Source organism: Mucilaginibacter sp. SJ (genome assembly GCF_028993635.1).
GTDB lineage: Bacteria > Bacteroidota > Bacteroidia > Sphingobacteriales > Sphingobacteriaceae > Mucilaginibacter.
In genome coordinates, this window is sequence record NZ_CP118631.1 from 1,381,198 (window position 1) to 1,438,868 (window position 57,671).

A 57,671-nucleotide genomic window follows, 5' to 3' on the forward strand; every position below is an offset into this window, starting at 1 on the left:
TTTACGGTAATCCGTATATGTTTTCACTGAACCAGGCTTAACCAGTTTTTGTGCTGCTGTCAGCCTGAAATCGAGCACATCGCACAAGGCAGTAATGCGGAACTGATCGGGCATTCCGTTAAGGATATTCATAATCCCGGTACCACGGTCGCCACAGCCTACCACTGCAATTTTAACGGGATCGGCCCCGGGCTGTATTGCGCTCAGGTTTTGGTTTAGCAATAGTCCGCCTGTTAGCAGGCCTGTATTTTTCAAAAAAGTTCTTCTCTCCATTTATCCAGTTTTATTGTTGATATCCTTTAAAGTAAGCAGTAACCGTATCTGCTATACGGCCATCCGGCTTCCGGTATACAATATAAGCACCCAGATCCTTCCGGTTTTTCAGAAAGTTCAATGTACGTTTTAATCCCATTGTCATAAACCCGTTATCATAACCATCCGCTGTTATTGCGTCTTTTGCATAAACGGTAACGCTGATCATTTCGTTTTGTATTGGGTAACCTGTTAACGGATCCATCAGGTGCGAAACCTGTTTGCCGCCTGCTTTATGATGTTTGCGGTAATTGCCGGATGTAGTAATGGCGCCATCCCCCGGTTCGATCACTTTACGCATAGGGGCCGGATTCAGATCATCTCCACTGATGCCTTCAATACCCACCTTAAATGGTTCGTTTCCGGGTTTATGGCCTTTAATACGTAATTCGCCACCCAATTCGATGAGATAGTTATGAATGGAATGCCGTTCCAATAACGAAGCCAGCAGATCGACAGAATAGCCCTGCGCAATGCCGTTGAGATCCAGTTGTACATCTGGACTGGTTTTATGCAAAAAAGTTCCTGTCAAATTGATTTTATTTGCCCCTACATGATGAAGGAGACCTTGCACTTCTTTCTGATCGGGGTCATGCCCCGGTTTAATTACACCAAATCCCCAGGCATCAACCAAAGGTTTCACTGTGGGGTCAACCAGGCCCCTGGTTGCGTGGCTGATCTGCAGCGCACGGGTGATCAACACACGAAAAATCTCATCTATACGGATACCTTTTGCAGAACGGTTGAACTGGCAGATAAGCGAATTAGGCAGATATAAGGATACCGACTGATCAAAACGCTTTAACAGGCTATCCGTTTGCGCTGTATTCACCAGGCTGTCGGGCGCATAATACACGATACTATATGTGGTACCTTGTGCGTACCCCCTCAGCTCGAAGCGGCGAAGCGGCTCCTGCTGTACGAAAGCACAGCATATCAAAATAAAGACGCAAGGATACGCCAGTAAGGTCGTTTTCATAGTCAGATAGCCAAATGTAAGCATTCAGCCGCTTTTTCATCTCATTGCGTGAAATAAGCAAGGAACGATCCTGTTGCTTACCGCGGCGCTATCCCGGTCTAAGCTTCCTGATTTGGCGGGCATCACCGCTGCCAGGGCTGCTATTGAAGGGTTAACCTGTGTCATGGTTACAAATACACAGCAAGCCGGATTTATTGCAAAGAAGCTTCAATTATTGAACATTTTAGACCAATTTTTAAACCCCAATTTATTGTTATGTTAATACGTTTGTTTCAACCAACTATAGATCTGTTCCTCTGAAAAGGAAAAATTACTTTCCTATCTGAAATCCTGTGGACAAGCTATCTGTGGATGAACACATACCTTATATAACATGCATTTTAAAAAACTGAACTTATTAGCGATTTTATTATTTAGTTTAGGCTTAGAAGCGAACGGGCAAAAAAGCAAAACCGTTTACTCCTGGCAGCATTTACCCGGCGCCGAACTTCCATCCTTTAAAACCGACACCTTTAACATTGAAAAATTTGGTGCCAAACCAAACGGATTTACACTTAATACGCAAAGCATTAATGATGCCGTCAGCGCCTGTAATAAAAACGGCGGTGGCGTGGTACTTATTCCTCCAGGGTTTTGGTTGACCGGCCCTATCGTGATGCAAAGTAATGTCAATCTTCACCTGAGCCAGGCTGCTGTATTACAGTTTACATCGGATAAAGGCCGCTTTCCCCTTGTTGAAGGAAATTTTGAAGGGCACAAGTCAATCCGGAACCAGTCTCCGATCTCAGGTAAAGACCTGCAAAACATCGCTATTACCGGCGAGGGTATTGTTGACGGGCATGGAGAGGTTTGGCGGGCAATGGGTAAAGACAATATTACCGACCGCGATTGGAAAGCGCTCATTGCTTCGGGCGGTGAGCTTAGCGACGACGGCCGTACCTGGTACCCTTCGGCCAGTTACGCAAAAGGTGCCCGTACCCGGAATGCCGGCTATATGCAAACCGGCAAAAAGCCAGAAGATTACCAGGAGATAAAAGATTTTTTCCGACCTAACCTCGTCGTATTCAGTAATTGTAAAAAGGTGCTGTTGCAGGGTACCACCTTTCAAAACTCCGCAGCATGGTGCCTTCATACGCTGCAATGCGAAGATCTGACGTTTGATGGTGTGCATATCCGCAACCCCTCAAACGCACAGAACGGAGATGGCATGGACATTGAGTCCTGTTCAAACGTGCGGGTAGTTAATTGCACTATTGATGCCGGAGATGACGGGATCTGTATTAAATCGGGGAAAGATGAAGAAGGCCGCAAAGTTGGCAAACCTTGTCAAAACATTTTGATCCAAAACAATGTAGTATACCGGGCGCATGGCGGCTTCGTGATTGGCAGCGAGATGTCAGGGGGCGCACATGATATTTTTGTTTCGGATTGCAGTTTTTTTGGCACTGATAATGGCTTACGTTTTAAAACAGTAAGAGGGCGTGGCGGCGTGGTTGAAAATATTTATATCCGAAACATTTCTATGCGCGATATTGTGCGCGATGCTATCCTGTTCGATATGTATTATTTTACTAAGGCACCATCATTGGCCCAAACCGGCGGTGAAGAAGAAAAACCACCCGTTAATGATGGGACACCGCAATTTCGCAATTTTTATATTAATGATGTGGTTTGCGATGGCGCCAACCGGGCAATGCTCATCCGCGGCCTGCCCGAAATGAGCATCAAGGACATCCACCTAAAAAACATTTCGATCAAGGCCGATCAAGGCGCCGAAATTATTGATGCCAGCGACGTTAGCCTGACCAACGTAATGCTGCAATGCAAAAGCACCAAGCCGTTGGTTCATATAGAAAACAGCAACAAAATCAGGATCGATACCCTTGCATCAGCGGCAAAACCCGATCTGCTGTTGAGCATTAATGGTAAGTATATGGGCCAGGTTAATTTATTGCACACTGATACCAGTTCGGTTGGCCAGGTGGCAGAATTTAAATATGGTGCCGATAAATCCGCGTTAATAACCACAAAATAACCGACAGGATAAATGATGAAACATTTGCTCTTCAAATTTACCGCACTGGCATTGATGATCTTTTCAACCCATGTACAGGCACAAAACTTTATGGAAATATGGCCGCATGGCCATATCCCAAATTCTAAAAACCTGCGGCTTACGGATAGCGTAGCTAATGAACGCATTTATAGGGTAATGCTGCCGGGAATGTACGCGTTCTTTCCCGGAAAACAGGAAAACAAGGGTACCGCGGTGGTCATTTGCCCGGGCGGCGGCTATGAACGGCTTGCCTACGTAATCAGCGGGCTGCAATTGGCAAAATGGTTCAACACCATGGGTATTTCGGCATTTGTGCTTAACTACCGCCTTCCTAACTCTCCTGACCTGAAACAGCGTGAGATTGGTCCCTTGATGGATGCACAGCGGGCCATTCGGTACATCAGGGCCAACGCAGCAAAATGGGGAATTAATCCTGACAAGATCGGCATCATGGGTACATCATCAGGTGGGCACCTTGCTGCTACCGCGGCTACCAAAACTACCGACGTAAGTGCAATTAAGGACAGCCTTGACCGTGTTTCATTCAGGCCGGATTTTGCCATTCTTATTTCGCCGGTGATCGACCTAAGCACATCATATGCACATGCGGGTAGTGTCAAAAAACTACTTGGCCCCAACCCTGCTGAAGATCTGAAAAAGCATTTTTCGGCCCAGCTTAACGTGAGCAGCACTACGCCCCCATGCTTTATTGCCGGTGCCGTTAATGATAAAGCAGTAAACCCGATGAACAGCCTGATGTTTTACCAGGCGCTGTTGCAAAACAACGTACCGGTAAGCTTTCACGTATTTCCGCAAGGCGCTCATGCCATTGCGTTGCGCAATAATCCCGGATCGACAGAGTTGTGGACCAAATTGTGTGAAATGTGGCTGATTGAAATGAACATTGTCCCTGAAAAACTGCCAACTAAATAACTATAACATCATTATGAAAAGACCAAGTCAACGTAAAACCTATTGGTTTAGCCTGGCAATTATCATTTTGGGCTGCGCAGCATTAAGCTTCATCAACCCTAAAAAAAAGCTAACCATTTTCTTAGCGGGTGATTCAACAATGGCTGATAAAAAGGTAAGCGCATATCCCGAAACCGGCTGGGGTACTCCTTTCAAATTTTTTTTCGACTCAACTACGGTCATAATAAATAAGGCACAAAACGGCCGCAGCACCCGTACTTTCATAACCGATGGCCTTTGGAAGCAGGTTACAGATAATTTAAAAGCCGATGATTATGTGCTGATACAATTTGGTCATAACGATGAGGTGCCCACCAAAAAATCGGCCACTACAGAAACGGAATTTAAAAACAACCTGATCCTTTATATCGATCAAACCCGGAGCAAGCAGGCTATACCTGTACTGATTACCCCGGTAACACGCCGCAGTTTTGACAGCACAGGCGTAGTAACAGATACACATGCCCGTTACGCCCAAATTGTACGCGATGTAGCCACAGAAAAGCGTGTACAGTTAATAGATCTTGACCAGGAAAGCATGGCACTGGTGCAGCGCTTTGGCCCTGAACAGTCTAAATTATTATATAACCATCTGCAGCCTGGCGAAAATCCAAATTACCCTGACGGAAAAAAAGATGATACTCATTTCAATGAACTGGGAGCCCGCAAAATGGCCGAAATTGTACTCGCAGACCTGCGCAGGCTGTCGCCTGAGATTAACAGCCGTGTAGCAGGCTCCGATCGGGGATTAACCAGGTAGCATCATGAAAAACAAGATCCTCCTTTTGAGCTTAGCTTTATGCCTGCTTGCATTTACAAAAGTTTTGGCGCAATCTAAAGAATGGCTAACCGATACCCCGGATACCTCTTTTAACATTGCGCGCGATTTTAAAAATAATATAAAGAAGTACCCTTTCATTAAGATCGTTCCTGATAGCCCTTCAAAAGCGGTTACCGAGGTGCGTAACCTCGTTTATGGCCGGGTGGGCGGCCGCGAGCTGCATATTGATACCTTTACGCCTTCAGCAGTTAAGAAAAAGCCAACGCCTGCGGTAATTATCATACATGGCGGTGGCTGGCGCTCGGGTAACCGTGCACAACATATTCCGCTGGCGCAACATTTGGCTGCTTTAGGTTATGCCAGTTTTACGGTAGAGTATCGCTTGTCTACCGAAGCGCTTTACCCCGCAGCGGTGAATGATATCAAATGGGCAATACAATGGCTGCACACTAATGCTAAAAGATTTAATATTAACCCAGATAAGATCACTGTTTTGGGTTTTTCGGCAGGCGGGCAGCTGGCCGCGCTGGTAGGAATGACTTCGGGTTTAAATAAATTCGATGCTTTGAATTCAAATAAAGAGTATCCAAGTTCAGTACAGGCTGTCATTGATATTGATGGCACACTCACATTTGTGGCTCCCGACGCCTGGGAAACCCAAAATCAGCAAACCGTTGCAGCATCAACCATGTGGCTTGGCTATAAACGGACCGAAAACCTTGCTATCTGGACAGAGGCCAGTCCGCTTACTTATGCCGAACGTAATAAGCTCCCTTTTCTGTTCCTGAATAGCGCGGTTGACAGAATGCACGCCGGCCGTGACGCATTTAAAAACATGATGGATAAGAAAGGCGTATATGTGCGGATCGAGAGTTTTAAAGATACACCGCACACTTTCTGCTTATACCGGCCCTGGTTTGATCCCATGGTAACCGATATTGATCAATTTTTGACTAAAATATTTAAATAAGCACCAATGATGAAAACCTTTTTACGCCTGCAAATACTTGTTTTTATATTATTAGTCCAAACGGTCTGTGCACAATCAGCCAGGCCCTATTCACAGCAAATGGCCCATACGGTGATGACGATATGGAAAGACAGCCTGCCAACAGGCAACAAATGGACTTATGATCAGGGTGTTATATTGAAAGGAATAGAAAATATCTGGCATCAAACCGGCGACAGGCAATATTTCGATTTTATAAAACACTGTATGGATAAATTCGTCCAGCCAGATGGCAATATTCGTACCTATAACCTGGCCGACCATAACCTCGATTTTATTCTCTGCGGCCGCAATGTGCTGATGCTTTACCGGCAAACACATGAGGATAAATACCTAAAAGCTGTGCAAACATTGCGCGAACAATTGCGTACCCAGCCCCGTACATTTGATGGTGGTTTCTGGCACAAAAAACGTTACCCGAACCAGATGTGGCTGGATGGGCTGTATATGGCCGAGCCGTTTTACGCCGAATACGCGGCCACTTTTCATGAGGATACCGCTTTCAATGATATTGCCCGACAGTTTATATTAATGGAAAAGCATTCGCGGGACGAAAAAACGGGATTGCTGTACCATGCCTGGGATGCATCAAAGAAAGAGCGCTGGGCCGATCCGCAAACCGGCCGTTCGCCAAACTTTTGGGGACGCGCCATGGGCTGGTACGGTATGGCGCTGGTTGACGCGTTGGGTCAATTTCCTGCCAATCACCCCCGCCGTAAGGAATTGCTGGCTATCCTGCAGCGTTATGCCGTAGCGGTGAAACGCTGGCAGGATCAACCTACCGGGCTTTGGTACCAGGTACTGGACAAAGGAAATGAAAAAGGTAATTACCAGGAAGCTTCGGTATCGTGTATGTTTGTGTATACGCTGGCTAAGGCTGTACGTCAAAAATATCTGCCGGCAAATTATATACCTGTAGCGCAGAAAGGGTATGCAGGTATTATTAAAAATTTTATCCGCACCGATGACAAAGGTCTTTTGGTGTTGGATGGCACTGTTCAGGTAGGCGGTTTGGGCGGAAAGCCTTACCGTGACGGCAGCTACGCTTATTACCTGAGTGAAAAGGTGATTACCAATGATGCCAAAGGTGTTGGCGCTTTTATACTTGCCGCTACAGAAATTGAAGGGTTGAAGGGAAAAAAATAATATCATATGAAAAAGGTCATACTTAGCTTGTTGCTACTGGCGGCTGTGGTTATTTGCAAGGCGCAGCCCGTTGCCAGGGTTTATAAAGAAATAACTGTGGCGCAGGATGGCAGCGGCGATTTTAAATCCATTCAGGAAGCAGTAAACGCGGTTCGTGATCTGGGCGCGGTACAGGTGCCCATCCATATCAAAAAAGGTATCTATCACGAAAAGCTGGTAATACCATCGTGGAAAACTCATATCTCGCTTATTGGTGAGGATAAGGAAAATACCATTATTACTAATGGTGATTATTCGGGAAAACCTGTACCCGGGGGCAAGGATGCCTTTGGCAGAGATAAATTTTCAACGTACACTTCGTACACAGTACTGGTTGCCGGCAATAATTTCAGGGCAGAAAATCTTACTATTATCAATTCGGCCGGCCGGGTAGGCCAGGCTGTGGCACTGCATGTAGAAGGCGACCGCTGCATTGTGCGTAACTGTAAGCTGCTGGGCAACCAGGATACGCTCTATACCGCTACCACTACATCGCGCGAGTTATTTGAGGATTGTTATATTGAAGGCACTACAGATTTTCTGTTTGGAGAAGCTACCGTTGTTTTCCAGCGATGTATTATTAAAAGCCTCGTCAACTCATATATTACGGCAGCAGCCACTACTTCTTTGCAAAAATATGGTTATGTGCTGATGGACTGTAAGCTCATTGCCGATGGATCGGTAAACAAGGAATATTTGGGCAGGCCATGGAGATCATACGCTAAAACGGTATATCTGAATACCGAAATGGGCGCGCATATCATTCCCCAGGGCTGGGATCCCTGGAAAGGCGATAGCATGTTCCCCGATAAAGAAAAGACAGCCTATTATGCCGAATATAAAAGCACCGGACCAGGCGCAAATCCCAAAGTCCGTGTAAACTGGTCGCATCAGCTTACAGATCAGGAAGCAAAACAATACACAATCAAGAATATCCTTGGCGGCAGCGATAACTGGGACCCGGAAGCTAAATAATTATGAAAAACACCATCTGCATGCTGGCTTTTACTGCCAGTGTATCTTTTGTTAACGCGCAGGTAAAATCTGTTGCAAAAAGTAACTATATATCTAAAGTATGGGTTGCCGACCAGGGCAATGGCACCTATAAAAACCCGGTGCTGAGTGCCGATTACTCAGATCCGGACGCGATACGGGTAGGCGATGACTTTTATCTTGTTTCATCCAGTTTTGAGGATATCCCGGGCTTGCCCATATTGCATTCAAAAGATTTGGTGAACTGGAGTATCATTGGCCACGCCCTGGTACGCCAGCCACCGTTTGATCATTTCGATATTCCCCGCCACGGTGATGGTGTTTGGGCGCCTGCATTACGCTATTATAAAGGTGAATTTTATTTGTATTACCCTGATCCGGATTATGGCATTTACCTTATAAAAGCCAAAACCGCGGCCGGTCCATGGAGCAACCCTGTAATGGTTTACCCGGGCAAAGGTTTGATTGATCCCTGTCCGCTGGTAGATGACGACGGCCAAATGTACCTTGCACATGGCTTCGCGGGCAGCCGTGCCGGTATTAAAAGTGTTATCGCTGTAAATAAGTTAAATGCAGATGGCACCAAGGTAACTGATGCCGGAGTAATAGTTTATGATGGCCACGAAACCGACCCAACCATTGAGGGGCCAAAAATTTACAAGCGAAATGGTTATTACTATATTTTCGCCCCGGCGGGTGGTGTGCCTACCGGATGGCAGCTGGTATTAAGGTCAAAAAACATTTATGGCCCCTACGAGCGTAAAGTAGTGATGGACCAGGGTAAAACAACCATCAATGGCCCGCATCAGGGGGCCTGGGTTACTACCCAAACCGGTGAGGACTGGTTCCTTCACTTTCAGGATAAAGAACAATATGGCCGCGTGGTGCACCTGCAACCTATGATTTGGAAAAATAACTGGCCGGTAATAGGCTCCGACAAAGATGGCGACGGCAAAGGCGAACCTGTACTGGTTTACAAAAAACCGGATGTTGGTAAAACTTACCCCATCGAAACACCGGTTGAAAGTGATGAGTTTAATGGAAGCACCCCCGGCCTGCAATGGCAGTGGATGGCTAACGCGCAGGCCAATTGGTATTATATGAACCCCGGTAAAGGAGCGCTAAGACTTTATTCAGATAAGATGCCCGACGGTGCCAAAAACCTTTGGGGGGCCGGAAATGTGCTGCTTCAGAAATTTATGGCCCCCGAGTTTGAGGCTACGACCAAAATGACCTTTACCCCCAACATTAAACTGGAAGAAAAAGCAGGTTTAACCATTATGGGTTTCAGCTATGCCGGCATAGCGGTTAAAAATAAAAAAGATGGCGTGTACCTGGTATTTGACCATTGTAAAGATGCGGATAAAGGCAACGCCGAAGAAGAAAAAACCATTGCTAAACTGGTTAAGCCAACTGTGTGGCTGCGCGTAAAAGTAAGCGCCGGGGCTAAGTGCGATTTTAGCTACAGTACAGACGGGCAAACATTCATCACTGCCGGCGAAACGTTCCAGGCCGAAGTAGGGCGATGGATAGGCGCCAAGGTCGGCATATTCTGTACGCGTGATACACAGATCAATGATTCGGGCTATGCTGATTTTGACTGGTTTAGGGTTACGCCTGTTGACAGATAACTTTGGAGTAATAAATTATTTGGAAGTTCAGTATGCACCGGGGATATGATAAGCAAAATAAAATTTATAGATTTAGCGATGTCGCGGCAACCCGCCGGTATAGCCTAATTGTAAGTCAATGTTTTTTTGAGGTAGAAATTATATGAAACTCAGGTGTTTTTTATGCATGTTTTCGCTTTGGTTATTAACCGGAGCTGCATTTTGCCAAATGCATTGCATAACAGAACATTACTCAACCGAAGACGGCCTATCCCATGATGTTATTACGTCAATATTCAAAGACCGGCAGGGATATATGTGGTTTGGTACCTGGGATGGGCTTAACCGCTTTGATGGGCGTAAATTTACCGTTTTCAAATCTTTAGCCGGCGACTCATCACAAATCAATAATAATCGTATCGATCAAATTACCGAAGACAATTACGATCATCTTTGGATCAAAGCTTATGATACCCAAATCTATCGTTTCGATAAAAAGACCGGGCGCTTTCTTTCACTTGCCATTATCCTCAACCTGAAAGAGAAGATCAATTTTGATAAGATCTTATCCGTGGACCAGGACGCTATATGGATCAGTACATTAAATAACGGAATTATTTGCGTTAGCGGGATCAATACTGCGGGAATGCGCTACAGATTGTATGCTCAAAACGCTACAACAGCGTCGACGCCGCCTTCAAAAAGATTTAAATTTTTTTATGAGGATAGCGAGGGAAAGAAATGGATTGGAGCAGAACGGGGCCTTATATGCCTTGAAAAACGGCAAAAAGGTGGCCACTACGAAATATCTGATTTAAATCAACACACAGAGGAAGCATTTACCTGTATTGCAGAAAGCAAATCACAGCTATTCTTCGGTACAAAAAGCGGCACTTTATACCTATATGATAAACAAGAAAAACAATTCTCAAAACAGCGGATTAGCAGTGCAGATATAAATGCGGTATTGGTTAACCGTAGCCATACAAAAGCTTATTTAACAACGGGCAGCGGCGAGCTGATATCATTTACCATGGGAATAGGCCTGTTATCCCGGGCGGTCTATCGCACCGGCGAATCACTACATAGGATTTTCGAAGATCATTCGGGCGCTCTTTGGATTGAGCCAGGCACAAAAGGGGTAGTCCGTTTTGATCCGCTAACTCAAAAATTCGCCATGTTCATCCAAAGAAATGATGCCAGGAACACCAATTTTGCAAATCATTTTAAGGTGATGGAAGATAAAAACGGCGTTGTTTGGTGTGTGCTCAGGGACGGCGGTTTTGGCTATTACGATAACGATTTAAAACAGTTTAACTATTTTTATAATGAGCCGGGTTCCAAGAGCCGCCGTTTTTCAAACCTTGTAACAACAGCGTATTACGATCCGGCCGGTATATTTTGGTTGCATACAGATGAACACGGCCTGGAAAAAATTATTTTCCCGCCAAACGTTTTTCAAACCAGTTTACTGAATAAATATGGCGATTTCCAATCAGATAACGAGGTAAGAGGAATTTGTGCCGACCGGCAAAACAGGCTATGGCTTGGGTTAAAGAACGGGCAGGTTTTAGTTTACAAAAACGGGAAACAGATACCGGTAACTTTCACAAATTTGGCAGGGCCAAATATTGGCGCTGTTTATTGTATTACCCAGGGCAGTAACGGAGTAATCTGGATGGGGACTAAAACAAAAGGCTTATATCAGGCTATACCTACAGATCCATCAGAACTTCATTACCGGCTGATAAATTATCACAACAACCCCTCCGATCCGGCATCTATTTGCAGCGACGAAATTTATTCAATAAAAGAAGATAAAGAAGGGCGCGTTTGGATAGGTACATTTGATAACGGGCTATGCTTGCTTAATAAAAAAAATGGCAATATATCATTTACGAGGCTTTCTGAAGCCGGTACGGGATATCCGCAAACATGTCTTAAAATAAGGCACCTTGCAACGGATGCCAGAGGCCGTTTATGGATAGCAGCCACAGGGGGCCTGGTGATCTTGAATTACAAAGACAGTAAACTTTTATACGAAACTTATAAGAAGATACCCGGCAACACTCAAAGCCTGGGCAATAACGATATCCAGCATATTTATCGTGATAGCGAAAACAGGATGTGGCTTGTAACATCCGGCGGCGGCCTAAACCAGGCGATTACTGACCCGCGGACCGGGCTGCAAAAGTTTAAAGCATACACCTCAAAACAAGGTTTGGCCAATGATTATATCATGAGTTGCATTGGCGATAAATATCACCATTTATGGCTGGCAACTAAAGCCGGTTTATCCATGTTTGATCTGAATACCCAAAAGTTTAAGAATTTTAACTCTTATGACGGGATTCCCAAAAAAGGCTTTTCTGAAAGTGCATGCCAGGCAACAACTGATGGTAAACTGGTATTTGGTGCAGTGAGGGGCTATATGGTTTTCGATCCGGGCCAGGTTAAGAACGATGCGATTAACGCGAATTTAGTATTAACCAACCTGCAGGTTAACAGCAGGGATGTGGCCATTAAAGATAGTACCGGGATCCTTGATCGGGATATTAACTATTCAGATGGTATTAAATTGACGTATAATCAAAATATTTTAAGCCTGGACTATGCTGTTTTAGACTATCGTTCGGTTAATCACCTAACCATCGCTTACCGTTTAAAGGGATTTGATAACGAATGGCATGATGCCAGCGATCAACAACGGGCCACTTATACTAACCTGCCGGCTGGCAACTATCTTTTCGAGATAAAATGTGACGATCCTGACAGGTTTATAAATATACCTTATAAAGGTTTGGCTATTACGGTGCTCGCGGCCCCCTGGGCCGCCTGGTGGGCATATGTTATTTATGCCATAATTATTGGTTTAATCCTGGCCGCTATCAGGCAAAATGCTTTAACTGTGCTGAAGTTAAAGCATAAGGTGGCTGTTGAGCAGAAAATGACTGAATTAAAGCTGGGTTTCTTTACTAATATTTCGCACGAATTGCGTACGCCGCTTACGCTTATCATCAACCCCATTAATGAACTTGTACAAAGGGCATACCTTAGCAGGGACGATCATCAATACCTGGCTATTATTCAGCGCAACGCAAACCGTATGGTCCGTTTTGTAAACCAATTACTGGATTTTAGGAAGGTCCAAAGCGGCAAGGCCAAACTAAACCTTTCGGCTATTGATATGGTCGGTCTTATTACCGATGTAGCCGGCTATTTTGAAGGGACACGGCAACAGAAAAATATTGAATTTGCCTTTAAAACGGATGTAGATACGGCGATGGTTTGGCTTGATCCTGAAAAAATAGAAACCGTAATATATAACCTGATAGCAAACGCCTATAAGTTTACTCCCGAAAGAAAAAAAATCACCGTCCATTTGCAGATGCGGGAAACCGGGGATATGATAATTGATGTTACTGATGAGGGTTGCGGTGTACCGCCCTCTGAAATTGACGGCTTGTTTGATCTTTACACTGAAGGCTCTAATACAGGGCATCTAAAGGGTACCGGCATTGGCCTGGCCTTGTCAAAAGAATTGATTGAGCTGCACCAGGGAACCATCAGCGCGCAGAACAGGGAACCTAATGGTTTTTTAGTACGGATAACCTTGCCCGTAAAGCCTGTTGCTGCAACCACTCCTGTTGCTGATACAACAGCAAGTACCTTGTTACAGGGATCCCCTATCGCCCTTAATAATAACCCAGCAGTTTATACAGAGCCGAATAGGCCTCTGTTGGTTTTAGTAGAAGATAATCAGGATATGCGCGAATTGATCAGGATGCAGTTAAGTGGCAGGTACCGTTTAGAGACTGCTGATGATGGTGTTGAAGGCTGGGAAAAAATATCGAAGCTACAACCTGATGTAATTTTAAGCGACGTAATGATGCCTCGAATGGATGGACTGGAACTATTGGAAAAAATAAGGAATGATGCCGCCACCAGCCATATCCCGGTAATATTACTCACTGCTAAAACAGCTATTGAAAGCCAGATCGCCGGTTTAGATTACGGAGCCGATTACTATATCACAAAGCCATTTGATACCGGCTTTTTATTAACTACCCTTAAAAGTATTATTGAACGCCGAACCAGATTAGTGAATGAAATGATGTCAGGACGGGCTATAGTGAGTTTAAATCCGGGGGATATTATTGTAACATCAAAAGATGAAATATTCTTAAAAACGGTGTTGGAGATTATTGACACAAGTATGGACAACCCTGATTTTAATATCGAGTCGGTTGCCGAGGTAATCAACATGTCCAGGCAAACCTTTTATCGCAAACTAAAAAGCCTTACTCAGCTTAGCCCTGTTGAATTTGTTCGCGACCACAGGCTTTTACGGGCGCAGCAACTGCTGGATGCCGGCAGCGACAATATCTCGCAAATCGCTTATGCCGTAGGTTTTAATAGTCCTAAATATTTTGCTACCTGTTTTAAAGCCAAATTCAATATTTCTCCTTCCGATTATCAAAAAACGTCAAAGTCATCTACCGAGATAATTCAATAACCTCATAGCAGCCGATCAATTCAGGATACCAGGACTACAGGTGTTCGGAAAGCAAGGTAAGGATTCCTATGCCTAAACCCGCACAGAGGCCAAGGGCCCAAAAACGCACCCAACTGCCTTTTAAGCACAAAACACATCCATATTGAACTAATTTTAAACCTTTTTGGCCAAATTTCAACCCTGCCGCGGGGCATATTTATATAGGTTTGTTTTTATCACAACCGATCACCTGATTTATATGGGCATCGATGCTGATTACTAATTATAACCAATATTAACCTTGCCGGCAACAACCAATAGCCGGCGCCTTAACTTTTTGCTATGAGAAAAATTTTACTTGTTTTTTTAAAAACTATTGCACGGCGTTTTGGTAATGTACAATCACAACACCCACCTAATCTTCGGTTCGGCTAAAAATGCATACTGCAGCTATACAGCCGGTACTGCATAAACTTATTGCAAATACATCACCGGCACTTCTTTACTGATAAAAGCATGCAGATCAATATTCGCTTTAGCCGCATTGTCAATTCAGTCCCATCCAATTTATAAACCAATTATCAAACCAATTAATAATGAATTTACCTGAACAATTATTATTCAATGCCGGGCACAGGCGACAAAAGATCCGGTTTCTTAACCGAAGCTTCGTGCTTAGTTTCTTTTTTTTGCTGGCGATGACCTGCCGGCTGTTTGCCCAGGCAGATAAAACAGTGAGTGGTACTGTCAGGGACGAACACGACCGGACATTGCCGGGTGTAAGTATAACCGTTAAAGGCACATCTACCGGCACTACTACCGATGCGAACGGCCATTACAGCTTAAAAGTTAAAGGCGGTTCGGGCACATTGATTTTTTCTTTCATTGGCTACGCGTCTATCGAAGAAAACATCAACAACCGGACAACCATTAACATATCGCTTGCCGGAATCCAAAAAGACCTGAACGAAATTGTGGTTATAGGTTACGGTACGGTTAAAAGGCGCGATTTAACGGGCGCTGTGGCTTCGGTTAGCGGAAAGGATATTGCCGCTACCCCGGTTCCTAACGTGGCACAAGCCATGCAGGGTAAGCTGCCGGGAGTAAATGTTACATCGCAGGATGGCCGCCCGGGTGCAGGTATTAACATCCGGGTACGCGGCGGAACGTCCATATCACAAAGCAACCAGGCATTGGTACTTATTGATGGTGTACCGGGCAATTTAAATGATATTCCCGGCGATCAGGTTGAAAGCATCGATGTGCTCAAAGACGCTTCATCAGCAGCCATTTATGGTTCACGCGGTGCCAATGGCGTAGTGCTGGTTACCACCAAATCGGCAAAAGCGGGCAAAACCAATGTAAGCTATAATGGCTATGCTAAAATCAATACGCCAAATAAATACTTACAAGCCTTAAATCCTTACGATTATCTGCAATATGTATGGGCTAACGCGGCTGCAAACGGAACTGCTTATCAAACGCCTTTTGAACAACTATATGGCCTGGGGGCAAATGCAGGCAACAATACCGGTGGAATAGAAAGTTACCGAAACCTTGCAACTGATGATATCCAAAAGCAAGCTTATAAACAGTCGGTATCATGGAACCATGCCCTAACCATAACAGGGGGCACCGACAAAACAAAAGTATTGTTCTCCGCCACCTACAGCGATGATGAGGGTATGAAACTGCAATCATATCAGCGCCGGGCAACAGCAGCATTTAAACTAACCCAAAAAATATTTGACAATGTAACGTTCGACATTAACACCCGCTATGCCAATACACCAACACTTGGTGATGAATCTGTTACCAGCGGCAGCGGCTCAATATTATCTTCTGCATATCGTTTTCGCCCCATTGCCACTAACCACATTTTAGGCAATGTGTCTGCACTAACAGCAAGCAATAACATATCGCAATATGGTAAAAACGCTTTGTGGGATAGCTATAGCCCTGTGGCACGTATCAGTGATTACAATCCGCTCAGCCTTTCGTCGAACTTTGTGGGGATAGCCTCATTGAATTGGGTGATCATTAAAGGCTTAACCTACCATACCGATTTTAGCGGAAACGGTACCTGGACACAGCGTAAATATTGGTCGGGCGCTACTTATAATGGCTATATCGACGATGCAACCGGTAATAAATTGTATGCCGGTAATGCCGACTATCGCAAAAACGACAGCTGGGGCCTGCGCTGGGCCAACACACTGGGCTATGAGTTTAATATTAATAAGGATAATAAAATCAGCTTATTGGCTGGTACAGAATTCTTCAATTCGGGAGGCACCGGTATTTCCATACAAGCAAATTACTTTCCGTCAAACTTTACCCAACAAACAGCCTTTGCTCAGATCAACCAGTACGACAGGACAAAAAATTCATTCGCGTTCTCATCTAGCGTAAATACTCCCGACCGTCTTAACTCATACTTTGCCCGTGCCATGTATAATTTTAAGGACAAGTATTTATTGACGCTCACATTCCGTGCCGATGGTTCTTCCAGGTTCGCGGCTAACAACCGCTGGGGATATTTCCCGGGCGGCGCGTTTGCCTGGAGGATATCACAGGAACCTTTCATGAAAGATGTTAACTGGGTAGATAATTGGAAATTTCGGGCGTCTTTCGGTGCCGTTGGTAATAATAATATCCCTACCGGGCTTAACACACAATCATGGGGTTCTGTAACAGATCCAAGAAACCAGTATGATATCAACCACACCACCCTGGCTGCGTATTCGTTGAGCAACCCTACTATTTTATCTAATCCAAACTTAAAATGGGAAACTACCATTACCCGCGATATCGGGACTGACTTTAGTTTGTTTGGTGATAAGTTATCGGGTACTGTTGACGTATACTGGAATACCACTAAAGACGTACTTACCCAAACCACTATACCCGGTGTTACCGGCTTCACCTACACTTATGCCAATATAGGGCAAATAAGCAACCGGGGTATAGAACTGTCGCTTTTAGGTACAATATTCAAAAACCAAAACTGGAGGGTTACCGCGGGTGGCAACATTACTTTCAATAAAAACAAGGTAGATAAGCTTGCCGACAACGTAACCGGGCTTTACGGTACAAACTGGGCAAGCAGTGCAACCTATCCGGCATCTGATTATCAGCTTGTAGTGGGCCGGCCCGTTGGCCTGGTTCGTGGTTTAACGTATGATGGCTTTTATACCCCTAACGATTTTACCTACAGCAATGGAATGTATACGCTAAACAGCGGGGTGCCCGATCTTACCAGCGTTTCCGGAGGTGTAGTGCATGGAGTTAGTACAGGCACTGATCGTCCAACCGGGCAGATCGCCTACCCGGGCCTGCCTAAGTATAAAGATTTGAATAATGACGGTAAGATAGATGATAAAGATCTTTCTGTTATCGGGAATACCACCCCGAAGTTTACAGGTGGTTTTAATATTAGTGTAGCATATAAAAATATCGACCTGGGGCTAAACTTCAACTACAGCGTTGGTAATGATATTTACAATGTGAATAAACTGGCGTCGTTATACGGCCCTAAAGAAGCTGGCATTTATGAAAATAAACTGGCTATCATGGCCAACGCCTACAAAATTTACAATGTTGTTAACGGGCAACTTGTAAGGCTAAAAACTCCCGATGAGTTTAACGCGGCAAACGTGAATGCAGATTTGCCTTTGGCGAACAGCGAAACAGGCGTTACATCAACCCTGGGTATTGAAAAAGGTTCGTTCCTTCGTCTTAACACGCTTACTTTGGGGTACACTGTGTCTAAATCTGCCCTGAAAAAAGTTGGCATAGGCGGGCTGCGCGTTTATGGCAGTGTTTATAACCTGCTTACCATTACTGGTTACAAGGGGCTCGACCCGGAAGTAGGTGTTAATGATAATGCCAATAATTCGCCGTACCCAACCACTGGTTTCGATTTTGGTTCTTATCCTCGCGCACGATCATTTGTTGTGGGTGTAAACCTCAATTTCTAACAGTTTAAACACAAAACATGAAAACATATATAAAATATATAGCCGCAGTTGCCTTGTGCCTATCTTTCACCCAATGTAAAAAAAGCTACCTGGATGTAACATCGCCGTCCAGTGTAGATGATAATTTTGTTACCACAACTACGTCAGAGACCTTTAAATCACTTTCCTGGTGTTATTCTAATTATCGTCAAAATTGCATTATGGGCGTTTACCGCTGGAATGATCCCGTTGGATCCGACGCGGAATATTATCCTGAAGATGGTTCTACAAATAACCTGAATGCCATTGGCCGCTCAGACCAGTTAGGGGTTGATGCCGTCGCGACCGGGTTTAACTCACTTTATCAAACGCTTGCGCTGGCCAGCAGGTTAGCTAATGTTATAGCCGCTAAAGACGCTTACAAAGCCGATGTTGCCGCTGGCAAAACCACCGATTGGACTCAACTGTACGGCGAAGCAATGACCATGAGGGCGTTCTGTTATTTTCAATTGACATTGCATTTTGGCGATGTGCCGTATGGCTACGAAAATACAAGTGTTAGTGATTATTCATTAACCTCACGCTTTGATATTTATGACAAATTGATAGATGGCCTTAAAAAAGCAGAGCCGTTGATGTACAGCATAGGCCAGGGTAATATCAACCAGGAGCGTATGTCGCGCACATTTTGTAATGCTTTAATAGGTCAGATAGCGCTTTTTGCAGGTGGATATCAAACTATACGTACTGATGTAAGCGGGTTGTACGGAAGCGTTACTTTCACCAAAAAGGGCACCGAAGCCAACAATTGCGTATATGCCCGCCGTACCGATTACCTTACTTATTATCAAACAGCAAAAACTTACCTGCAAAAAGCTATTGATAATAAAGGAACTGCCGGTTTGATCACCACCGACAGCAGGGGCGGAAACATTAACAACCCGTTCCAGCGCCACTTTCAGTATTTTAATGATTTAACCGTAAGTCCTGAATCAATATTTGAAATAGGCAACATACAAGGAGGTACACTGACAACCACCAGCGAATACCCATACGCCTTCGGCCGGCCATCTGATGGTGGCTCATCCGTTGCTGCACCTACAAAAACGTTTGGCGCGCTGCGTATTATCCCTACCGTTTATTATGGCGAGTATGAAAACGCGGATCATCGCAGAGACGCCAGCGCCACTGTTACAGCAAGCAATGGCGATGGAAATGAAAAAATGATCGCCTTTAAACCTGGCAGTAAAAGCCTGGGCGGTATAGCCACCAATAAATGGGATGATAACCGTATGGCCACTCCAAACGTAGCCTCTCAGCGGGCCTCGGGCATAAACTGGCCTATTTTGAGGATGGCTGATGTTATATTGATGCTGGCCGAGGTTAAAGCCGAATTGGGAGAAAATGACGCTGTTACTTTAGTTAACCAGATAAGGCAGCGGGCCTTTGGCAATACACTGCACAATATTAACCTTGCCGGTCAGGCGTTAAAAGATGCCATATTAGAGGAGCGTAAACTTGAGCTGCTTGGCGAAGGGACGCGCCGCTGGGACATGATCCGTTCAGGCACTTACGCTGAAAGAGCGATAGCGGTTCAACAGGAAATGGCCACGACCATCAATGATATAAAAACTCTTGGGTATCACCACTTTGCTAACGGTAACGATTTCCCGGCTTATATCTGGACCAAAAAGGTGGCATTAACTAATCCCCTAACTTATGATTGCGCAACAACAGATACCACAACTAACCCGGCTGCTTACCCTGCCTGGAGAGGGCAGTATAATTACAGTGCAAATGCAACTGTTGCCAGTAAAGTAGTTGGTACAACTCACAATGTAGCAATACAGGGCTTATTCCGCTATATTGACCCGGCCGGTGCAGAAGCCGCTGCTTTAGAAGCCGCAGGTTATACCAAAACTAACTGGGGTATTGATATGGCTAATGCTGTGACCGTATACCAAAGAAATATTCTTTCGGGCACAACATCTGCCGGTGACCCGCCACGGATTTATTGGCCCATCCCTTCTGAAACGATCAGCAAATCCAAAGGTAAGGTAACTAATGGTTACGGATTAGCACAGCAATAATTATTTGTTTTAGTCTCGTTTTTGCATAATGCAATTGTTAAACTATACTTAAAACAAGTAGCGCTGTATAAAAGTGACCATTGCACAGCTACGTGATACCGAAGACAGTACAAGCGTGTAAATCCGATTGTGCTGTCTTTTTTATTTGCGATAAATTGATATTCAATACATTTAATATACTGCATGTGATATAAGGCAAGAAAGCTTTCAGGAAAAGCTTTATCCGGTCAACTTTCTGATTCATTTTCTATTACTCTTTAATCATCTACCTATCTACCGATAAAATACATACTTATACATAGTCCTAATTTTCCATTAACTAAACCAATGTTAGAAATGGATTCTCTTAAATTGAATGATTTGTTTAGTAACTCTTTAACAAGCAAATGTTTATTAGATTTAATAAGCGATATTCCAAGACTATTCAATCATATAGAATATTTTTTTCTTAAAACAAGTAAAATATTACTTTATCATTTTCAATCATCAATAACAAGGTATATCTTTATAAATGAGGACATTTTAAAATATACTAAAGACTATTTTAAAGTTATATATATTAGTATATATAACTTTAAAACAAATGAAGCATTATTTTAGCTAAAACTTTTTCTAACATCACATATGAGATTTTTCTTTTTACCTTCTGATATTCAATTGGATTTAATGAATTGCAGCTCTGCTTGTTTTAAAACCATTGCAAAGTATTATGAAAATATTATTCTGTACAGCAGTTAAAAAATCAGGTAAAAGATAAGGTACTATACTCATTCCTACTTACCAACGAATAATTTACCACTAAACCAAACCATACATTAAATTACCTATTATGAAAAAATTGAATCGTTTAAAATGCATCCTTGCGTCAAGCTTGTTACTGTCGTTTGTTGCATGTAAAAAAGAAACAAAAGATTTAAGCACACCCAATATGGATGCTGTGCAAAAAAACAAGCTTGCTGGATCTCAGAATCTAAGCCTGGCCGCTACGGCATTGCCCGCAGCAGGACAAAACAAAGTAGCATATTATGTATTTGATGTTACCCCGGCAAATCAAGGCGTATTACCAATGACCACGTTTACGGATAAAGCGAATGTGGTGGTGGTGTTTGAAGGTACCTTATGGGAACTTACAGATACAGTGCATTATAATACCGGTTGGATGCAAAATGCATATTATAAAAATAAAAAACAGGTTCTTGCTGATATTCAAACATTACGTTCAAGAGGGGTAAAAGTATTGATGAATGTTGACGATAATGCAAACTGGAGTTCTGCAACTCCGTTCACCACTTACAACGGCACGGCTTATAATTATGTTCAATTCGCTTCATTTGTGAACGATTGTGTTAATACTGCTGGTTTTGACGGAATTTCACTTGATGTTGAGCATGGTGCTACCGATAACACAAATTACAGAAACCTGATCAAGGAGTTAGGCAAATATTTCGGTCCCTTATCGACAAATAGCACCACAAAAATGTATGTCGGTGCTTTCTATTCAGGTGGAGCTCCTGGTCCAATTTTCCGGGAAACTTCGTTAAGCCAATATTTGAATTTTGTTATGGATATGGGCTATTTTCAAGATAACACCTCGCGGTTCAACTATTGGGCTAACACGCTCGGCAATGCAAAGGTAATGCTTGGAATGTCTTACGATGATAACTCGCAAAGTAGTGCCGTAGCTCAGGCACAATGGCATCCAGATCCGGATAAGGCAGGTATCATGGTTTTTGCAGGTAATAAAAATAAAGTTTACACAGATGCCATTTTTTCTGCGCTTGAGGTTAATACAACACCGCCACCAAGCGGTTCAGATATAACTGATTATGCCGGTTCGCTTACAGCTCAATATCAAACTGGTTCGCCATCAGGTGAAGAGTTTACAAAAATCATTGATAACAACACAGCAACAAAATATCTTACCCAACATTCATCTGGCTGGGTGCAGTTCAAGCCAACTACTGCAGCCACCGTTGTTAAATATACTATTACATCAGCAAATGATGTTCCCGATCGTGACCCTAAAAACTGGACCCTGCAAGGTTCGAATAACGGCACCTCCTGGACAACCTTAAATACGCAAACCAACCAGACCTTTGCGTCAAGATTTCTTAAGAAGACTTATACCTTTACGAATACAACTTCCTATGCTTATTACCGCTTAAATATTTCAGCTGTACAAACAGGCAGTATTCTCCAATTCTCAGAGTGGGAGCTTATAAGAAATTAATGTTTTTTTCAAAGTACGCTACAAATGAACACATCTTTTGTAGCGTATTCCGATAAAAATTGATTTGCGATCACCATGACCTTATGTTACCAAGTTGGAGTCGAACCAAAAATGGGAGCATTATAGCGGCTCAGACCGAAAAGTTGGGGGGATGAAAGTTTAAGCATAGATTTTAGCAAGTCTGAATAGAAAGAATGAAGTATCTCTTACACCTCTGAGAGTAGCTCTGAAAGCTTTAACTTTAGCATTGAAAGATTCTGCAGATGCGTTTGTACTTCTGTTATCGAAGAAGTTCAAGATAGATTCATAATGTTGCTGAACGGACCTTGCAACGGTTTTAAAAGCATTAATACCAGAGTCTTCCACCTCATTATACCATATAGCCAGTTTTTTAAAGGCGATCACTTTGGTTTTACAATTAGTGAATATATTACCTAAGCTGATAGCAAGATTATAAGCTTTGAGCAGTTCCGGATATCTTGAAAAAAGCAGATCAGCCCTTTCCTTTTGTGATAGCGTCCATTTAGATCGATGCTTGAACAGCAAGTATCTGCTTCGGGCGAGTAATTGTTTTAAAGTATCGCCATTACTGAGCACTTCGGGCTGATAGGATTGTTTGTTTTTCCGGGCCTGTTCAATCAGCTTACTTTCCGCATCAAGAGCTTCCCAGCGATATTTTATTCTTGCTTCCTGAACAGCGTCATAAGCCAGCTTTTGTACATGGAATCGATCCACGACCCGCACAGCATTGCTAAAACATCTGCGTATAGCTTTGATCATGTTTGCCGCCATGTCCATCGTTACCTCCTTTACTTTATTCCTTGACCTTAAGGGTATTTTCTCCAGTACAGCGATGATTTGTTCAGACTGTGTGCCTTTGATCATCGCCACTATGGCTTTTTTATTCCCTTTGGCTTGTTTGTTGGTAACAATGGTATAGAGTTCCCCATTGCTTAACGCAGTTTCATCTATACTCAGATAAGGGCCTGTGTTATCTGCAAACAACATCCAGTCTTCCGCATGATCCTTTTGGCTCCAGCTATGAAAATCACTTAGGTGATCTTTGTATTGCTGACCGAGCTGCTTGCCATCTACCTGGTATAACCGGCCTAATAAATGGCTGCTGATCGGGTGATTATCCAAATATTCCTTTTAAAAAAGTGCCGAATTCAGTTGTCATTCGCGCCCCTTTTCTTACTAAATCCCAATCTCTTGAGATGATCTCCCCGCTCGCCTTTACTTCCCATCTGCGTCTTTTTATACACAAGGCTACTTTATGGCCGCGGATAGGAAAATCCTGAATAGCTGTCTCTGGTAAAAAGCCTTTTGACTCTAACTGTGACTTATCATAACCGGATGGAGCAAGGTTCTTCTCCTCCAGATAAATGTTCAACGCTCCATTCTCTGATGAACGGACATCGGTAAGTTCAAAATAGTCTAAAAGGCCTTTTGGTAAGATTAAATGGACAAGGGTTTCGTATGCTGATGACAAGTGGACGCGTGTTGATTATTATATCCACAAAGCAAACACTTTTTTTTCTCCCCCACAATTTTTCTGCTTGATCCATTATAGCCGGAAACAGAGATTGAAAACCAGCTAAAATTAAAAACCCTCTCTAAAGTATTTTAGAGAGGGTTGTACCCAGCGCCGGAGTCGAACCGGCACGGTTTCCCACAGGTGTTTGAGACCAGCGCGTCTACCAATTCCGCCAGCTGGGCATTGTTGTAAGCGTATTCCCTTACAAGCGGGCTGCAAATGTAGATAAACTCTCCTTAATTCGCAACAGATATTTTTGTTTATAGTAAATATTTGCAATTTCTATCCGGCGGCTTTCCTTAGCGGTATCGTCCAACTGTTCATAGTCTTTGGTCAGCTTCGCCAGCTCTTCATTCATATCCCCTTCAATAGCAAGTGTTTCCGCGGTTATGGCAGCTAAGTGCGTTGCATCGTCAACCTCCATAAGACGCTCGTTGATGTCCATCATTTCCATTAAAAAATCTGCAGGCAATTGCGGCTTTGCCCCTTCAGATACCAGGTCGTGCAATTTTAAAATGTATTCTAAACGCTTTGCGGGATCACCAAGCGCATGGTAAGCCTTGTTATTGAGGGTAGATAGTTCCAGGATCTCCTGCTGCCTGGTTTCATCCTCATTGGCATAAAAATCGGGATGGTAAAGCTTGCTCAGCTCGTAAAACTTTTTCTTAAGCAGCGCCTGGTCAACCTTAAAAGATTCGGGGATGCCGTAAAATTCAAAATAGTTCATAGGGCAAAGATAACTATTAACAAGTTATCCATGCCGCTATCAACTTCATGTTAAAATAAGTTATCTGCTATGCGTTGGTCGGTTTCGGCTTTTTCTACCAATTCTGTTTTAGGGTGCATATCAGCAAACAGCTTTCTGTCTTTAGTTAAAGTGGGCGCTACGCCCAATATACCTATCCCGGCAGTGGCCAATGCCATAAACAATATAAGCCCGCAAAGCCTGATGAATTTTTTAAGTTTTTTCATTTCGATCCTGGCGAATAAATGACAGGTAGTATCCTCATAGGGATTGATACCTAAATAAATAAAATGGAAATAATTACCATATCAGATAATCAATAAAGGAAGGATTATCCTATATGGGGATTACTGTCATCACCTGAGTCCGAATTGAAAGCTTTGTTGAAAAGAGCGCGTTTAACGAGCTTACCGGGCATAAACAATTTCGAAGTTTGTTTAATGCTGATATCTGCTTCCAGGCTATGCAAAAAGCTTAAAGCAGGCAGACTCGTATCTCTGGAAATTAAAGTTGAACGATTATTCCGGTTAGCCGCTTGAAGAGCAGCTTTATACGATAATGATTTTGAAGCTTTGTTTACAAAACCGGCAACCAAAGTTGTATCAGGCAGAGCTACCTTGCTTGTAGTTTGGATAGTAAGCCCCGAAAAAGTAAAAAAGCCAAGTATTACAATGGCTGTTAACAACCATTTGGATAACACGCTTTTTACCGGGCAAAATTTCATTATATTAAATGTAGTGATATTGATCCACAAAAAAGGCCCCTGCGAAAAATCACAGGAGCCAGCCCATTTATCTGAAAAAAAATCTTATTTCATGTAATCTTTATCCAAAAACAAGTAGCGCGCCCGGTTAACCTCCGGCATCTCCTCGCTTTTAACATCAATATTCATAAATTTTACATTATTGTTATCCTTGATTGCCGACCATTTTGGCAAGCCTGCACCGTTAGGGTTGGCAGTTTTTATAAAGTTGGCAAAGTAGTTTTCCATGGTTTCGGATACTTTGAAATCATCGGGTGTCCAGGCATAGGTTTTGTTCCCGGCAAGGTTCCCCATGGCATACTCAATTTCTGAAGCATGTGCAGCACCCACCGGCAGCGGCATTTTTGGAGCAGGTTTTGCCGCGTCGCCCTTAACCACACCGCCGGCGAGCCCCGGGGTGGCATTCCCCATTGAAGCTACCATGGCCGGGCGAACCCGTGAAAACAGGTAGCGGTAAACTGGCTTCCCTCCTGTTTGTACCTGCAGGTCGGCCCATTTCCAGGTGCTGTATACGATAAACCGGTCGCTTGACAGATCGGTTGCGACTTTGATCACTTCTTCGTCATTGGTAGCCGGGTATAATTTCAATGCTTCCTCTGCCCTGTCACCATATAATTGTTTCAGCGTTTTGGTATAATTTTCAAGCGTTGGCGCATCGCCGCGCATCATGAACTGAAATGGCACTTCGGCCGAGTTCCAGCCTACTAACAACGGAACTTTGGCCTGTTCGCCCGCCATAAAGATCTCAGGCAACGATTTTGGCAACAGGTAATTATCAATAGTGGCCGACATTGGCGGCGTACCTGGTTTAAATGCATCGTTCAGCAATTGTTCGGCGGGTATGGCCCTGAGATCGGCAAGGGTATTGGCCTTCTCGTTAGCAGCAAACTTAACACCGTTCTGTTCAGCATCAGCCAATGGTATAGGGAATAGCGTTGGTTTGATCCCCGCGCCACTCTCGCCGATAGCACCCGCGATCAGGTCTTTTGATAAAGGTGAAGCCATTTGTACCGATACCGAGATAGACCCTGCCGATTCACCCGCAATGGTAACCCGTTTAGGATCCCCGCCAAAGGCAGCTATATTTTTTTGTACCCAAAGCAAAGCCAGGTGCTGATCAAGGTACCCATAGTTACCCGACGAATGGTTAGGTGATTCTTTAGTTAATTCAGGATGCGAAAAAAAGCCAAATACACCAAGCCTGTAATTTACTGTTAGCGCTACGATGCCTTTTTTAGCCATGCTTTCACCATCATAGCGCGATTCAGAACCATCGCCGGCCATCAAGCCCCCACCGTAAAAATAAACCAATACAGGCAGTTTTTCTTTGGATGATTTTGCCGGCGTCCATACGTTTAGGTATAAACAATCTTCGTTCATACCCGATGAACGAAAGCCCATATCACCAAAAATGGGCTTCTGCATGGGGTTATGGGCAAAATGATCGGCCTTTAATGTACCCTCCCAGTTTTTGGCGGGCTGAGGCTCCTTCCAGCGCAAATCCCCCACGGGTGGCTGTGCAAAGGGAATACCTTTAAAACTTAATACGTTCGATGCTTCGCGAGTGCCTTCAAGCACACCGTTCTCAACGGTGGTTTTGTTTGCCGATAGCTGCGCCATTACCTTTACCGAGGCAACTTGTGCAAGCAACAGCATTACTAAAATTGGTTTCTTCATTACTGGTATTTGGTTAGTCAGGTTTAATTGATGGAGATTTTTTGAATTCGATCCTTATTGTATCAATTTGTTACAATAATAAATTATTTTTCGATAGCTGTCAATTTTTTTTATTTACTTGTGCCTTTGTTTTATTACGATACATGAATAAAGAGTTTCACCAACTGGAAAATAACATCGCGGGGCAGGGTTTTTTACCGGGCCTTGCTATAGATACGGTTATTTTTGGTTTTCATGACAACCAGTTAAAGGTACTGCTGCTGGCTTATAAAAACACCGGGCTATATGCGCTTCCCGGCGGCTTTATTCATGATAATGAGGATGTGAACGAAGCGGCGCGGCGGGTACTTCAAAGCCGAACGGCGTTAACCAACATCTACCTGGAACAGTTTTATGTTTTTGGCAATTACAGCCGGTATGATCCCGGACCGCTTAAGGCCATTATGCAGGCCCGTGGCTATAACCCGCCGGCTGATCACTGGTTATTAAAGCGTTTTATTTCGGTGGGATACTATGCACTGGTTGATTTTACCAGGGCTATCCCCACACCCGATGAAATATCTGATAGCTGCGACTGGTACAGTCTGAATGAACTGCCTGTGCTGATGCAGGACCATGAGCAAATTATTAACAAAGCGTTGAAAACGCTGCAAAATGAGCTTGACCAAAAGCTCATAGGCTTTAACCTCATGACCGAGGAATTTACCATGGGCGACCTGCAATCGCTCTACGAAACTATTCTTAACAAAAAGTTGATCCGCGCTGCTTTTCAGCGTAAAATGCTGGGGCTGGGTATTTTGGAACGGGTGGCAAAAAAATGGACTGGCGGTGCACATAAGGCGCCATACCTGTATAAGTTTGTTTCGAACAGGGTGCCGGCGGATAATAGCTAAAGCCGGCAATACCCTCTTTATTGATCTATTGGTATGTTATTGTGATAAAAAAATGTCGCAATTAACCCCTTAACATGTCTTGATAACCCCCTCCTATGTTAAGGTACAAGATTTAATTTTACTTTCATAAAATCACTCAATTATAAATCTATAAAAACAATCACATCATGTTAGCTATCAATCCTTATTTAAACTTTAACGGTAACACCGAAGAAGCTTTTAACCACTACAAATCAGTATTCGGCGGTGAGTTTGCAATGGTTATGCGTTTTAAAGACTCGCCTGCGGCTGCCAATACACCCGAAAAGGACCAGGATAAGCTTATGCATATTGCACTTCCCCTTGCTAATGGCAGCATGCTGATGGGTACGGATGCAATTGGCGAGGGAGGTATGCCATTCGTAACTATTGGTAATAACTTTTCGCTTACCATCAGTGCCGAATCAAGAGAGGAGGCAGACAAGCTGTATAGTGGTTTAGCCGAAGGCGGTAATCCTGTTTCGCCTATGCATGACGAGTTTTGGGGCGATTATTTTGGCTGGCTTACCGATAGGTTTGGCATAAACTGGATGATCACATACAATCCTAACGCTACCAAATAATAATTTATTGATTTTTAGGGGGCGGATGAATCAATAGCCGTTCCCTAAAAAACCAAACATTTCTATTGTTCAACCAAAGGTTTTAGGTACAAACCAAAACAGGCTTATGATAGTAGAAGTTTTTAAAACCAATGTAAATAAACGCCGCCAGGCTAATATGCTTTTAAATGCCATTCACAGCACGTTTGGCAATCATAAAGCAAACTTCGATCTTGATGATTGTGACCGGATTTTGCGGGTACAGTGCGACAACGGTACATTATGCGCCCACTCGCTCATCAATTTTTTAAATGAATTAGGCTATCGGGCCGAAGTTTTGGAAGGCTAAACTCACTTTTACAAAACAAATTATTAAAAAACAAGGTAGTATCAGTAACATAAAGCCCATTATCATGTTAAAAGACAGCAAAGCATTCAGCGGATTTTCGGTAGATGATACAGCTAAAGCCAGGGCGTTTTATGCTGATGTACTTGGTTTAGATGTAAGTGATGTACCCGAAATGCAGGGCATACTTAACCTTAATATTACAGGCAGTACTCCCATATTGATATATACCAAACCCAACCATACCCCGGCTACCTTTACCATTTTGAATTTCCCGGTTGATGATGTGGAAAAAACAGTTGATGAGCTCAGCGCGCGCGGCGTTAAGTTTGAGATTTATAACCAGGAGAATTTTAAGACAAACGAAAAAGGCCTGTTTCTTGACGGCGGCCCCAAAATAGCCTGGTTTAAAGACCCTGCCGGGAATTTTTTATCCGTAATAGAAAAGTAGCGCTATAAATACCTATACCCGGTATAAATTAAATCCCATTTTGGGGAATTGCAGCTACCTACCGTGGGAATAAATTCCTCGACGGTTGTTAACTTTCCGTTAATTTCGCAATTTTTCACAACCATTTTATATATTAACCGTATAAAAGCCTACTAAGCCTTTGATTTCGGCTGTTTTTTATTTGAGGAATGTTTTTTGCATGCAATTACAATGAAAAACAAAACGCGTTAATTGCCAGGCTATTTATTTTATACTTAGCTGTTAGTTGAAAATAGCTAAAAAACCATTTCCTTTTCATTAATAATATTTATTAAATTTATATTTTTTTTGCTATATCAGCATTTACAATAAATAATAACAACATACAACAAACTGATTAACAAAACATTTGCTTCTCTTTTATAAATAACCCCAATTAATTAAGTATGAAAAGAACGCTACTTATAGTTGATGATGACTTGAGTATCCTGAAACTGCTCAACTTCATTCTGTCAAAAGAATATGATATTGTAGTTAAAAATAACGGCATCGAAGCTTTTAGCTGGCTCGAAGACGGCCATATGCCCGAATTGATCATATCCGACCTCCAGATGCCTTATTTTGACGGCCAATCTTTTATTAAGAACGTAAAGATTAGTGGCTTTTATCGTGAAATACCTGTTATATTGTTATCGGCCGCCCATGATCTTGATGCCCAGGTAAGCAACATGCCCTTTAAGGTTGATGCTTACATTCACAAGCCGTTTAACCCAACTGCATTAAAAACAGCAATTAATCAAGTTTTACAAGTTTATGAATCACCAAACATCTGATTGGAACGAAAGTTCAGGTTCTAATATCAGGGTAGCCTATGCCGGCACCGAGTTTAAGGAAATGATTTCGGCTGGACTAAATGAAGGCTTTAAAATTGCGTACAATAACTCTATTGACCAGCTGAATGATTATTTAGGCGAGCAATCTATTTTATCCGTTCCTGATATTATTTTGGTTGAAGTTGATACTGAAGGTAAATGGATTAAAATGGTTGACGAAGTTAAGCAAAGCTTTCTTCTCAATGGTTTAATTATCGTACTGCTTTCATCACAAAATGATAAAACTTTAAGGCAAAAAGCTATTCAATTAAAGGTGCATGACTTTTATGGCGAACCGTTTGCCATAAGTGACCTGCGCGAAAGGCTTAACTTTTTGGTGCGCTTTAAACTGATAAAGCCCAAATTACTTGAGCTTTCAAAAGTAGTTGATACGGCTTATAAAATGCCGGCAGGTAAACGCCTTATCGACCTGGTGATTTCGGGCGGTATGATGTTTGTATTATCACCTGTTATGCTGATAGTTGCTATTTTAATTAAGCTGGATTCAAAAGGCCCGGTATTTTACAAAAGCAAACGGGTAGGCACAGGTTATAAAGTATTTGATTTTTATAAGTTCAGATCGATGCGTACCGACGCCGACCAACTACTTGCCAAGCTATCTGCCGAAAACAATCAATATGCTGCCGAAGGAGCTGACAATAAAGTGGCTTTTGTGAAAATCAAGAACGATCCGCGTATCACCAAGCTGGGTAATTTCTTACGCAATTCAAGTCTTGACGAGTTACCGCAATTATTCAATATACTGCGGGGCGATATGTCGGTAGTTGGTAACAGACCGTTGCCTTTATATGAGGCAGAGATGCTTACCTCTAACGAGTGGTCGATGCGTTTTCTTGGCCCTGCCGGTTTAACGGGCTTATGGCAGATCAGCAAGCGCGGAAAGGAAGACATGTCTGAACGCGAAAGGAAAAAATTAGATAATTTTTATGCTCAGAAATATTCTATTTGGTTAGATTTAAAAATTATTGCCGGTACAGTACCCGCATTATTCCAAAAAGAAAAAGTATAACTATATGCCCCTGAAACTAACGCTCACTTATCTCTTCATAATTGCTCTTTTATTTACCAGCCGCGTACACGCGCAGCAAACTTCATTTATAAGTGACATTAACTATCCTTTTCTTGAAAAACTGATAGCAACTGCTAAAAAGAATTACCCCGAAGTTAAATCCCGTCAAAGCCAGGTAAATGCAGCCAAAGCCGTTTATAACTCAGCCGTGTTTTCATGGCTCGATGGTTTAACCGCATCTTACATTTATAGTCCGCAAACATCTATCAACCTTTCTCAGCCCACTATATTTAAAGGTTATCAGATAAACCTTTCGCTAAACATAGGACACCTGTTTTCGAGGCCGGGAGTTATCAGGCAAACGAAAGAAATCTATAAAGCAGCAGAATTTCAACAGGCCGAGTATATGTTAAGCCTTGAAGCCCAGGTTAAACGCTTTTACTTTGCTTACCTGGCAGCACAGGCCGAACTAAGGTTGCGGGCAAATGCCGTAATTGATGCTGAAAGTGCTGTTAAGCAATTAAAATACGCGTTTCAAAAAGGCGAAACAACTTTTCAGATCTATAATGAACAGCTTACCACCTTATACAGTCAAAACGCCTTTAAAGTACAAGCCGAATTAGCGACATTTACAGCCAAGACCAATCTTGAAGAATTATTGGGTATTAAATTAGAAGATGTTAAGTAAAAGATGGAGATAGGCAATTTTTTCAATCTGCTAAAGAAATACAGAAGTGTACTGATAATAATACCGATTGTAGCGGTAATCACTTCTTTTTTCCTGGTAAAGAACTTACCTGATAATTACCAGTCGCACGCAGAAATAGCCACCGGCATAGTTGACGCCTCCAGCCACCTTCTTGACGAAGATGCGACAACGAACGTACAAGAGCAACAGGTTTACCGCGAATTCAGCAACCTGATGACGATCATGAAGCTGAAGAAACTTATTGACCAGGTTTCTTATTCACTCATGATCCATGACCTGAGCGACCCCTATCCCTTTCGTAAACCAAGTAAGGAATTACTTGAATTGCGGCCTTATGAAAAAGACAACGTATTAGCGATTTTTAAAAAAAAATTTGCCACCCTCCAACCCTTATCTGTTTACGATAAAACCGAGAACTCACTCATTGGATTGCTCAGGTCAATGAAATACGATGAGCGTAACATCGTAAAAGACTTGATAATTTTCCGTGAAGAAAGCAGTGATTTTATCTCTGTAAGTTTTAATTCGGAAAACCCACAGCTTTCGGCGTTTGTAGTGAACACATTATGCAAACAGTTTATCGACTATTACACCCAAAGCGTAAAACAAAATGAATCAAATGCTGTAAATTTTTTATCAAATCTGTTAGATACCAAACGTAAGGCCCTGAGTGAAAAAACCAGCGAATTACAGCAGTATAAAATTCAAAACGGTGTATTGAACCTGGATGAGCAGTCCAAAGCGATTTTTAGCCAGATCATGACTTACAATGACAGAAAATTGCAGGCCGAAAAAGATGTAATATCCAATCAGGGCGCCATTGATGCTATCGTCCAAAAGTTCTCACCCGGTGAAAGAAAATATGTTGAATCGATAACCAACAAATATAACCAGGCTGTAACTTCTACCCAGGACCAATTGCATATACTTGAAGATCAGTATGTACGCAGCGGGTTTAATAATAAGTATAAAGAATCTCTTGATTCGTTACAGCAACAGCTCTCAAATCAAATCAACTTAACATCTGATAAATACATTACCAATCCACTTGTGGGCAAAGAGGATCAGGTTAAACAAAAGCTTGGTCTTGAGATTTCCCGCGATCTGGCTAAATACAGCGTTAAATCAATAAATGACGAGCTCACAAACCTTAATGCTAAATTCTCCCGCCTGGTTCCGTTTGATGCGAAAGTAAAAACCCTTTATTTTGATATTGATATTGCAGGTAAAGAATACCTTGATGTATTGAACAAATACAATGAAACCAACCTGCGTTCAAGCATTTCAATAAAACTGGTCCAGATTGAGATGGCCCAGCCGGATGTGGCCCAACCTTCCAAAAAAATGCTGCTTATTATATTAAGCGGCATGGGCAGTTTCTTTGCTTGTCTCTTCTGGCTGTTTGTATTATTTTACATCGATGATACCATTAAAAGCCCTACCGAACTGGTTAATAAAACCCAGCTGCCGTTATTAGGCTATCTAAACAAGATCAGCGGTGAAAATCTCGATCTTCGCAAGCTGTGGGATGTGGAGCACCGTGAAAAAATGAAAACCTTTAAAGAGCTGCTGCGCTCTATACGGTTTGAAATTGATCAGGAATTAAAAGGTGAAAAAATCTTAGCCATAACAAGCATCGAGCCTACCGAAGGTAAAACCCTGCTGGCGATAAGCCTGGCATATTCATACTCCATGATCAATAAAAGAGTATTGTTAATTGACGGTAACTTCAATAACGCTACGATCAGCAATACTGCTCAGCCGCAAGTATACCTTGAAGATTATTTTAAAAACAGCCAATTTGGCCAACCCGAACTCAGCAGCTCAAACACTACTGTTTTAGGCAACCGCGGAGGTGATGTAACCCTGCTTGAAATTGGCAGCGAAGCCTTTGTTAAGAGCAAATTTGACGAGCTGCGGACTAAATACGACATAGTAATCATTGATACAGCCCCGCTTACCGCGCTTAATAAATCCAAAGAATGGTTGTTATTTGCAAATAAAACAATAGCTGTATTTGAAGCCAACAGGAAAATAAACAATATTCAGAAACAGCACATAACCTATTTAAAAGGGCTCGAAAACAAGTTTGCCGGCTGGGTACTCAATAAAACTGAATACAATCAGAAAAAAGAAAAACACTCTTAATTGAACGAAGCATAAAACACCGGTTCATATACTTAATGTTACTTAAAATGAGAATTGACCCTCCCAAACCCCAAAAGGATCCGTTTGAAGATTTAAGTCCGCTTCAAAAAAAAACACGCAAAGCAGCTATAGTATTTGCATTTATCAGTGTATTTGTGTGGGCTGTGAAGATCTTGTTCCTGTAAATTTATAAAAAGAGTTACTACTTCATGCGCAATGAACCAACAGGTAATACTGAAATTAGGCAAAACTTTTGGAAAGCACTTCTGATTCAAAAGTTTTCGCATCCGTTTGCCCTGTTTTTTTTGCTGATTACCTCACTTGTGATAAGTTTTTTAACCTATAAGCTTGGATTTATAGGCGTAGGTGCTGTTTTAGCGATAACTATAGGCTTACCCATTGTATTTGCCATTACCGTTTATCCCGAATTCGGAATTTGCGCGCTTATCACAGGTGCATTTTTCATCAGTTACATTGCCGAATTTTTACCAAGCGGAGTACCTATAGGTACATTGATGGATGTAACCACCTATCTGCTTATCCTCGGTTTTTTTATCAAACAGCGCACCGAACAAAACTGGACCTATTTTAAAAATCCTATCAGCTACATGATATTGGTGTGGCTGGCTTACAATATGCTCGAGTTTGTAAATCCTGCAGCCGCATCACGGCTGGCCTGGATTTATACTGTGCGGACCGTGGGTTTCATTATGCTGATGTACTTTGTTTTTGTTTACCAGATCCGCACGGTGAAGTTTATAAAAACACTTTTAAAGCTTTGGTTATTGCTGGATATACTGGCAGGAATTTCTGCTTTTCAACAAGAAAACATTGGCTTTTTTCCATTCGAGCGCCGATCCCTGTATTCCGATCCGCTCCGTGTAAGTTTGTTGTTCATCAACGGGCATATGCGTAAATTTGCGATCTTCTCTGACCCTGTTACATTTTCATACAACATGGTTATAGGCGCATTGCTTTGCATTGTACTTATTATGGGCAATTTACCTGTCAAACGCAAAGTATTACTGGGTTTTATAGCTGCTTTCTTTTTATATGTTATGCTTTATTCCGGTACAAGGGCTGCTTATGTATTGGTACCGGGAGCGCTTTCTATGCTGGCAGTTTTAAACTTCAACAAACGGGTTTTAATTTTCACACTTGTGGCAGCAGGCATGCTCGGCATTTTGATCGTAATGCCAACCTCTAACCCATTGATCAAGCGGTTTCAAACAGCTTTTAACCCATCCGATGACGCATCTTACAACGTTCGTGCTGAAAATCAAAGGAGGATCAAGCCTTATATCCTTTCCCATCCTATTGGCGGCGGCTTAGGTTCTGTAGGCGTTTGGGGCCGTAAGTTTTCACCAAACTCCATGTTAGCCAAATTCCCGCCCGACAGTGGTTATGTGCGCGTAGCTGTTGAAATGGGCTGGATTGGGCTCATCCTATTTTGTACACTGTTTTTTGTGGTGCTTAAAACGGGGATAAACTTTTACTTCAGTATCAAAAATCCCGAACTTAAAAATTACTGCCTGGCTATGTTGCTAATCTTGTTCGCGTTCAATATTGGTAACTTTCCGCAGCAGGCTATCGTTCAATACCCGTCAAACATCCTGTTCTACCTGGCCATATCCATCCTTGTAGTATGCAAGCGCCTTGACAACCAGGAGCAGGAGCAATTAAAAAAAATAGTATAGGGACAATACTAATTAATTAAGCAGATGTCATTTGTATCATCCATAAAATCAAATCCCAAATTAAAAAAATTAGTCCACTGGATGCTTATTCCGCCCGGACAGTCGAGGCCAAGGCTTTGGGTTAGGCTGATACTTAACCGCTTTTTCCATCACCGGGGTAAAAACAGTGTAGTAAGGTTTAATGCACGGATGGACCTTTTTCCGTTTAACAAGTTTTCCCTTGGCGCAAAAAGTATTGTGGAAGACTTCGCTGTGATCAATAACGGCGTTGGCGATGTATTTATTGGCGAAGGGTCAGGAGTTGGCATCGGTACGGTAATAATCGGCCCGGTTAAAATAGGCAATTTCAGTATGACAGCGCAGCATGTTGTAATATCCGGCCTTAATCATGGCTACCAGGATGTAAGTATACCGCCACGCCATCAAAAAGTGACCACCCAACAAATTACTATTGATGATAATGTTTGGATAGGTGCTAATTGTGTGGTAACCGCCGGTGTAACTATTGGTAAACATTCGGTTATTGGGGCTGGCAGTGTGGTTACAAGGGATATCCCGCCTTATTCGGTAGCAGTTGGCAACCCCGCCAAAGTAATAAAACAATACAATTTTACAACACAATTGTGGGAGAAAGCGTAAAACATGATACATGAGTTTATTTAAAAAATTAATAAACAAACACACGCTTTCACTGGCAACCAACGCCGTATTGCCGGTTTTGGGAATGATCATATTATCACTGCTGGCCCGCCGCTTAAGTAAACCCGCCTTTGGCAACTATGTGTTTTTCCAGATTGTATTTACGTTGGCAGATACCTTTCGCACGGGTTTTCTGCAAACATCGGTCATTAAATTTTATTCGGGTTCCACACCCGAAAGAATGAAAAATATATCAGCATCTGCCTGGTACCTGGGTTTTATGATCACTTGCGTATTTGCCATCGTAAATCTCCTGATTTATCTTATTTATACAAATCCGGACGCTGATATAGGTATTACGCTTAAATGGTTTAGCCTCATTTATTTCTGCACACTACCCTCGGCGGTGAGCCTTTGGACGCTCCAGGCCGAAGAGCGCTTTGATAAAATGTTTACGCTGCAATTAATGAACCAGGGAGGTTTCCTGGCGCTGGTGGTTGGCGTTGCTGTTGCGGGCAAGTCAAATTTTGAAACAACTATATATTGCTACTTTACAGCTAACCTGTTAAGCAGCGTTATTTGCATTGTTACAGGCTGGGCTAAAGTAAAAACCATAGTTCACAAAAACTGGGCTACAATAAAACAAATGGCCCATTTTGGTAAATACAGTGTAGGCACATCTATAAGTTCATACCTGCTCAGGAGCTCTGATACGTTTATCGTAAAGCCTATGTTCAGCCCCGACCTGCTGGCTGTTTACTACATTCCGCAACGACTTCTGGAAATTTTCGAAATCCCGTTAAGGGCTTTCATCTCTACTGCATTACCGGTAATGTCAGCAGCTGCTCAGCGGGGCGACCAAAAATACGTCACTTATATCATGAAAAAATATGCAGGCATGCTTACTATAGCGCTTACCCCTATCGCTGTAATCTGTTTCGTTGCTGCTGACGTTATTATTGGGCTCCTGTTTGGCGCTAAATACCAGCATTCTGATGCAGGCAATATCTTCAGGATTTTTATGTGTTATGTAATGCTGTTGCCTATTGACAGGTTTTTCGGGATAACGCTTGATATCATCAACAAACCACATCTTAACATGATAAAAGTGTTCCTGATGCTAACAGTTAACGTAGTAGGCGATTTTACGGGGATTCTTATATTCCACAACTTGTATGCGGTAGCAGTTGCTTCTATCTTTACCTTTGCTACCGGTGCGATCTTTGGTTACTGGGCATTAAAAAAACATCTTCAGTTTAAAATATCCGACATCTTTGTTTTAGGCTACATTGAACTAAAAGAACTTATAGGTGTTGTGATGGACAAAATAAAAGGAAAACGACTAACTGAATAAGCAAGTTATATGGAGCTTAAAAACCGGCATATCGTAATATTTTCGCAAATGCAGTTTGATAGCCGCCTCGAATCAACAAACTATACTATGGCCAAACATTTGGCCAAGGATAACTACGTGTATTATGTTGACAGGCCCTATACCTGGAAAGATTATATCCAGTTTAAAAACACGCCCGGGTATAAGGCACGTAAACCGTACTTCTTTTCTCCCAAAAATAGCTTTATCCAAACTGAGATCCCTAATTTAAAGATCATCATTACGCCTCCGGTGCCGTCGATCAATTCATTGCCCGAAGGAGCTGTCTATCGGCTGGCCGTAAAGATGAACGAACGAATTGTAGCGGCAAGGCTCAATAAGATTATTAAAAGCCTTAAAATAAAGGACTACATCTTTATCAACTCCTATGCGTTTTATTACCCCACGATGCACCGGTTGTTGAAATTGAAACCATTATTAAAAGTTTATCATTGTGTTGATCCGCTTATTGAAGAATACCAAATTCGTCATGGCCTTATATCCGAAGATATACTGGTAAAAGACATGGATCTGGTGATCAGCACCAGTAAAGAGTTAAGCAATGCAAAAGCAAAACTTAATCCTAACTCGTACTTCGTACCAAATGCGGCCGACATCGGCCATAGTCAAAAAGCGCTGGATCCGGCGTTGCCTGTAGCAGACATCCTTTCTGATATCCCTAAACCGATAATCGGTTATTTCGGCAATATTGAACGGCGCATTGATTATAATTTATTAACACAGCTACTCGAACAAAACCCCGGTAAAAACTTTGTATTTGTGGGGCCGGTTGGTAAAGATTATGAAAATAATCCTGCGTTTAATGCGCCTAATATTTTCAAAAAAGGAGCAGTACCTTATGAGCAGTTGCCTGCCGTGCTCAAAGGATTTGATGTTGCTATCATCCCCTTCAAAAAAGACGATGTAAGCAGCTCCATTTTCCCGCTTAAGTTATTTGAATACCTGGGTTCGGGCCGGCCGGTAGTGATCACTGATTTTAATGAAGATTTAGAAGAGTTTACCGGCGACAGCGTATATATCTGCAAAAATGCTGATGAATTTTCTGCTGCCATTAATTTATCGTTAAACGACACTCCTTTTTTACAACAAAAAAGATTAAAAATAGCGGCACAAAATACATGGGAGCACCGTATAACAGAGATCAAAAGCTTGCTGGCAGCAAATTTGAACAATAAACGGAAAAGTTAATTTTTAATAATACAAACCTGCAACTTACAAACAGGGTTTAGCAATAAAACACATGGAAATCATTAAATTCATAGCATCCCTAATCGCCATTTTGCTGTTTATATACCTTGGTGTATATAGCTTGTACCTGTTTGTATTTTCGGTACTCGGAAAATTAATCCCCATCAAACCGCCTGCTACAGCCACCGCACTCAGTAAATTCATAGTTTATATCTGTGCTTATAAAGAAGATGAAATTATTTTAAACTCGGCGGCGGCGGCACTAACTATCGATTACCCTAAAGATATGTTCACGGTTTGTGTGATAGCCGACTCCATGAAACCTGAAACCATTGTTAAATTAAAGCAGATGCCTTTGCAGGTAGTAGAGGTGGTTTTTGAAACCAGCACCAAATCAAAAGCGCTAAACAAAGCCATTGAAAACACAGCGGTTGGTTTTGATGCCGCTGTTGTTTTTGACATTGATAACATTGCCGCGCCCGATTATCTATACCAGATCAACAACTGTTTACAAGCAGGTCACCTGGTGGTGCAGGGCCATAGGGTAGCAAAAAACTCAAACACACAGGTAGCAATACTTGATGCTGTAAGCGAAGAAGTTAACAATCATATTTTCAGAAAATCGCAGCAGTTGTTTAAGTTTTCGGCAGCCATTATCGGTTCGGGTATGGCGTTAGAGTACAACCTGTTTGTAAATGTAATGTCGCGTATTGATGCCGTAGGCGGGTTTGACAAGGAAATGGGTTTATTATTGACCCGTGATAAGATCCATGTTGCTTATGCAGAAAAAGCGTATATCTACGATGAAAAAGTAAGTAATCCCGCAGTGTTTGAAAAGCAGCGTAAGCGCTGGCTTTCGGCTCAGTTTAACCTGCTTAAAAAATATGCGGCTACCGCGCCGGCCCAATTTTTCCGCGGCAATTTTGATTATGTGAATGAGATTTATCAAATGGCTATCCTGCCGCGTGTATTAATGCTTGGCCTGATGCCTTTTATGCTATTGATCTCTTTTTTTACTCCGGGCATAGGCCCGCACTGGCATTTGTGGCTTGGGGCAACAGTGGCTTGTTACCTTGGTATCGTAGTTGCCATACCAACATCGTTTTATAATGGAAAACTTTTAGAAGCCATGCTTAAACTGCCGCTTATATTTTTTACCATGTTTTTACTGCTGTTTAAGTTAAAAGGAGCAAACAAAAAGTTTATTCATACACCGCACGATAATGCTCCTGCAGAACCGGTAAACGAAGGGGCAACTGTGAAATAGCGAAAACAAGAGTAATAATAATTGCCGAATAAATAAATTTCCCCTAACCCATTAAGAAACGCTTTCATAAATCACGCAGCAATACCTAACGCTGTTTAAGTTCAATTACCGAGGTAAATGTATTTACGCCGGTATCAGGTTTATGCTTGTAGTTAAACGCATCGCTGGCGCGTGCAATGATCATCAGGCCGTAATGTTCATTTAACCCCATAATGGTGTCCTTGTTAACATACCGCACATCAAGGTCCTCAGTAAAAAACTCTAATTGGTTACTGTTTTTCACCCGCCCTTTCAGTGTACCGAAGTCATCGCCATAAATGGCAATTTCATTTTGGGTAAACTTGCTGTGCGTTAAGGGCCAGGTTAACAATGCCTGCCTGGTATTAATTTGCAGCGGCCTTCCCTTATCCTGTTTACTTATATATAATTTGTTATTTTTCAGATCGATCCCGATCCTGGTAACATCATCCCCCATGTGCTTGAGCGAATTGGTAAGCAGTTCAATCAGGATAGTTTTTATCCTGAAGCCGGCGTCGTCATCAACTATATCTTTTGCTATGTTTTGGATATAACTGATGATCTGGACGGTTAAAGGATAAATACCTTCGGTTTCGTTATTAAAAACAAATTTTTTCAAGGTAGTAAATTCGTTTATGCCCCGGTTAAAGCCTCCTGTGTATTTGTATAGATCCTGAACACCTTATCAAGCCGTACCAATTGAAACAAGGACCTGATATCGCTATTTAAACCAACTACTGCAATGTCTCCCCCGCTATTCATGGTCAGTTTAAGTGCCGATACCAATGCACCTAAAAAAGAACTGTCTATATAAATTACCTGTTCAAAGTTTACAATAACATACTTATTTCCATTATTGATCAGGCTCATCAGTTCCGACTTAAATTGTTCGGCATTCGCCAAATTTGCCTCTTTAAGCTGTATATCCGCAATTAATGCATTATTAAGCAGATGTGTTTGTAATATCATTTAGCTATTTTTTTGAATAAATATTAAACTGCAATCGTCAATTTGTTCTCTCGCTTTTTCGTTCAAAAAGCCATCGTATTTTAAGGTTGCAAATGAATTGGTTTTACCAAGATATTTTTCAATCTCATCAATAAAACTGTTCAGATCGGTTTTCTTTCCTGCGGGCGTTTCTTTATCGATCAATCCATCCGTTATCATGATCAACTGATCACCAGGCTGCATCGTAAATAAATGTTCATCGAAGCCGCCCTCTTTACTAATCCCCAGCAATAACCCCGATGAGCCGATCCTGTTAAGCGTATTTTCTGTAGAGCTAAAATACAAAAGCGGCAAGTCGCCCGCACCCGTGTAACTTAGCGTTTCATTCTCCCGATCGATCCTGATGAGCGAAAGTGTCGACAGCACGTCGCTCACAACCGGGTCATGATAAATTACCGAGTTGATTTTTTGCATGATGCTTTTGGTTGATACGTCCCCTTCCGAAACACATATCCTTACAGCAGCCCTTATATAGCTTAGATAGCCGAATGAAAAAAACCATGCTCCCCATTTTTTGCCCATCACATCGCCCAGGATAATAAAAGTATACCTGTTATTTATAGTTAACACATCAATAAAATCTCCGCCTGGGTAATTCTCAAACGATTTATGCCAGAAATCTATTTCAAAGCCATTAATACGGGGTATTTCCTGCGGAACGGAATACAAATTTAAGGCTATTGCGGCGCTGCTCAGCTCCCTGATCGTGTGTTCGTGGCGTTCGCGGATGCTGTTCAAAAAATTATTAATCTTTGAGATAATGAACACAATGGGCGTATCCTTATCAATGTAGTCAATAGCATCAAGACTGATCCCCGCTATCATGTGGGCATGATCGGTAATCGATGTTAAAAACATAAAAGGGATATTTTTATACTCAGGTACAGTCATTAAATGTTGCCTGAATGCAAAACCATCCGTACCGGGCATTTGATAATCAGACAAAATCAAATCGGGGATCTCATTTTCAAGCACCGTCATAGCTTCCTCTACATTACCTGCCTTGCGGCTAATAAAACCCTCTTTTTCCAAAGCCTGGCCTATAACCATCAAAATCAGCGGGCTATCATCAACCAGGAGTATTTTCGGACGTTTCGGCATATTGGTGAGTTCAGGCGTTAATTTTTCGGAGTAGGGCATTTATAAACAAATATACACCCGATAATACTATTAACACCGATATAACATCCATTAAAGTTATACCGTCGTCCTTTGAAAAATAAAAAATGGTAAACATTTCAAAATATGGCGGTGCAGGCATGATGATCATGGCTAAACCAAGTATGATCATGGTAACCGCAATTGCTACCAAAACTATATGTTTTATTCTTTCATGCAGCAAGTATTTCTTCGATTCCCGGCTATCAACCTGGTGTTGGGTAAGTAAAAATTCCAGGTTTGTTACCATATCAAGCCGGCTTTGCTCCTGATCTAACCCGCTAAAGGCATCAAATTTTTGCTGGTTCGAATTACTTTCAATGGCATTATTTATTTTTTGCTGTATGGCTTTAACAAGTTCTTTATCAACATTCCCCTTTTTCAGCAATTGTATAAGCTCATCTGCTTTTATGGTTAGCAGTGACTCATCATTATTTGGTTGGTTATTATTCAAAGGAATATAGTGATATAATTAGTTAACTTTTACTAATATTAGCCGTAAAAAGCAATATTGATAATAACCCCTTTTAGATGAAAAAAGTTTCTGTTGTTACTGTAAGTTTTAATCAGCCATCCGTTACCGAGGAAATGTTATTATCAATTAAAAATACAAGTACTTATAGTAATATAGAAATAATTGTTGTTGATAATGCAAGTAAGGTAGATCCGGTTCCCGGCTGGAAAATAAAATACCCCGAAATAATATTTATCCGCTCGGATGTTAACCTTGGTTTTGCAGGTGGAAATAACCTCGGGCTTACGGTAGCTACCGGCGATTATATTTTTATGGTGAACAATGATACCGAGTTTACCCCGGGTTTAGTTGAAAAACTGGTTGAGGTAATGAATAGTAACACCGCCGTAGGAATGCTGTCGCCCAAGATCAAGTATTTCAGTGATAAACAATTAATACAATATGCAGGCTACACGCCTATGAACTATTATACCTGCCGTAATAGCGTAATAGGCTTAAAGCAAAAGGACGAAGGTCAGTTTGATCATATAACTGCGCCCACAGCCTACTGCCACGGAGCAGCCATGATGATCAGGAAAGAAGCCATTGAAAAGGCGGGCATGATGAGCGAAAACTTTTTTCTATACTATGAAGAGCTTGACTGGTGCGAGCACATCATAAGAGCGGGTTTCAAAGCATGGGTTTGTACCGATGCGCTCATCTATCACAAAGAATCTGTATCAGTAGGTAAAAAAAGCAAGCTCAAGGAATATTTCATGAACCGAAACCGGATTCTTTTTATCCGCCGGAATGCCCCGCCGCAACAAAAAATATTCTTTTATTTTTATTTTTTGTTGATTGTGGTACCCCGTAATCTGGTTAACTACGTCAAAGAAAAACAATACAACTTTATTCCGATGCTTTTTAAAGCAGTATGGTGGAATTTTACCCACTCAAAAAACAGCAGCAATTTAGGATATCCCATTAGCACCATAGCATGAAAATAATTTTAGCCATAAGCCTCTTTATTGTTTTTTACACTTTTGCCGGTTATGGGATTTTTCTGTACCTGATCATCAGGATTAAAAGGGCTTTTAAAGGCCGGAAAGCTCTTCCTTCAGAAAACCTGGATGAACTTCCTTCCTGCACTTTGGTGATAGCCGCTTACAACGAAGAATATTTTATTGAGCAAAAGATCAGCAACAGCCTCCTGCTTAATTATCCCGAAGGAAAACTAAAACTCCTTTTTGTGACCGACGGATCATCAGACAAGACACCCGATATTGTTGCCCGGTACCCGCAGATACAATTGCTGCACCAGCCGCAGCGCGCCGGCAAAATAGCCGCGGTACATCGTGCCATGAACTATGTTGATACCGACGCGGTTGTATTTACCGATGCCAACACATTTTTAAATAAAGATGCATTGATAAAGATCTGCAGGCATTACAGCGATGCAACAGTTGGTGCCGTTGCGGGCGAAAAACGGGTACATATTGACGAGAACGCAGATGCCAGCGCGGCGGGTGAAGGGTTCTACTGGAAATATGAATCGGCCCTGAAAAAATGGGATTCGGAGCTATATTCGGTTGTTGGCGCGGCAGGCGAACTGTTTAGTGTGCGCCGCTCGTTATATCAGCCAGTTGAAGCGGATACTGTGCTTGACGATTTTATGATCTCGATGCTGATAGCTGCTAAAGGCTACCGCATTGTTTATGAACCTGAAGCATACGCTACCGAAACTGCGTCGGAAAATGTATCGGAAGAGTTAAAACGAAAAGTGAGGATAGCTGCCGGTGGGATGCAATCTATTTTAAGGCTAAAAAAATTATTCAATCCTTTCCCCTACCCAATTTTATCGTTTCAGTATATCAGTCACCGGGTTTTGAGATGGACCATTACCCCTTTCCTGCTTATATTATCGTTTATTTTAAACGCTGTGCTGGCTCTTAAACCTGGAGAAACAGCTATGCAAGGGCTATTATTGGCGCAGGTATTGTTTTATCTGCTGGCCTTGCTTGGGCTGATAATGGAAAAGCGGCAGCTCCGTATAAAAATTCTTTTCATCCCCTATTATTTTTGTGTTATGAACTATGCAGTGTTGGCCGGCATTATCCGCTATTTTAGTACTAAGCAAAGCGCAGTTTGGGAAAAAGTACAACGGAAGCAGTAAAGCATTGATTATAAGTTTCGATGACATCATTTTTGAATATTAAACATCTTATTAGAAGCTGTTTAATACGTTGATTGTATATAAAGGCGCGTCACATGCGTCTCCTGTGTGCAATTTAATAAAATAGGTTGTCACGCTCAAAAAAGCGGCATCTGTCATTTAAGTTCTTGCTGATAATTTCAGTGAAGAAGAAATACGGTTTATGAAAACTACTCTTGCAGAAAAACTCTTACTTTGATTTAAACAAACCATATTTAAGGATACAGTAAATAGCCCTAACTCCGTCCTTCCATCCTATCTTTTTACCTTCCTCATAGGTACGGCCATAATAGGAAATACCTACCTCATAGATTCTGATGCGGTGCACCCTCGAGATTTTTTGGGTAACCTCAGGCTCAAAGCCAAAACGCTTTTCAGTGAGCTTTATAGATTGGATAACTTTGGTATTGAACAGTTTATAACATGTTTCCATATCAGTAAGGTTAAGATTGGAAAACATATTTGAAGCAAAGGTAAGCCATCTGTTGCCAATGGTATGCCAAAAAAACAATATGCGGTGAGGGTTACTTCCCATAAACCGTGAGCCATATACTACATCAGCAAAACCCGCTACAACGGGTTTTAACAGGTCGTTGTATTCAGCAGGGTCATACTCCAGGTCGGCATCCTGGATAATCAGATAATCGCCGGTAGCTTTTGCGATACCTGTATGCAAAGCTGCTCCCTTACCTTTGTTTACTTCGTGCTTAAAGTACTGAATGTTAACTTCGGGGTTGGCAAGTTTATATTTATAAATAGCTGCTTCTGTATCATCCTTTGAGCAATCATTTACAATGATCACTTCTTTTTCAATATCATTGATAAGGTTTACCTCCTTAATTTTATCCAAAATTAAATGTATGGTATTACCTTCGTTGTAAGCCGGAATAATAATTGATAATTTTTGTATCGTCATTTATTGTATTATTGCCTGGTAGATTTTTGCCACAATTATAGTTGTATAAACCTGAACTGGCTTAATATTTTTATATTTAGTAATGCAATTTGTGCTAAAACGAGCTAAAAGTTATTTAAAAAAGCCTAAAGTTATAGTCTCGCTTTTCTTTTTGTTTGTTTTAACCCTGATATTTTGGTTTTGTTTGCCCAATCCTTTATTTAATAGCCCAACCTCTTACGTAATTGACGACGATCAGGGCCAGTTACTCGGTGCTTCTATAGCAAATGATGGCCAATGGCGCTTTCCTTATAATCCCGCGGTACCCGAAAAATTCAAACAATGTATTATCACTTTTGAAGATAAACGCTTTGAGCACCATCCCGGCTTTGATGTCGTCGCTTTTAGCCGGGCTATCAAACAAAACCTGAACTCGAAAAAGGTAAGCAGCGGCGGCAGTACCATTACCATGCAGGTGATCAGGCTGGCTACCAGGCATAAACGCAACATCTGGAATAAACTGAAAGAGATTTTCATGGCCATGCGCCTTGAAGTAACCTACAGTAAAAGTGAGATCTTAGCTTTGTATACCAGTAATGCCCCTTTCGGCACCAATGTTATTGGGCTGGATGCTGCCTCCTGGCGGTATTTTGGCCGCAGCCCGGATAAACTTTCCTGGGGCGAAATGGCGGCTATGGCTGTTTTGCCTAACTCGCCCTCATTGGTACACCCCGGCAGGAACAGGGCAATACTGCTTCGAAAAAGGAATTTATTATTGGATAAATTGCATAAGGCAGGTATCATTGATAGTACAACTGCCGCCCTTGCCCGGCTTGAGCCTGTGCCCGACAGACCGATGCCCCTCCCTCAACTTGCTCCGCACCTGCTGCAACGTTTTAAAGCCGATCATCAGGCTAAGCCCAACGGAGATACCCGCATTACAAGCAGCATCAAATCGTCGCTTCAGCAACAGGTAAATGACATCCTGGAGCAGCATCATAGTTTATTAAAAGCTAATGATATCAACAACATTGCCGCCATTGTACTTGATGTTGAAACAGGTGCAACACTTGCCTATGCCGGTAACATATCCCACCGTGAAGACCCGCAAATGGAGAGCGATGTTGATGTGATAGACGCTCCGCGAAGCCCCGGAAGTACCCTGAAGCCGCTGTTATATGCGGCAATGCTGCACGACGGGCTGATATTACCCAATAGCCTGGTACCCGACGTACCTACGATGATCGCGGGTTACCATCCAGAAAACTTTGATTTGGGTTACGACGGCGCTGTACCTGCATCGCGGGCCTTATCCCGTTCGTTGAATGTACCGGCAGTTAAAATGCTGCAGCAATACAAATACGAGCGCTTTTATGATTTTTTGCATAAAGCAGGCATCACTACTTTAACTAAACCTGCCGATCATTATGGACTGTCGTTAATATTAGGCGGGGGCGAAAACACGCTTTGGGAATTAAGCGGCGTTTATGCTGATATGGCGCGCGTGCTTAATCATTACAATAAAAACAGTGGCAAGTATGACCCGGCCGATTTTCATGATCCTGTTTATGAAAAAAAGCCAGCAGCGAAACCTGAGCTTGAAAACTCCGGACTATTGGATGCGACTTCTATTTATTACACTTTCCAGGCCATGGAAGAAGTGATGCGGCCGGGCGAGGAAATGCTATGGCAGCAATTTAGCTCAAGCCAACGCGTGGCCTGGAAAACCGGCACAAGCTTTGGCTTTCGCGATGGATGGGCAATTGGGGTTACGCCCAGGTATGTTGTTGGCGTTTGGGTTGGTAATACCGATGGCGAGGGCCGGCCAGGCTTAACTGGGATCAACACAGCTGCACCTGCCCTGTTTGAAATTTTCAGGCTATTGCCCGTATCGCGTGATTGGTTTCAGATGCCCGTGGGCGAAATGGTGAAAATAAATGTATGCAGGCAAAGCGGTTACCGTGCCGGACAATATTGCCAGGATGCAGATGAGCAATATGTACCCAAAAGCGGCCTGAAAGCCCCGGTTTGTCCTTACCATCAATTGGTGCATTTATCTGCCGATGCCAAATGGCAGGTAAACGGTAATTGTGAGCCGCCGGATAACATCCTCAATAAAAGCTGGTTTGTGTTGCCGCCATCTATGGAATATTATTACAAAGCCAGGAACTATCAATATCATGTACTCCCGCCCTTTCGCCCGGATTGTACCCAGGCCGACAATGGAAATACAATGGAGGTCATCTACCCTAAAAACGGCGCTAAAATATACGTGCCCCTTGAAGCAGACGGCACCCGTGGCCGCATGATTTGCAATGCAGCACACCGCCAGCCAGGTATGAAGATCTTTTGGCACCTGGATGATCAGTACGTTGGCGAGACCAAAGATTTTCACCAGGTGGCTTTAAACCCACCTCCGGGCAAACATATTCTTACCTTGGTTGATGGCAACGGCAATACTATCAGCATAGAGTTTGAAGTATTGAAGAAATAAAAAACACAACTTATCGATTTTAATTTTTCTGTAAACTAAATGTCCGCAGCAATCATCTACTAACTTTATCATTATATTGGCTCGATAATTTTTAACCGGATGCTTGAACAGTACGATCTGCATAATTTATTGGTAATTGATATCGAAACTGTGCCGCAGTACAGCAACCACGAACAACTGCCCGAAAATCTGCAGGTTTTATGGGAACTAAAAACCCGGCATCAACGCAAAGATGAACCTGCTGACATTCATTATGAGCGCGCGGGCATTTGGGCCGAGTTTGGTAAAATAGTTTGCATTTCGGCCGGGATCTTTACTGCCGGGAAAAACATTGGCTTGAGGGTAAAATCTTTTGCATCACATGATGAAAAAGAATTGCTTACCAAGTTCTGCAACCTGTTGTTCAGTCAGCCACCCAACCTTATTTTATGTGCTCATAATGGCAAGGAATTTGACTTCCCGTACCTCTGCCGCCGTTTACTGGTAAACGGCATACCAATTCCGCCGCAGCTGCAAATAGCGGGTAAAAAGCCATGGGAAATTGTCCATTTAGATACCATGGAATTATGGAAGTTTGGCGATCACAAACACTACACTTCCTTAAACCTGCTTACCACAATTTTTAATATCCCAACCTCCAAAGACGATATAGATGGCAGCGATGTAGGCCGCGTATACTGGAATGAAAACCAGTTGGAGCGCATTTGCGCTTATTGCCAAAAAGATGTGATAGCTACAGCACAACTATTAAGACGTTATCGCGGCGAAGAACTGATAGCAGACGAATTTATAACCATTGTAGGCTAATAATGCTTAAAGTCAGTGATCTGTCGGTTAGTTTTAAGAACGGTAAAAACCAGTTCACAGCCGTAAAGGGAATTTCTTTTACACTTAACAAAGGCGAAACCATTGGCATTGTTGGCGAATCCGGCTCGGGCAAATCTGTTACCTCCCTTGCCCTGATGCGTTTGCTCAATGAAGATCAAGCCCTAATAAATGGCTCTGTACTTTTAAATGGTGTATGCCTGTGTAAATTATCGGAAGATGAAATGCGGCATGTGCGCGGCAACCAGGTGGCTATGATCTTCCAGGAGCCGATGACATCGCTTAACCCGGTACTTACCTGCGGTTTCCAGCTCACTGAAGCTATCAGGCTGCATTTGGGGTTGAGTAAAGCAGAAGCAAAACAAAAGACCATCGATCTGTTTAAAGAGGTTCAGCTACCCCGGCCAGAGGCGATATTTGACAGCTATCCCCACCAAATATCCGGCGGGCAAAAACAAAGGGTAATGATTGCTATGGCTTTAGCCTGTAACCCGGAAATTTTGATCGCCGATGAGCCAACTACTGCGCTCGACGTGACTGTGCAAAAAAACATTATTGAGCTGCTGCACAAGTTGAAAGCCGAAAGGCACATGAGCCTGATCTTTATATCGCATGATTTGGGTGTGATCAAAGAAATTGCCGACCGGGTTTTGGTGATGTACAAAGGCGAGATTGTAGAGGAAGCCGCGGTAAAAGATCTATTCGCAAATCCCCGGCACCCTTATACTAAAGGATTGCTGGCCTGCCGCCCTTCCCCGCAGCAGCATTTGAAAAAACTCCCTGTTGTGGCCGATTTTCTGGATGGGGCCAGGCCCGCAGTAACTATAGAACAAATCAGGGAGCTATATCATTACCCCGATGCTGAAATTGCCGAACGCAAGCACAAGCTATACGGGCAACAGCCTTTGTTAAGGGCAGAGAAATTAAATACCTGGTTCCCTACAGGTACAGGCCTTTTTAAAAGGAAAGACCATGTTGTAAAAGCCGTAAATAATATAAGCTTTGATGTATATCCGGGCGAAACCTTAGGCCTTGTTGGGGAATCGGGATGTGGTAAAACCACTTTGGGGCGAAGTATTTTAAGGTTGATAGAGCCAACATCGGGCAAGGTTTCTTTTGACGGCACGGATCTTCGCGGGCTTAAAAAAGATGAGTTGAGACAGATCAGAAAAGATATCCAGATCATTTTTCAGGATCCATACTCATCATTAAATCCTAAGCTTACCGTTGGGCAATCACTTATGGAGCCATTGCAGGTACATCAGTTTTACAGTAACGATACAACCCGCAAACGAAAAGTGCTGGAACTACTTGAACGGGTTAACCTGCTGCCCGCGCACTTTGACCGTTATCCGCATGAGTTTTCGGGTGGACAACGGCAGCGGATTGTTATTGCCCGGGCATTGGCGCTTCAGCCTAAATTTATCATTTGTGATGAATCTGTTTCGGCACTTGACGTATCTGTACAGGCCCAGGTATTAAACCTCATCCGCGAACTACAGGACGAACTTAAATTGACCTATATCTTTATTTCGCATGATCTGGCCGTGATCAAGCACATCTCCGACCGGATGATGGTTATGAACAAAGGCGAGATAGTGGAAACCGGCTATCCTGATGATATTTATTATCGCCCAAAGGAAGAATACACCAAAAGGTTGATAGCTTCGATACCGGGGTGATCAGGCTGCATAAATATCCAATCTAAATGTTTAAATTTGTTAAAAGCACTTTTTTTATTTAACTATTAAAAAAATGATACGCACGAAAGTGACACCGGAAAATCAGGACATTTCTATTCATATTCCACAGGATTATGTAGGAAAGCAGATAGAAGTGCTTTTGTATGCTGTAGATGAATTACAGGAAGAAAAAATAGCTGAAGGTAAAAAACCATCTGATTTTAGAGGAAAACTAAAGCTATCTGATGAGCAATACACCGATTTTCAAAGCCATGCAAAAAACATCAGGGACGAGTGGAAAACGGATATTTAATTGATACGAATGCAATAATCGATTATCTCGAAAGCAAATTACCAGAAAAGTCAAAACCAGCTTTTAGATAACATAAAATTTCAGCTTTCCGTTATCTCACGTGTTGAACTTTTAGCCTGGCCTAAAGCAACCGAAAAACAATTAAAACTTTTAACTGATTTTATAAACGCATCGCACATATTTGATTTCAACGAACCAGTCATTTTAAAATCAATTGAAGTCAGAAAAAACTATCATATTAAACTTCCCGACGCCATAATTGCAGCAACAGCAATTGTCAACAAACTTACTTTAGTAACAAGAAACACCAACGATTTTTCAAAGATCTCAGATTTAAAGCTGCTTGATCCTTACCGACCGTAGATAGTTTCAATACTTGTTTAAGCCATTGAACATCATCATTCCGGCACTTCAAAATTCTGTATCTTTGATGCAAATACTATTCTATGTCTAAACGCAAGAAAAACAACTCTTCTATACACCAGGTACTTGCCCAAATGGTACTTGATATATTTGAACAAAACGGCAATACGCCGCTCAATTATAAGCAGGTTTCTGCTAAACTAAACGTCCGCGATCCCGAATCGCGCGAAATCATTTATGAGATCTTAAAAGACGAGGTTAAAAAATCGGTATTAAAAGAGATCTCTCCCGGTAAATTTCAGCTGCTTGAACTTAAAACGTTTATTGAAGGGGTGGTTGACCTTACCAACGATGGTTCGGCCTTTATAGTTACCGATGACGAGTTTGAAAGCGATATTTTCATCGCTCCGCGTAAGCTTCGCACCGCCCTTAACGGCGACCGTGTGAAAGTTTATGTATACGCCAAAAGTAAAGGCAAGCACAAAGAAGGCGAGGTTATCGAAATTCTGCAGCGCGCCAAAATGGAGTTTACCGGCATTGTTAAACTCTCAGAACGATACGCGTTTTTTATTCCCGATGATCGTAAGATGATGCATGATATTTTCATCCCCATTAGCGAGCTTAACGGGGCTAAAAATGGCATCAAAGCTGTAGCCGAAATCACCGACTGGCCAACTGAAGCTAAAAACCCTATCGGAAGGATCAAACATATCTTAGGAGCTCAAGGTGAAAACGATACGGAAATGAACGCCATCCTGGCCGAATATGGTTTTCCGTTATCATTCCCTGCCGAGGTTGAACATGATGCTGAAGAAATTCCGGATGTGATCACGCCCGAAGAAATTGCCAAACGCCGTGATTTCCGCAACATCACCACCTTCACCATCGACCCATTTGACGCCAAAGACTTTGACGATGCCCTATCCTATCGCGTGCTGGAAAATGGCAACTACGAAGTTGGTGTTCACATTGCCGACGTATCGCACTATATTATCCCTGATTCAGCCTTAGATAAAGAGGCATTGGACAGGGCTACATCAGTTTATCTTGTTGACAGGGTGATCCCAATGCTGCCCGAAAGACTATCAAACGGTCTTTGCTCTCTTCGTCCTAAAGAAGAAAAACTCTGCTTTTCGGCAGTGTTTGAGATGGATGAGAACGCCAATATCATTACCGAATGGTATGGCAAAACCATCATTTACTCCGACAGGCGTTTTACTTACGAAGAGGTGCAGGAAGTGATAGAAACCGGCGAAGGCGATTTTAAGGAAGAAATATTCAAGCTCAACGCGCTGGCTTATAAGCTTCGCGACCGTAAATTTAAAAACGGCGCTATCAGTTTTGAAACTACCGAGGTTAAATTCAAACTGGATGAAAACAGCAAACCAACAGGCGTGTATGTAAAAGAGCGCAAAGACGCCCATAAACTGATCGAAGATTTTATGTTGCTGGCTAACCGCAAAGTGGCTGAGCGTGTAAGCAAAATGGGCAAAGGCAAGCACAAATACACTTTTGTTTATCGTGTGCATGATTCGCCTAAGCCCGATGCACTGGCCAATTTTGCCCAGTTTGCAGCCAGGTTTGGTTATAAAATCAATACCAAATCTGACAAGGAAACAGCAAAATCCCTCAACTACCTGATGGAAGATGTGGAAGGCAAGAAAGAGCAGAACGTGCTGACCCACCTCGCTATCCGCTCCATGGCCAAAGCTATTTATACTACCAAAAGCAGCGCTCACTACGGTTTGGCTTTTGATCATTATACGCACTTTACCTCGCCAATTCGCCGCTATCCCGATGTCATGGTACACAGGTTGCTGTTCCATTATTTAAATGGCGGACAATCGGCCAATGCCGAGTTTTATGAAAAGCTCTGTTCGCACAGCTCATTAATGGAGAAAAAAGCGGCGGATGCAGAACGTTCCTCAGTAAAATATAAACAGGCTGAGTATCTTCGCGACCAGGTTGGCAACACCTTTATGGGTATCATATCAGGTGTTACCGAATGGGGCATGTATGTGGAGATCATCGAAAATAAATGCGAGGGTATGATCCGCCTGCGCGATATCTCTGATGATTTTTATACTTTGGACGAGAAAAACTATGCCATCATCGGTCAGCGTAAAAAGAAAATTTACCAACTGGGCGACGAAGTAAAAATTAAAGTAAAACAGGTTGATCTGACCAAGAAACAGATAGATTTCATATTGGTACAGGATTGATTTTTAGTTAATTAGGTTGATTAAGTGAATAGTTGATTAGTTGTTAGTCACCCCACTCACCTAATCAACCCAATCAACCGCTCACTAAGCAAATGAAACAACTTACAGAGTTACAGTTACTAATAAATGATGCAGTAGGCAAACTAAGCTACCCGGCTTACCCCGCCGATCTGTATGAACCGATAAGCTATATTTTATCTATTGGCGGCAAACGTATGCGCCCTGCCCTGCTCCTGCTGGCCTGCGACCTTTTTGGAGGCAACGTTGACAAGGCGATTGAACCCGCACTGGCTATAGAGGTATTCCATAATTTTACGCTCATGCATGACGACATTATGGATAAAGCCCCGCTCCGCCGTGGCAAAGCAACCGTGCATGAAAAATGGAACGCCAATGTCGCTATCCTCTCCGGCGATGCCATGATGGTAGAAGCCAACCGCATGATGATGAAGGTTGATGACAGCATTTTGCGTAGTGTACTTGACGTTTTTAACGATACCGCGACCGGCGTGTGCGAAGGCCAGCAAATTGATATGAGCTTTGAACAGCGTAACAACGTAAGTATTGAAGAATATATCAATATGATCCGTCTTAAAACGGCGGTGCTGTTAGGTGGTACATTAAAAATCGGCTCCATCATTGGCGGTGCAGCTTTAACCGACGCTGATTTGATTGATTCTTTCGGGGTTAACCTTGGCATAGCGTTCCAACTACAGGATGATATTCTGGATGTTTACGGCGATCCGGAAAAGTTTGGTAAGCAGGTTGGCGGCGATATCATCTCCAATAAAAAAACTTTTTTGCTGATCCGTGCACTTGAACTGGCTAAGGATAAGCAGGCAGAAACGCTGAATCACTGGCTGAATGCAACTGAATTTGACAGTGTTGAAAAAGTCAAAGCCGTAACCAATATCTACAATGAGCTTGATATCAGACAACACGCAGAGGAGGCGATGCAGACCTATGCTGATAAAGCCTTTGCAGCCCTTGATGCTATCAATTTACATGAAGACCATAAACAATGCCTTCGCGATTTTGCGGATGGTTTGCTGGTGAGGGAGAATTGATTTATATTTAAGGATGAAGAAACTTTTACCCATCCTTATCATTCTTATTTGCTCTATAAGCACGAAAGCCCAAAAACTAACGCCGCCGCATTTTCGTGGTGGCGATAAGGCTTTTCATGATTTTTTAAACAAAAACCTAAAGTGGCCGAAGGACGTTAGCGGCGGAGAAGGCATTGTTACCATAAGCTTTTTTATTGAAAACGATGGCCGTTTAACAGATCTGAAAGTTGTTAAAGGGATGAGTGAACCTTTTAATAACGAGGCTTTACGGGTGATTGCTCTATCAGAAAGATGGATCCCTGCAATGCGTGACAGTCATTTTATCAAATCAAAATATTCCGTTCCCATACAATTTTATACCGTGCAGGCTGTACAGATTTTAGACAGCACAAAAGTTAATTGATCATTGGCATAAATTTCACTAAAGAACTAAACTAAATGAAAGTCTTCTTAACTGTAATTTCATTAGTTATTGCTTTCGGTATCAAAGCTCAAACGCCTGATACCAATAAGGTCAACGAATCTTTACCTGTAAAAGTGCAGCCCCAATTTCCAGGTGGAAATAAAGCATGGAGTCTATTTTTAACAAAAAACTTAAGGTTTCCACCCGACGATGGTACCGACTATGCAACTACAGTCTTTGTATCTTTTATTGTGGAAAAAGACGGACGGCTTACCAATATCAAAGCGTTAAAAACAGCCTCACAAACGGTTTGCCCTAAATGTAATGACTAAGTACTTAGAGTTATCAAGCTTTCACCTCATTGGCTTCCAGCAAAACTACATGGAAAAGCCATAAGTTCAAAATATACAATACCGATAAGATTTGGTCTTTACGATACCGAGTAAATAAATTCAATAAAAATGAAAAAGAGTGCATTAGCCATAATGATGCTGCTTTTTGCAGCTTTTACAAATGCTCAAACACTAACCTCAGGCGGAAAACTAAAGCCCGAGCAAGCCATTATGGATGTACGGCATTACGCTATTTCGCTTGCTGTGGATCCGACGCAAAAAACCATTAATGGTTTTACTACTATTGATGTGATCATGGCTAAGCCCACCAAAGTTTTATTGTTTGATCTGTTAGATTCATTAAGCATCAGGAAGGTTTTGGTAAATGGCAAACAAGAACCATTTGAATACAAGAACAATTTAATTACTATTAATACAGCCAAAGAACTGCCTGCCGGTAAAGCAAGCGTTAAAGTAATTTATGGCGGCAAACCCCACGTTGCCCGTCGCCCCCCATGGGATGATGGTTTTATTTGGACCCGTGATTCAACCGGGCACCATTGGATGGCTATCACTGCCGAAGGCACCGGCGGCAAACTGTATTTCCCATGTAAAGACCACCCATCCGACGAACCAAACGAGGGTGTTGACATGTTTATCACCGTTCCTAAAGATCTGGTGGTTGCAGGTCCGGGGTTGTTAAAAGGCGTAAGCAAGCAAAAGGAAACAGCAACTTTCCATTGGCAAACCAAATACACCATTAACAATTACAGTATATTGTTCAATGCAGGTGATTATTCGGTGGTAACACGTCCGTACACAACTGTTGACGGACACCAAGTACCTATCCAGTTTTACGTACTAAAGGAACATGCCGCCAAAGCAGAGCATCACCTGGATATTTTTGTAAAAACCATTAAAGAACAAGAGAAATACTTTGGCGAGTATCCTTGGGCAAAAGAAAAGATAGGTATTGTTGAAACTCCACACCTGGGCATGGAGCATCAAACCATGAATGCTTACGGCGCCAAATTTAAATACACTAAAGTTGGTGGCGAAGATTATGACGGCCTCATGCACCATGAGTTTGGACACGAATGGTGGGGCAATAAGGTAACAGCTAAAGACTGGGCGGATTACTGGATCCATGAAGGCATCTGCACTTACGGCGATGCGCTGTATGTAAGGGAATTTGAAGACGAGAAAGCATATATCAAATTCTTCCAAAATTCTGCACTCTCATTCGGCAATAAAATCCCTATTGTTATCGGGAAAGACATTGATGAAGAATCAGCTTATAATGGTGATATTTATGGAAAAGGTGCTTTCTTTATGCATACGCTTAGGTATATTATGGGCGATAGTACCTTCTTCCCCGCCCTTAAAGGTTTTGTTACTGATCCGCGTTATACTTACAGCAACTTGGCCAATACCGATGAGGTGATGCAGTATTTCAGCAAGGCTGCAGGTCAAGATTTGAAACCGCTGTTTGATTTGTATATCTATTCCATCAATAAACTGGAAGTACACGTAAAAGCTCAGCGCGGCGATAAGTACCAGATTCAGTTGTTAAATATAGATATGCCTTTGCCTGTTGATATTACAACTGACGGTGCTACCAAACGGTATACACTTGATA

The 57,671-nt window shown here is 42.4% G+C and carries 50 protein-coding genes and 1 tRNA gene (2 of these 51 only partly in view); 37 read left to right on the forward strand and 14 right to left on the reverse strand.

What is annotated here, in order from left to right; translation table 11 throughout:
• Together MusilaSJ_RS05415 and MusilaSJ_RS05420 are read right to left on the reverse strand one after the other, a co-directional pair.
• Positions 1-273: the beginning of a Gfo/Idh/MocA family protein gene (locus MusilaSJ_RS05415; RefSeq protein WP_274989033.1), read on the reverse strand. The gene continues 927 nt to the left of window position 1, outside the view; only the first 273 of its 1,200 coding nucleotides appear in the window; the start codon lies at positions 271-273; the stop codon falls past the left edge of the window.
• A 10-nt stretch (positions 274-283) separates the two neighbouring features.
• On the reverse strand, positions 284-1,291 hold the full coding sequence (locus tag MusilaSJ_RS05420) for an FAD:protein FMN transferase (protein ID WP_274989034.1): 1,008 nt from the start codon (positions 1,289-1,291) through the stop codon (positions 284-286).
• A gap of 373 nt (positions 1,292-1,664) precedes the next feature.
• Here MusilaSJ_RS05420 and MusilaSJ_RS05425 point away from each other — a divergent pair, with 373 nt between their 5' ends.
• The 11 genes from MusilaSJ_RS05425 (at position 1,665) to MusilaSJ_RS05475 (ending at position 22,671) form a co-directional block, all read left to right on the forward strand.
• A complete protein-coding gene (locus MusilaSJ_RS05425) occupies positions 1,665-3,326 on the forward strand; it encodes a glycoside hydrolase family 28 protein (protein WP_274989035.1) in 1,662 nt (553 codons plus the stop codon).
• Between the two features lie 12 nt (positions 3,327-3,338).
• A complete protein-coding gene (locus MusilaSJ_RS05430; RefSeq protein ID WP_274989036.1) occupies positions 3,339-4,280 on the forward strand; it encodes an alpha/beta hydrolase in 942 nt (313 codons plus the stop codon).
• 13 nt (positions 4,281-4,293) lie between these two features.
• The gene (locus MusilaSJ_RS05435) at positions 4,294-5,079 is read left to right on the forward strand and encodes a rhamnogalacturonan acetylesterase (protein ID WP_274989037.1); all 786 of its coding nucleotides are present in this window, start codon (positions 4,294-4,296) and stop codon (positions 5,077-5,079) included.
• 4 nt (positions 5,080-5,083) lie between these two features.
• The gene (locus MusilaSJ_RS05440) at positions 5,084-6,070 is read left to right on the forward strand and encodes an alpha/beta hydrolase (RefSeq protein ID WP_274989038.1); all 987 of its coding nucleotides are present in this window, start codon (positions 5,084-5,086) and stop codon (positions 6,068-6,070) included.
• Positions 6,071-6,076: 6 nt separating this feature from the next.
• Positions 6,077-7,255, forward strand: coding sequence for a glycoside hydrolase family 88/105 protein (locus MusilaSJ_RS05445; RefSeq protein ID WP_274989039.1), 1,179 nt, complete (start codon positions 6,077-6,079; stop codon positions 7,253-7,255).
• Between the two features lie 6 nt (positions 7,256-7,261).
• Positions 7,262-8,269, forward strand: a complete 1,008-nt coding sequence (locus tag MusilaSJ_RS05450; RefSeq protein WP_274989040.1) for a pectinesterase family protein — start codon at positions 7,262-7,264, stop codon at positions 8,267-8,269.
• A 2-nt stretch (positions 8,270-8,271) separates the two neighbouring features.
• Positions 8,272-9,918, forward strand: coding sequence for a glycoside hydrolase family 43 protein (locus MusilaSJ_RS05455; protein ID WP_274989041.1), 1,647 nt, complete (start codon positions 8,272-8,274; stop codon positions 9,916-9,918).
• A gap of 208 nt (positions 9,919-10,126) precedes the next feature.
• Positions 10,127-14,413, forward strand: a complete 4,287-nt coding sequence (locus MusilaSJ_RS05460; protein ID WP_274989042.1) for a hybrid sensor histidine kinase/response regulator transcription factor — start codon at positions 10,127-10,129, stop codon at positions 14,411-14,413.
• A 575-nt stretch (positions 14,414-14,988) separates the two neighbouring features.
• Positions 14,989-18,372, forward strand: a complete 3,384-nt coding sequence (locus MusilaSJ_RS05465) for a SusC/RagA family TonB-linked outer membrane protein (protein WP_274989043.1) — start codon at positions 14,989-14,991, stop codon at positions 18,370-18,372.
• A 17-nt stretch (positions 18,373-18,389) separates the two neighbouring features.
• Positions 18,390-20,441, forward strand: a complete 2,052-nt coding sequence (locus MusilaSJ_RS05470; RefSeq protein ID WP_274989044.1) for a RagB/SusD family nutrient uptake outer membrane protein — start codon at positions 18,390-18,392, stop codon at positions 20,439-20,441.
• An 829-nt stretch (positions 20,442-21,270) separates the two neighbouring features.
• On the forward strand, positions 21,271-22,671 hold the full coding sequence (locus MusilaSJ_RS05475; RefSeq protein ID WP_274989045.1) for an EndoS/ChiA family endoglycosidase: 1,401 nt from the start codon (positions 21,271-21,273) through the stop codon (positions 22,669-22,671).
• Between the two features lie 159 nt (positions 22,672-22,830).
• Here MusilaSJ_RS05475 and MusilaSJ_RS05480 read toward each other — a convergent pair whose 3' ends face one another.
• From MusilaSJ_RS05480 to MusilaSJ_RS05510, 7 genes are all read right to left on the reverse strand, one after another.
• Positions 22,831-23,814 carry an ISAon1 family transposase gene (locus MusilaSJ_RS05480; protein ID WP_446725117.1) on the reverse strand — a complete coding sequence of 328 codons (984 nt, stop codon included), beginning with the start codon at positions 23,812-23,814 and terminating at the stop codon, positions 22,831-22,833.
• The gene (locus tag MusilaSJ_RS05485; RefSeq protein ID WP_274986554.1) at positions 23,807-24,163 is read right to left on the reverse strand and encodes an ISAon1 family transposase N-terminal region protein; all 357 of its coding nucleotides are present in this window, start codon (positions 24,161-24,163) and stop codon (positions 23,807-23,809) included. The genes MusilaSJ_RS05480 and MusilaSJ_RS05485 overlap by 8 nt, the downstream gene beginning before the upstream one ends.
• Positions 24,164-24,310: 147 nt before the next feature.
• Positions 24,311-24,390: transfer RNA gene (locus MusilaSJ_RS05490), tRNA-Leu, on the reverse strand.
• 20 nt (positions 24,391-24,410) lie between these two features.
• Positions 24,411-24,935: a Fe-S protein assembly co-chaperone HscB gene (gene hscB / locus MusilaSJ_RS05495; protein WP_274989046.1), complete on the reverse strand. Its 525-nt coding sequence runs from the start codon at positions 24,933-24,935 to the stop codon at positions 24,411-24,413.
• Positions 24,936-24,985: 50 nt separating this feature from the next.
• A complete protein-coding gene (locus MusilaSJ_RS05500; protein ID WP_274989047.1) occupies positions 24,986-25,180 on the reverse strand; it encodes a hypothetical protein in 195 nt (64 codons plus the stop codon).
• Positions 25,181-25,284: 104 nt separating this feature from the next.
• A complete protein-coding gene (locus MusilaSJ_RS05505; protein WP_274989048.1) occupies positions 25,285-25,677 on the reverse strand; it encodes a hypothetical protein in 393 nt (130 codons plus the stop codon).
• Between the two features lie 84 nt (positions 25,678-25,761).
• Complete coding sequence (locus tag MusilaSJ_RS05510; protein ID WP_274989049.1) at positions 25,762-27,393, reverse strand: carboxylesterase/lipase family protein; 1,632 nt, start codon at positions 27,391-27,393, stop codon at positions 25,762-25,764.
• 143 nt (positions 27,394-27,536) lie between these two features.
• Here MusilaSJ_RS05510 and MusilaSJ_RS05515 point away from each other — a divergent pair, with 143 nt between their 5' ends.
• The 14 genes from MusilaSJ_RS05515 to MusilaSJ_RS05580 all read left to right on the forward strand — a co-directional run bounded on the left by MusilaSJ_RS05515 (position 27,537) and on the right by MusilaSJ_RS05580 (position 40,586).
• Complete coding sequence (locus tag MusilaSJ_RS05515; protein WP_274989050.1) at positions 27,537-28,286, forward strand: NUDIX hydrolase; 750 nt, start codon at positions 27,537-27,539, stop codon at positions 28,284-28,286.
• Between the two features lie 167 nt (positions 28,287-28,453).
• Entirely contained in the window at positions 28,454-28,888 is a 435-nt protein-coding gene (locus MusilaSJ_RS05520; protein WP_274989051.1) for a VOC family protein, read from the forward strand.
• 106 nt (positions 28,889-28,994) lie between these two features.
• Positions 28,995-29,216 (forward strand): hypothetical protein, encoded by a 222-nt coding sequence (locus tag MusilaSJ_RS05525; protein WP_274989052.1) that lies wholly within the window; start codon positions 28,995-28,997, stop codon positions 29,214-29,216.
• Between the two features lie 64 nt (positions 29,217-29,280).
• Positions 29,281-29,664: a VOC family protein gene (locus tag MusilaSJ_RS05530; protein ID WP_274989053.1), complete on the forward strand. Its 384-nt coding sequence runs from the start codon at positions 29,281-29,283 to the stop codon at positions 29,662-29,664.
• Between the two features lie 425 nt (positions 29,665-30,089).
• Positions 30,090-30,476: a response regulator gene (locus tag MusilaSJ_RS05535; protein WP_188831764.1), complete on the forward strand. Its 387-nt coding sequence runs from the start codon at positions 30,090-30,092 to the stop codon at positions 30,474-30,476.
• Positions 30,457-31,545 carry a sugar transferase gene (locus tag MusilaSJ_RS05540; RefSeq protein WP_274989054.1) on the forward strand — a complete coding sequence of 363 codons (1,089 nt, stop codon included), beginning with the start codon at positions 30,457-30,459 and terminating at the stop codon, positions 31,543-31,545. Before MusilaSJ_RS05535 ends, MusilaSJ_RS05540 begins: the two co-directional genes overlap by 20 nt.
• A gap of 4 nt (positions 31,546-31,549) precedes the next feature.
• Entirely contained in the window at positions 31,550-32,233 is a 684-nt protein-coding gene (locus MusilaSJ_RS05545; RefSeq protein ID WP_274989055.1) for a TolC family protein, read from the forward strand.
• Positions 32,234-32,236: 3 nt separating this feature from the next.
• Positions 32,237-34,402 carry an exopolysaccharide transport family protein gene (locus MusilaSJ_RS05550; protein WP_274989056.1) on the forward strand — a complete coding sequence of 722 codons (2,166 nt, stop codon included), beginning with the start codon at positions 32,237-32,239 and terminating at the stop codon, positions 34,400-34,402.
• 47 nt (positions 34,403-34,449) lie between these two features.
• Positions 34,450-34,587: a hypothetical protein gene (locus MusilaSJ_RS05555; protein ID WP_218134413.1), complete on the forward strand. Its 138-nt coding sequence runs from the start codon at positions 34,450-34,452 to the stop codon at positions 34,585-34,587.
• Between the two features lie 24 nt (positions 34,588-34,611).
• Positions 34,612-36,099, forward strand: a complete 1,488-nt coding sequence (locus MusilaSJ_RS05560) for an O-antigen ligase family protein (protein WP_274989057.1) — start codon at positions 34,612-34,614, stop codon at positions 36,097-36,099.
• A 24-nt stretch (positions 36,100-36,123) separates the two neighbouring features.
• On the forward strand, positions 36,124-36,738 hold the full coding sequence (locus tag MusilaSJ_RS05565) for an acyltransferase (protein ID WP_274989058.1): 615 nt from the start codon (positions 36,124-36,126) through the stop codon (positions 36,736-36,738).
• 10 nt (positions 36,739-36,748) lie between these two features.
• The gene (locus tag MusilaSJ_RS05570; protein WP_274989059.1) at positions 36,749-38,092 is read left to right on the forward strand and encodes a lipopolysaccharide biosynthesis protein; all 1,344 of its coding nucleotides are present in this window, start codon (positions 36,749-36,751) and stop codon (positions 38,090-38,092) included.
• Between the two features lie 9 nt (positions 38,093-38,101).
• The gene (locus tag MusilaSJ_RS05575) at positions 38,102-39,319 is read left to right on the forward strand and encodes a glycosyltransferase family protein (protein ID WP_274989060.1); all 1,218 of its coding nucleotides are present in this window, start codon (positions 38,102-38,104) and stop codon (positions 39,317-39,319) included.
• Between the two features lie 52 nt (positions 39,320-39,371).
• The gene (locus MusilaSJ_RS05580) at positions 39,372-40,586 is read left to right on the forward strand and encodes a glycosyltransferase family 2 protein (protein WP_274989061.1); all 1,215 of its coding nucleotides are present in this window, start codon (positions 39,372-39,374) and stop codon (positions 40,584-40,586) included.
• Between the two features lie 85 nt (positions 40,587-40,671).
• Here MusilaSJ_RS05580 and MusilaSJ_RS05585 read toward each other — a convergent pair whose 3' ends face one another.
• The 4 genes from MusilaSJ_RS05585 to MusilaSJ_RS05600 are packed head-to-tail and all read right to left on the reverse strand — an operon-like array spanning position 40,672 to position 43,224.
• Complete coding sequence (locus MusilaSJ_RS05585) at positions 40,672-41,223, reverse strand: hypothetical protein (protein ID WP_274989062.1); 552 nt, start codon at positions 41,221-41,223, stop codon at positions 40,672-40,674.
• A 14-nt stretch (positions 41,224-41,237) separates the two neighbouring features.
• Complete coding sequence (locus MusilaSJ_RS05590) at positions 41,238-41,573, reverse strand: STAS domain-containing protein (protein ID WP_274989063.1); 336 nt, start codon at positions 41,571-41,573, stop codon at positions 41,238-41,240.
• Positions 41,574-42,752 (reverse strand): PP2C family protein-serine/threonine phosphatase, encoded by a 1,179-nt coding sequence (locus MusilaSJ_RS05595; RefSeq protein ID WP_274989064.1) that lies wholly within the window; start codon positions 42,750-42,752, stop codon positions 41,574-41,576.
• Positions 42,724-43,224 carry a hypothetical protein gene (locus tag MusilaSJ_RS05600; RefSeq protein ID WP_091167743.1) on the reverse strand — a complete coding sequence of 167 codons (501 nt, stop codon included), beginning with the start codon at positions 43,222-43,224 and terminating at the stop codon, positions 42,724-42,726. The genes MusilaSJ_RS05595 and MusilaSJ_RS05600 overlap by 29 nt, the downstream gene beginning before the upstream one ends.
• A 77-nt stretch (positions 43,225-43,301) precedes the next feature.
• On the opposite strand from MusilaSJ_RS05600, the gene MusilaSJ_RS05605 reads away from it, so the two are divergent.
• Together MusilaSJ_RS05605 and MusilaSJ_RS05610 are read left to right on the forward strand one after the other, a co-directional pair.
• On the forward strand, positions 43,302-44,225 hold the full coding sequence (locus tag MusilaSJ_RS05605) for a glycosyltransferase family 2 protein (RefSeq protein ID WP_274989065.1): 924 nt from the start codon (positions 43,302-43,304) through the stop codon (positions 44,223-44,225).
• Positions 44,222-45,397 (forward strand): glycosyltransferase family 2 protein, encoded by a 1,176-nt coding sequence (locus MusilaSJ_RS05610; RefSeq protein WP_274989066.1) that lies wholly within the window; start codon positions 44,222-44,224, stop codon positions 45,395-45,397. Before MusilaSJ_RS05605 ends, MusilaSJ_RS05610 begins: the two co-directional genes overlap by 4 nt.
• 229 nt (positions 45,398-45,626) lie before the next feature.
• Here the strand turns inward: MusilaSJ_RS05610 and MusilaSJ_RS05615 are convergent, their stop codons facing one another.
• Entirely contained in the window at positions 45,627-46,352 is a 726-nt protein-coding gene (locus MusilaSJ_RS05615) for a glycosyltransferase family 2 protein (RefSeq protein ID WP_274989067.1), read from the reverse strand.
• 184 nt (positions 46,353-46,536) lie between these two features.
• Here MusilaSJ_RS05615 and pbpC point away from each other — a divergent pair, with 184 nt between their 5' ends.
• From pbpC to MusilaSJ_RS05660, 10 genes are all read left to right on the forward strand, one after another.
• Positions 46,537-48,825 (forward strand): penicillin-binding protein 1C, encoded by a 2,289-nt coding sequence (gene pbpC / locus MusilaSJ_RS05620; protein WP_342457022.1) that lies wholly within the window; start codon positions 46,537-46,539, stop codon positions 48,823-48,825.
• Between the two features lie 99 nt (positions 48,826-48,924).
• On the forward strand, positions 48,925-49,632 hold the full coding sequence (locus MusilaSJ_RS05625) for a 3'-5' exonuclease (protein ID WP_274989069.1): 708 nt from the start codon (positions 48,925-48,927) through the stop codon (positions 49,630-49,632).
• A gap of 2 nt (positions 49,633-49,634) precedes the next feature.
• Positions 49,635-51,332, forward strand: coding sequence for an ABC transporter ATP-binding protein (locus tag MusilaSJ_RS05630; RefSeq protein ID WP_274989070.1), 1,698 nt, complete (start codon positions 49,635-49,637; stop codon positions 51,330-51,332).
• Between the two features lie 73 nt (positions 51,333-51,405).
• Positions 51,406-51,645, forward strand: a complete 240-nt coding sequence (locus MusilaSJ_RS05635; RefSeq protein ID WP_274989071.1) for a hypothetical protein — start codon at positions 51,406-51,408, stop codon at positions 51,643-51,645.
• Positions 51,646-51,717: 72 nt separating this feature from the next.
• On the forward strand, positions 51,718-52,008 hold the full coding sequence (locus MusilaSJ_RS28070; protein ID WP_446725142.1) for a type II toxin-antitoxin system VapC family toxin: 291 nt from the start codon (positions 51,718-51,720) through the stop codon (positions 52,006-52,008).
• Between the two features lie 83 nt (positions 52,009-52,091).
• Positions 52,092-54,230, forward strand: coding sequence for a ribonuclease R (rnr, locus tag MusilaSJ_RS05640; RefSeq protein ID WP_274989072.1), 2,139 nt, complete (start codon positions 52,092-52,094; stop codon positions 54,228-54,230).
• A 92-nt stretch (positions 54,231-54,322) separates the two neighbouring features.
• Positions 54,323-55,297, forward strand: coding sequence for a polyprenyl synthetase family protein (locus MusilaSJ_RS05645; RefSeq protein ID WP_274989073.1), 975 nt, complete (start codon positions 54,323-54,325; stop codon positions 55,295-55,297).
• Positions 55,298-55,310: 13 nt separating this feature from the next.
• A complete protein-coding gene (locus MusilaSJ_RS05650; protein WP_274989074.1) occupies positions 55,311-55,700 on the forward strand; it encodes an energy transducer TonB in 390 nt (129 codons plus the stop codon).
• Positions 55,701-55,735: 35 nt separating this feature from the next.
• Positions 55,736-56,032, forward strand: a complete 297-nt coding sequence (locus MusilaSJ_RS05655) for a hypothetical protein (protein ID WP_274989075.1) — start codon at positions 55,736-55,738, stop codon at positions 56,030-56,032.
• 129 nt (positions 56,033-56,161) lie between these two features.
• On the forward strand, positions 56,162-57,671 hold the 5' portion of the coding sequence (locus tag MusilaSJ_RS05660; protein WP_274989076.1) for a M1 family metallopeptidase. The gene runs 83 nt beyond the window's last position; 1,510 of the gene's 1,593 nt are visible here — the first part of the coding sequence; the start codon lies at positions 56,162-56,164; the stop codon falls past the right edge of the window.

Coding starts and splice junctions, on each gene's coding strand:
- MusilaSJ_RS05420 (WP_274989034.1), bottom strand. CDS start 1,291: ATGAAAACGACCTTACTGGCGTATCCTTGCGTCTTTATTTTGATATGC.
- MusilaSJ_RS05425 (WP_274989035.1), top strand. CDS start 1,665: ATGCATTTTAAAAAACTGAACTTATTAGCGATTTTATTATTTAGTTTA.
- MusilaSJ_RS05430 (WP_274989036.1), top strand. CDS start 3,339: ATGATGAAACATTTGCTCTTCAAATTTACCGCACTGGCATTGATGATC.
- MusilaSJ_RS05435 (WP_274989037.1), top strand. CDS start 4,294: ATGAAAAGACCAAGTCAACGTAAAACCTATTGGTTTAGCCTGGCAATT.
- MusilaSJ_RS05440 (WP_274989038.1), top strand. CDS start 5,084: ATGAAAAACAAGATCCTCCTTTTGAGCTTAGCTTTATGCCTGCTTGCA.
- MusilaSJ_RS05445 (WP_274989039.1), top strand. CDS start 6,077: ATGATGAAAACCTTTTTACGCCTGCAAATACTTGTTTTTATATTATTA.
- MusilaSJ_RS05450 (WP_274989040.1), top strand. CDS start 7,262: ATGAAAAAGGTCATACTTAGCTTGTTGCTACTGGCGGCTGTGGTTATT.
- MusilaSJ_RS05455 (WP_274989041.1), top strand. CDS start 8,272: ATGAAAAACACCATCTGCATGCTGGCTTTTACTGCCAGTGTATCTTTT.
- MusilaSJ_RS05460 (WP_274989042.1), top strand. CDS start 10,127: ATGCATTGCATAACAGAACATTACTCAACCGAAGACGGCCTATCCCAT.
- MusilaSJ_RS05465 (WP_274989043.1), top strand. CDS start 14,989: ATGAATTTACCTGAACAATTATTATTCAATGCCGGGCACAGGCGACAA.
- MusilaSJ_RS05470 (WP_274989044.1), top strand. CDS start 18,390: ATGAAAACATATATAAAATATATAGCCGCAGTTGCCTTGTGCCTATCT.
- MusilaSJ_RS05475 (WP_274989045.1), top strand. CDS start 21,271: ATGAAAAAATTGAATCGTTTAAAATGCATCCTTGCGTCAAGCTTGTTA.
- hscB (WP_274989046.1), bottom strand. CDS start 24,935: ATGAACTATTTTGAATTTTACGGCATCCCCGAATCTTTTAAGGTTGAC.
- MusilaSJ_RS05500 (WP_274989047.1), bottom strand. CDS start 25,180: ATGAAAAAACTTAAAAAATTCATCAGGCTTTGCGGGCTTATATTGTTT.
- MusilaSJ_RS05505 (WP_274989048.1), bottom strand. CDS start 25,677: ATGAAATTTTGCCCGGTAAAAAGCGTGTTATCCAAATGGTTGTTAACA.
- MusilaSJ_RS05510 (WP_274989049.1), bottom strand. CDS start 27,393: ATGAAGAAACCAATTTTAGTAATGCTGTTGCTTGCACAAGTTGCCTCG.
- MusilaSJ_RS05515 (WP_274989050.1), top strand. CDS start 27,537: ATGAATAAAGAGTTTCACCAACTGGAAAATAACATCGCGGGGCAGGGT.
- MusilaSJ_RS05520 (WP_274989051.1), top strand. CDS start 28,454: ATGTTAGCTATCAATCCTTATTTAAACTTTAACGGTAACACCGAAGAA.
- MusilaSJ_RS05525 (WP_274989052.1), top strand. CDS start 28,995: ATGATAGTAGAAGTTTTTAAAACCAATGTAAATAAACGCCGCCAGGCT.
- MusilaSJ_RS05530 (WP_274989053.1), top strand. CDS start 29,281: ATGTTAAAAGACAGCAAAGCATTCAGCGGATTTTCGGTAGATGATACA.
- MusilaSJ_RS05535 (WP_188831764.1), top strand. CDS start 30,090: ATGAAAAGAACGCTACTTATAGTTGATGATGACTTGAGTATCCTGAAA.
- MusilaSJ_RS05540 (WP_274989054.1), top strand. CDS start 30,457: ATGAATCACCAAACATCTGATTGGAACGAAAGTTCAGGTTCTAATATC.
- MusilaSJ_RS05545 (WP_274989055.1), top strand. CDS start 31,550: ATGCCCCTGAAACTAACGCTCACTTATCTCTTCATAATTGCTCTTTTA.
- MusilaSJ_RS05550 (WP_274989056.1), top strand. CDS start 32,237: ATGGAGATAGGCAATTTTTTCAATCTGCTAAAGAAATACAGAAGTGTA.
- MusilaSJ_RS05555 (WP_218134413.1), top strand. CDS start 34,450: ATGAGAATTGACCCTCCCAAACCCCAAAAGGATCCGTTTGAAGATTTA.
- MusilaSJ_RS05560 (WP_274989057.1), top strand. CDS start 34,612: ATGCGCAATGAACCAACAGGTAATACTGAAATTAGGCAAAACTTTTGG.
- MusilaSJ_RS05565 (WP_274989058.1), top strand. CDS start 36,124: ATGTCATTTGTATCATCCATAAAATCAAATCCCAAATTAAAAAAATTA.
- MusilaSJ_RS05570 (WP_274989059.1), top strand. CDS start 36,749: ATGAGTTTATTTAAAAAATTAATAAACAAACACACGCTTTCACTGGCA.
- MusilaSJ_RS05575 (WP_274989060.1), top strand. CDS start 38,102: ATGGAGCTTAAAAACCGGCATATCGTAATATTTTCGCAAATGCAGTTT.
- MusilaSJ_RS05580 (WP_274989061.1), top strand. CDS start 39,372: ATGGAAATCATTAAATTCATAGCATCCCTAATCGCCATTTTGCTGTTT.
- MusilaSJ_RS05590 (WP_274989063.1), bottom strand. CDS start 41,573: ATGATATTACAAACACATCTGCTTAATAATGCATTAATTGCGGATATA.
- MusilaSJ_RS05595 (WP_274989064.1), bottom strand. CDS start 42,752: ATGCCCTACTCCGAAAAATTAACGCCTGAACTCACCAATATGCCGAAA.
- MusilaSJ_RS05605 (WP_274989065.1), top strand. CDS start 43,302: ATGAAAAAAGTTTCTGTTGTTACTGTAAGTTTTAATCAGCCATCCGTT.
- MusilaSJ_RS05610 (WP_274989066.1), top strand. CDS start 44,222: ATGAAAATAATTTTAGCCATAAGCCTCTTTATTGTTTTTTACACTTTT.
- MusilaSJ_RS05615 (WP_274989067.1), bottom strand. CDS start 46,352: ATGACGATACAAAAATTATCAATTATTATTCCGGCTTACAACGAAGGT.
- MusilaSJ_RS05625 (WP_274989069.1), top strand. CDS start 48,925: ATGCTTGAACAGTACGATCTGCATAATTTATTGGTAATTGATATCGAA.
- MusilaSJ_RS05630 (WP_274989070.1), top strand. CDS start 49,635: ATGCTTAAAGTCAGTGATCTGTCGGTTAGTTTTAAGAACGGTAAAAAC.
- MusilaSJ_RS05635 (WP_274989071.1), top strand. CDS start 51,406: ATGATACGCACGAAAGTGACACCGGAAAATCAGGACATTTCTATTCAT.
- rnr (WP_274989072.1), top strand. CDS start 52,092: ATGTCTAAACGCAAGAAAAACAACTCTTCTATACACCAGGTACTTGCC.
- MusilaSJ_RS05645 (WP_274989073.1), top strand. CDS start 54,323: ATGAAACAACTTACAGAGTTACAGTTACTAATAAATGATGCAGTAGGC.
- MusilaSJ_RS05650 (WP_274989074.1), top strand. CDS start 55,311: ATGAAGAAACTTTTACCCATCCTTATCATTCTTATTTGCTCTATAAGC.
- MusilaSJ_RS05655 (WP_274989075.1), top strand. CDS start 55,736: ATGAAAGTCTTCTTAACTGTAATTTCATTAGTTATTGCTTTCGGTATC.